Origin of the sequence: Microbacterium sp. NPDC091662, from assembly GCF_044756705.1 — a bacterium.
Lineage (GTDB): Bacteria > Actinomycetota > Actinomycetes > Actinomycetales > Microbacteriaceae > Microbacterium.
Genome location: NZ_JBIVTM010000001.1, coordinates 2,555,736 through 2,611,469, shown reverse-complemented (window position 1 = coordinate 2,611,469; position 55,734 = coordinate 2,555,736). Strand labels below are relative to the sequence as shown.

The 55,734-nt window shown below is 68.5% G+C and carries 53 protein-coding genes and 1 pseudogene (2 of these 54 running past the window's edge); 25 read left to right on the top strand and 29 right to left on the bottom strand.

The genetic code is table 11. The annotated features are described in order from the left end of the window. Both ACIQLD_RS12765 and ACIQLD_RS12760 read left to right on the top strand, forming a co-directional pair. Window positions 1-924, top strand: the 3' portion of a protein-coding gene (locus tag ACIQLD_RS12765) for a S8 family peptidase (protein ID WP_402608351.1). 648 nt of this gene lie to the left of the window's left edge; 924 of the gene's 1,572 nt are visible here — the last part of the coding sequence; its start codon lies beyond the left edge, outside the window; its stop codon occupies window positions 922-924. Window positions 925-1,050: 126 nt separating this feature from the next. Next, window positions 1,051-3,501, top strand: coding sequence for a CHAT domain-containing protein (locus tag ACIQLD_RS12760; RefSeq protein ID WP_402608350.1), 2,451 nt, complete (start codon window positions 1,051-1,053; stop codon window positions 3,499-3,501). A 254-nt stretch (window positions 3,502-3,755) separates the two neighbouring features. Here the strand turns inward: ACIQLD_RS12760 and ACIQLD_RS12755 are convergent, their stop codons facing one another. From ACIQLD_RS12755 to ACIQLD_RS12730, 6 genes are all read right to left on the bottom strand, one after another. Next, window positions 3,756-4,541, bottom strand: coding sequence for a DNA polymerase beta superfamily protein (locus tag ACIQLD_RS12755; protein ID WP_402608349.1), 786 nt, complete (start codon window positions 4,539-4,541; stop codon window positions 3,756-3,758). 66 nt (window positions 4,542-4,607) lie between these two features. Further along, window positions 4,608-5,384 (bottom strand): DeoR/GlpR family DNA-binding transcription regulator, encoded by a 777-nt coding sequence (locus tag ACIQLD_RS12750; protein WP_402608348.1) that lies wholly within the window; start codon window positions 5,382-5,384, stop codon window positions 4,608-4,610. Beyond that, a complete protein-coding gene (locus tag ACIQLD_RS12745; RefSeq protein ID WP_402608347.1) occupies window positions 5,384-6,238 on the bottom strand; it encodes a ketose-bisphosphate aldolase in 855 nt (284 codons plus the stop codon). The genes ACIQLD_RS12750 and ACIQLD_RS12745 overlap by 1 nt, the downstream gene beginning before the upstream one ends. Continuing rightward, window positions 6,235-7,179, bottom strand: coding sequence for a 1-phosphofructokinase family hexose kinase (locus tag ACIQLD_RS12740; RefSeq protein WP_402608346.1), 945 nt, complete (start codon window positions 7,177-7,179; stop codon window positions 6,235-6,237). Before ACIQLD_RS12740 ends, ACIQLD_RS12745 begins: the two co-directional genes overlap by 4 nt. Next, window positions 7,176-8,168: an ROK family protein gene (locus ACIQLD_RS12735; RefSeq protein ID WP_402608345.1), complete on the bottom strand. Its 993-nt coding sequence runs from the start codon at window positions 8,166-8,168 to the stop codon at window positions 7,176-7,178. The genes ACIQLD_RS12740 and ACIQLD_RS12735 overlap by 4 nt, the downstream gene beginning before the upstream one ends. Window positions 8,169-8,192: 24 nt before the next feature. Continuing rightward, window positions 8,193-9,089: an SIS domain-containing protein gene (locus ACIQLD_RS12730; protein ID WP_402608344.1), complete on the bottom strand. Its 897-nt coding sequence runs from the start codon at window positions 9,087-9,089 to the stop codon at window positions 8,193-8,195. Between the two features lie 326 nt (window positions 9,090-9,415). Between ACIQLD_RS12730 and ACIQLD_RS12725 the strand changes: the two genes are divergently transcribed. Genes ACIQLD_RS12725 through ACIQLD_RS12715 form a run of 3 tightly spaced genes read left to right on the top strand, consistent with a single transcriptional unit; the run spans window position 9,416 to window position 12,591 of the window. Next, window positions 9,416-10,660: an extracellular solute-binding protein gene (locus tag ACIQLD_RS12725; RefSeq protein WP_402608343.1), complete on the top strand. Its 1,245-nt coding sequence runs from the start codon at window positions 9,416-9,418 to the stop codon at window positions 10,658-10,660. A 30-nt stretch (window positions 10,661-10,690) separates the two neighbouring features. Further along, window positions 10,691-11,662, top strand: coding sequence for a carbohydrate ABC transporter permease (locus ACIQLD_RS12720; protein WP_402608342.1), 972 nt, complete (start codon window positions 10,691-10,693; stop codon window positions 11,660-11,662). 2 nt (window positions 11,663-11,664) lie between these two features. Further along, window positions 11,665-12,591 carry a carbohydrate ABC transporter permease gene (locus ACIQLD_RS12715; protein WP_205810450.1) on the top strand — a complete coding sequence of 309 codons (927 nt, stop codon included), beginning with the start codon at window positions 11,665-11,667 and terminating at the stop codon, window positions 12,589-12,591. A gap of 67 nt (window positions 12,592-12,658) precedes the next feature. On the opposite strand, the gene ACIQLD_RS12710 is transcribed toward ACIQLD_RS12715, so the two are convergent. Further along, complete coding sequence (locus tag ACIQLD_RS12710) at window positions 12,659-13,825, bottom strand: ROK family protein (protein ID WP_402608341.1); 1,167 nt, start codon at window positions 13,823-13,825, stop codon at window positions 12,659-12,661. Window positions 13,826-13,987: 162 nt separating this feature from the next. Then, window positions 13,988-14,287, bottom strand: a complete 300-nt coding sequence (locus tag ACIQLD_RS12705) for a chorismate mutase (RefSeq protein WP_021200128.1) — start codon at window positions 14,285-14,287, stop codon at window positions 13,988-13,990. Window positions 14,288-14,349: 62 nt separating this feature from the next. Between ACIQLD_RS12705 and ACIQLD_RS12700 the strand changes: the two genes are divergently transcribed. Further along, window positions 14,350-15,567 carry an AI-2E family transporter gene (locus tag ACIQLD_RS12700; protein ID WP_402608340.1) on the top strand — a complete coding sequence of 406 codons (1,218 nt, stop codon included), beginning with the start codon at window positions 14,350-14,352 and terminating at the stop codon, window positions 15,565-15,567. Between the two features lie 62 nt (window positions 15,568-15,629). Here ACIQLD_RS12700 and ACIQLD_RS12695 read toward each other — a convergent pair whose 3' ends face one another. The 7 genes and pseudogenes from ACIQLD_RS12695 to ACIQLD_RS12665 form a co-directional block, all read right to left on the bottom strand. Then, on the bottom strand, window positions 15,630-16,544 hold the full coding sequence (locus tag ACIQLD_RS12695) for an ABC transporter substrate-binding protein (RefSeq protein ID WP_402608339.1): 915 nt from the start codon (window positions 16,542-16,544) through the stop codon (window positions 15,630-15,632). An 82-nt stretch (window positions 16,545-16,626) separates the two neighbouring features. Then, window positions 16,627-17,352: an ABC transporter permease gene (locus tag ACIQLD_RS12690; protein WP_402608338.1), complete on the bottom strand. Its 726-nt coding sequence runs from the start codon at window positions 17,350-17,352 to the stop codon at window positions 16,627-16,629. Beyond that, entirely contained in the window at window positions 17,349-18,035 is a 687-nt protein-coding gene (locus ACIQLD_RS12685; RefSeq protein ID WP_402608337.1) for an ABC transporter permease, read from the bottom strand. Before ACIQLD_RS12685 ends, ACIQLD_RS12690 begins: the two co-directional genes overlap by 4 nt. Further along, window positions 18,032-18,904, bottom strand: coding sequence for an ABC transporter ATP-binding protein (locus ACIQLD_RS12680; RefSeq protein WP_402608336.1), 873 nt, complete (start codon window positions 18,902-18,904; stop codon window positions 18,032-18,034). Before ACIQLD_RS12680 ends, ACIQLD_RS12685 begins: the two co-directional genes overlap by 4 nt. A gap of 109 nt (window positions 18,905-19,013) precedes the next feature. Continuing rightward, window positions 19,014-19,316, bottom strand: coding sequence for a DUF427 domain-containing protein (locus tag ACIQLD_RS12675; protein ID WP_402608335.1), 303 nt, complete (start codon window positions 19,314-19,316; stop codon window positions 19,014-19,016). Window positions 19,317-19,477: 161 nt separating this feature from the next. Beyond that, window positions 19,478-20,831: pseudogene (locus ACIQLD_RS12670) on the bottom strand (dihydrolipoyl dehydrogenase family protein). 103 nt (window positions 20,832-20,934) lie between these two features. After that, a complete protein-coding gene (locus ACIQLD_RS12665; RefSeq protein WP_402608334.1) occupies window positions 20,935-21,534 on the bottom strand; it encodes a biotin transporter BioY in 600 nt (199 codons plus the stop codon). Window positions 21,535-21,638: 104 nt separating this feature from the next. On the opposite strand from ACIQLD_RS12665, the gene ACIQLD_RS12660 reads away from it, so the two are divergent. Continuing rightward, window positions 21,639-23,135: a class I adenylate-forming enzyme family protein gene (locus ACIQLD_RS12660; protein ID WP_402608551.1), complete on the top strand. Its 1,497-nt coding sequence runs from the start codon at window positions 21,639-21,641 to the stop codon at window positions 23,133-23,135. Next, window positions 23,132-24,376 (top strand): beta-ketoacyl-[acyl-carrier-protein] synthase family protein, encoded by a 1,245-nt coding sequence (locus ACIQLD_RS12655; RefSeq protein ID WP_402608333.1) that lies wholly within the window; start codon window positions 23,132-23,134, stop codon window positions 24,374-24,376. Before ACIQLD_RS12660 ends, ACIQLD_RS12655 begins: the two co-directional genes overlap by 4 nt. Window positions 24,377-24,388: 12 nt before the next feature. Here ACIQLD_RS12655 and ACIQLD_RS12650 read toward each other — a convergent pair whose 3' ends face one another. The 7 genes from ACIQLD_RS12650 to ACIQLD_RS12620 form a co-directional block, all read right to left on the bottom strand. After that, window positions 24,389-25,495 carry a lactonase family protein gene (locus ACIQLD_RS12650; protein WP_402608332.1) on the bottom strand — a complete coding sequence of 369 codons (1,107 nt, stop codon included), beginning with the start codon at window positions 25,493-25,495 and terminating at the stop codon, window positions 24,389-24,391. Between the two features lie 9 nt (window positions 25,496-25,504). Next, window positions 25,505-26,791 carry an adenylosuccinate synthase gene (locus ACIQLD_RS12645; protein WP_402608331.1) on the bottom strand — a complete coding sequence of 429 codons (1,287 nt, stop codon included), beginning with the start codon at window positions 26,789-26,791 and terminating at the stop codon, window positions 25,505-25,507. A gap of 114 nt (window positions 26,792-26,905) precedes the next feature. Then, window positions 26,906-27,283 (bottom strand): hypothetical protein, encoded by a 378-nt coding sequence (locus ACIQLD_RS12640; protein ID WP_402608330.1) that lies wholly within the window; start codon window positions 27,281-27,283, stop codon window positions 26,906-26,908. A 382-nt stretch (window positions 27,284-27,665) separates the two neighbouring features. Further along, on the bottom strand, window positions 27,666-28,784 hold the full coding sequence (locus ACIQLD_RS12635) for a hypothetical protein (RefSeq protein ID WP_402608329.1): 1,119 nt from the start codon (window positions 28,782-28,784) through the stop codon (window positions 27,666-27,668). Continuing rightward, a complete protein-coding gene (locus ACIQLD_RS12630) occupies window positions 28,774-29,364 on the bottom strand; it encodes a barstar family protein (protein WP_402608328.1) in 591 nt (196 codons plus the stop codon). Before ACIQLD_RS12630 ends, ACIQLD_RS12635 begins: the two co-directional genes overlap by 11 nt. After that, the gene (locus ACIQLD_RS12625; protein WP_402608327.1) at window positions 29,361-30,632 is read right to left on the bottom strand and encodes a hypothetical protein; all 1,272 of its coding nucleotides are present in this window, start codon (window positions 30,630-30,632) and stop codon (window positions 29,361-29,363) included. The genes ACIQLD_RS12630 and ACIQLD_RS12625 overlap by 4 nt, the downstream gene beginning before the upstream one ends. 98 nt (window positions 30,633-30,730) lie before the next feature. After that, complete coding sequence (locus ACIQLD_RS12620; RefSeq protein ID WP_402608326.1) at window positions 30,731-31,864, bottom strand: hypothetical protein; 1,134 nt, start codon at window positions 31,862-31,864, stop codon at window positions 30,731-30,733. Between the two features lie 145 nt (window positions 31,865-32,009). Here ACIQLD_RS12620 and ACIQLD_RS12615 point away from each other — a divergent pair, with 145 nt between their 5' ends. Then, the gene (locus tag ACIQLD_RS12615) at window positions 32,010-32,972 is read left to right on the top strand and encodes a DMT family transporter (protein WP_402608325.1); all 963 of its coding nucleotides are present in this window, start codon (window positions 32,010-32,012) and stop codon (window positions 32,970-32,972) included. Between the two features lie 6 nt (window positions 32,973-32,978). Here the strand turns inward: ACIQLD_RS12615 and ACIQLD_RS12610 are convergent, their stop codons facing one another. Both ACIQLD_RS12610 and ACIQLD_RS12605 read right to left on the bottom strand, forming a co-directional pair. Continuing rightward, window positions 32,979-34,403: a mechanosensitive ion channel domain-containing protein gene (locus ACIQLD_RS12610; RefSeq protein WP_402608324.1), complete on the bottom strand. Its 1,425-nt coding sequence runs from the start codon at window positions 34,401-34,403 to the stop codon at window positions 32,979-32,981. 2 nt (window positions 34,404-34,405) lie between these two features. Further along, on the bottom strand, window positions 34,406-36,565 hold the full coding sequence (locus ACIQLD_RS12605) for an adenylate/guanylate cyclase domain-containing protein (protein WP_402608323.1): 2,160 nt from the start codon (window positions 36,563-36,565) through the stop codon (window positions 34,406-34,408). A gap of 104 nt (window positions 36,566-36,669) precedes the next feature. Here ACIQLD_RS12605 and ACIQLD_RS12600 point away from each other — a divergent pair, with 104 nt between their 5' ends. Beyond that, window positions 36,670-37,389 carry a Pr6Pr family membrane protein gene (locus tag ACIQLD_RS12600; RefSeq protein WP_402608322.1) on the top strand — a complete coding sequence of 240 codons (720 nt, stop codon included), beginning with the start codon at window positions 36,670-36,672 and terminating at the stop codon, window positions 37,387-37,389. A gap of 187 nt (window positions 37,390-37,576) precedes the next feature. On the opposite strand, the gene ACIQLD_RS12595 is transcribed toward ACIQLD_RS12600, so the two are convergent. Then, a complete protein-coding gene (locus tag ACIQLD_RS12595) occupies window positions 37,577-37,939 on the bottom strand; it encodes a winged helix-turn-helix transcriptional regulator (protein WP_402608321.1) in 363 nt (120 codons plus the stop codon). A 116-nt stretch (window positions 37,940-38,055) separates the two neighbouring features. On the opposite strand from ACIQLD_RS12595, the gene ACIQLD_RS12590 reads away from it, so the two are divergent. The 11 genes from ACIQLD_RS12590 to ACIQLD_RS12540 all read left to right on the top strand — a co-directional run bounded on the left by ACIQLD_RS12590 (window position 38,056) and on the right by ACIQLD_RS12540 (window position 49,664). Continuing rightward, window positions 38,056-38,367, top strand: a complete 312-nt coding sequence (locus tag ACIQLD_RS12590) for a putative quinol monooxygenase (protein ID WP_402608320.1) — start codon at window positions 38,056-38,058, stop codon at window positions 38,365-38,367. 126 nt (window positions 38,368-38,493) lie between these two features. Next, entirely contained in the window at window positions 38,494-38,796 is a 303-nt protein-coding gene (locus ACIQLD_RS12585) for a hypothetical protein (RefSeq protein ID WP_402608319.1), read from the top strand. Window positions 38,797-39,116: 320 nt separating this feature from the next. Beyond that, window positions 39,117-39,374 carry a hypothetical protein gene (locus tag ACIQLD_RS12580; RefSeq protein ID WP_402608318.1) on the top strand — a complete coding sequence of 86 codons (258 nt, stop codon included), beginning with the start codon at window positions 39,117-39,119 and terminating at the stop codon, window positions 39,372-39,374. Window positions 39,375-39,484: 110 nt separating this feature from the next. Next, the gene (locus tag ACIQLD_RS12575) at window positions 39,485-40,450 is read left to right on the top strand and encodes an AAA family ATPase (protein ID WP_402608549.1); all 966 of its coding nucleotides are present in this window, start codon (window positions 39,485-39,487) and stop codon (window positions 40,448-40,450) included. A 7-nt stretch (window positions 40,451-40,457) separates the two neighbouring features. Beyond that, a complete protein-coding gene (locus ACIQLD_RS12570) occupies window positions 40,458-41,345 on the top strand; it encodes a DUF58 domain-containing protein (protein ID WP_402608317.1) in 888 nt (295 codons plus the stop codon). After that, entirely contained in the window at window positions 41,332-41,823 is a 492-nt protein-coding gene (locus ACIQLD_RS12565; protein ID WP_402608316.1) for a hypothetical protein, read from the top strand. Before ACIQLD_RS12570 ends, ACIQLD_RS12565 begins: the two co-directional genes overlap by 14 nt. After that, the gene (locus tag ACIQLD_RS12560; RefSeq protein ID WP_402608315.1) at window positions 41,814-42,800 is read left to right on the top strand and encodes a VWA domain-containing protein; all 987 of its coding nucleotides are present in this window, start codon (window positions 41,814-41,816) and stop codon (window positions 42,798-42,800) included. The genes ACIQLD_RS12565 and ACIQLD_RS12560 overlap by 10 nt, the downstream gene beginning before the upstream one ends. After that, entirely contained in the window at window positions 42,797-43,864 is a 1,068-nt protein-coding gene (locus tag ACIQLD_RS12555; protein WP_402608314.1) for a VWA domain-containing protein, read from the top strand. Before ACIQLD_RS12560 ends, ACIQLD_RS12555 begins: the two co-directional genes overlap by 4 nt. 205 nt (window positions 43,865-44,069) lie before the next feature. Further along, on the top strand, window positions 44,070-47,612 hold the full coding sequence (locus ACIQLD_RS12550; RefSeq protein ID WP_402608313.1) for a PKD domain-containing protein: 3,543 nt from the start codon (window positions 44,070-44,072) through the stop codon (window positions 47,610-47,612). Window positions 47,613-47,784: 172 nt separating this feature from the next. Continuing rightward, window positions 47,785-48,564: a hypothetical protein gene (locus ACIQLD_RS12545; RefSeq protein ID WP_402608312.1), complete on the top strand. Its 780-nt coding sequence runs from the start codon at window positions 47,785-47,787 to the stop codon at window positions 48,562-48,564. Then, the gene (locus tag ACIQLD_RS12540; protein ID WP_402608311.1) at window positions 48,561-49,664 is read left to right on the top strand and encodes a DUF4064 domain-containing protein; all 1,104 of its coding nucleotides are present in this window, start codon (window positions 48,561-48,563) and stop codon (window positions 49,662-49,664) included. Before ACIQLD_RS12545 ends, ACIQLD_RS12540 begins: the two co-directional genes overlap by 4 nt. Window positions 49,665-49,702: 38 nt before the next feature. On the opposite strand, the gene ACIQLD_RS12535 is transcribed toward ACIQLD_RS12540, so the two are convergent. Then, window positions 49,703-50,287, bottom strand: a complete 585-nt coding sequence (locus tag ACIQLD_RS12535; protein WP_402608310.1) for a hypothetical protein — start codon at window positions 50,285-50,287, stop codon at window positions 49,703-49,705. A gap of 14 nt (window positions 50,288-50,301) precedes the next feature. Between ACIQLD_RS12535 and ACIQLD_RS12530 the strand changes: the two genes are divergently transcribed. Further along, window positions 50,302-50,622, top strand: coding sequence for a hypothetical protein (locus ACIQLD_RS12530; protein ID WP_402608309.1), 321 nt, complete (start codon window positions 50,302-50,304; stop codon window positions 50,620-50,622). Between the two features lie 200 nt (window positions 50,623-50,822). On the opposite strand, the gene ACIQLD_RS12525 is transcribed toward ACIQLD_RS12530, so the two are convergent. Beyond that, window positions 50,823-51,794: an alpha/beta hydrolase fold domain-containing protein gene (locus tag ACIQLD_RS12525; RefSeq protein ID WP_402608308.1), complete on the bottom strand. Its 972-nt coding sequence runs from the start codon at window positions 51,792-51,794 to the stop codon at window positions 50,823-50,825. Window positions 51,795-52,004: 210 nt separating this feature from the next. On the opposite strand from ACIQLD_RS12525, the gene ACIQLD_RS12520 reads away from it, so the two are divergent. Then, window positions 52,005-52,412 carry a pyridoxamine 5'-phosphate oxidase family protein gene (locus ACIQLD_RS12520; protein WP_402608307.1) on the top strand — a complete coding sequence of 136 codons (408 nt, stop codon included), beginning with the start codon at window positions 52,005-52,007 and terminating at the stop codon, window positions 52,410-52,412. Window positions 52,413-52,440: 28 nt separating this feature from the next. On the opposite strand, the gene ACIQLD_RS12515 is transcribed toward ACIQLD_RS12520, so the two are convergent. Further along, a complete protein-coding gene (locus ACIQLD_RS12515) occupies window positions 52,441-53,148 on the bottom strand; it encodes a ZIP family metal transporter (RefSeq protein ID WP_402608306.1) in 708 nt (235 codons plus the stop codon). Between the two features lie 184 nt (window positions 53,149-53,332). Here ACIQLD_RS12515 and ACIQLD_RS12510 point away from each other — a divergent pair, with 184 nt between their 5' ends. Together ACIQLD_RS12510 and argG are read left to right on the top strand one after the other, a co-directional pair. Continuing rightward, a complete protein-coding gene (locus tag ACIQLD_RS12510; RefSeq protein ID WP_402608305.1) occupies window positions 53,333-53,857 on the top strand; it encodes a PIN domain-containing protein in 525 nt (174 codons plus the stop codon). 10 nt (window positions 53,858-53,867) lie between these two features. After that, window positions 53,868-55,313, top strand: coding sequence for an argininosuccinate synthase (argG, locus tag ACIQLD_RS12505; RefSeq protein WP_402608304.1), 1,446 nt, complete (start codon window positions 53,868-53,870; stop codon window positions 55,311-55,313). Between the two features lie 87 nt (window positions 55,314-55,400). Here the strand turns inward: argG and ACIQLD_RS12500 are convergent, their stop codons facing one another. Beyond that, window positions 55,401-55,734 carry the 3' portion of a GntR family transcriptional regulator gene (locus tag ACIQLD_RS12500; protein WP_402608303.1) on the bottom strand. It continues 299 nt past the right edge of the window, so 334 of the gene's 633 nt are visible here — the last part of the coding sequence; its start codon lies beyond the right edge, outside the window — the gene reads right to left on this strand; its stop codon occupies window positions 55,401-55,403.

Genomic DNA, 55,734 nt, shown 5'->3' with positions numbered 1-55,734 from the left:
GTGCTCGACACCGGTTGCGGCGAGCACGCCTGGCTGCCCGCCGACATCGTCACCCGCACGATCGACCTCGACGGCGTGCCGGTGGGGCTGACCGACGACGCCGATCCGGAACGCTACCCCGACCTCTACGGGCAGCTCGACGGCGAGATCGACGCGGTCGCCGGGCACGGCACCTTCATCGCCGGGCTCGTCCGACAGGCGGCTCCGGATGCCGACATCCTCTCGATCCGGGTGGCCGGAGCCCTCGGAGTGGTCGACGAGAGCACGCTGCTCGAGACCGTCGCCCAGGTCGTGACGCTGCTCGCCCGCCACCGGGAAGACCCGACGACGGGCTTCCCGATCGATGTGCTGAACCTGTCGCTCAGCTATTACCACGAGACACCCACCGACGGCCTGTTCAGCCTCACGCTGTACCAGCTGCTCGCGAAGGCGCGCGAGCTCGGCTGCGTGGTCGTGTGCTCGGCTGGCAACGATGCGATCGACCGCCCTTCGTTCCCCGCGTCGCTCTGGCCCTGGCCCGGTGCCGACAACGGCATCCGCCCCGATAAGGACGCACCGCTCGTGTCGGTCGGAGCGCTCAACCCCTCGGCGCAGTCGGTCGCCCTCTTCTCGAACATCGGCCCGTGGGTCCGGGCCTATGCGCCGGGCGCAGCCGTGGTGAGCACGTCGCCCGCGTTCGTGGGCGGCACCCAGGCGGTGACGAGAGCCGACGTCGACGGGCTCCGCCGCGAGACGATCGACCCCGACGACTATCGCGGCGGCTTCGCGGTGTGGAGCGGCACCTCGTTCTCCGCCCCGTACGTGGCCGCGCGCGTCGCCGCGCAACTCGGTACCGTGCCGGTCGGCGGCGTCAGCCCCGCAGCTGCGGCGAAAGCCGTCGCCGCGGTCCTGAAGTCGCTTCCGGATCCCGTCGACCTCACCTGACCCCCGCTCGACGCACCCCCGGGACGAGCCGTCCGTACCGATGCGGGCGGCCCGTCCTGGTGCGCGGGGTGTCCCGCGGAATCCGCGCTCTTCCCCTGCAGGCCCGACGCACGGCATCCTGGAGGGATGCCCCTGTCCGCGATCGAGCTGCACCGGCGCGGCGTCGAAGCGGCGAACGCCCGACGGTTCACGCAGGCGCGCCGTGCCCTCGACGCGGCATCCACCCGCACCGACGACCCCGACCTCCGCGCGCGCATCGACGGCACGGTCGCCTACGTGCTCGCGCAGACCGGAGAGCCCGCCGCCGCCGAGCAGCTCTGCCGCGAGGCCCTCGGTCGCTCAGACCTTCACGCAGAGACGATCACCCTGCTCAGCGGCCAGCTGGGCACTCTCCTGATGCACGGCGGACGACTGGCCGAGGCGGAAGTCGAACTGACCCGCGCGATCGACACGCTCACGGCGATCGGAGACGAGACCACCGAGCTCGCGAACTGCCTGATGAACCGTTCGGTGGTGCGGATGCAGCAGCGCGAACTCGAGACCTGCGTCGAGGATCTGCGGCGCGCGGTGGCCGTGTACGAGGCGAACGACGATGACGAGCCCCTGGCCGAGGCGCGGCACAATCTCGGCTACGCGGCATTGCTCGGGGGCGATCTCGTCACGGCCCTCACCCTGATGACCCGTTCCCGTCCGAAGCTCGCCGCGATCAGCGACCTCGCCGCGGCGATCAGTGACCTCGACCGGGCGGAGGTGCTGCGCGACGCGGGCCTCACGACCGAGGCCGAGGCGCTGCTCGAACAGGTCGCCGCCCAGTTCGGCGCGCAGCGGATGCGGCAGGCCAGAGGTGAGGCGGAATTCCACCTCGCCCGCTCACTGCTGCGACACGATCCCGCCGCCGCCGAGCGCGCAGCCCGCACCGCCGCCCGACGCTTCAACGCACTCGCGAACCACGGGTGGGCCGCTCGCGCCGAAGCCGTACGACTCGAGGCGCAGCAGCGGGCGAAGCCGCACCGCCCCATCGACGGCGCCGAATTCGCCCGCACAGCGAAGGCCCTCGACCAGGGCGGCTTCCGCACCGAGGCGACAGGACTTCGACTGAGTGCCCGGCGTGACGGTTCCGGCCGGCTGCCGCGACTGGACGACGCTGCACCGACTCCCCTGCGCTTGCGTGCGCACGAGGTGCGCGCCGCTCGCGCCGCAGCTGCCGGCCGTGACCGCGATGCCCTGCGGGCGGCCGCAGACGGCCTCGATCTGCTCACCGCCTGGCAGCAGTCGTTCGGCGCGCTCGACCTGCAGGCGTCGGTCGCGATGCACGGCAGCGACCTGATGTTCGCCGGACTCTCCGCGGCCGCGCGACTACGCGACCCCGCCGTGCTGTTCGAGTGGTCGGAGCGTGCGCGCCACCTCAGCCAGCAGGTCGCACCCGTCCGCCCTCCGCACGACGAATCCCTCGCGGTCGATCTGGCGGCGCTGCGGATGCTCCGTGCCGAGCTGGCCGGTGCCGACTGGACGACGGATGCGCGGGTACGGGCCCTTCGTGACCGTGTGCGCGAACGGCAGTGGGCGGCGACCGGCTCGGTCGGCACGCGTGAGCGACTCGGACTCGTGGAAGCGTCGGCGCTGCTCGATCCCGACCTGGCCGTCCTGTCCTACGTGTTCACCGGCACCGACCTGCATGCGGTCGTGGCGACCGCCGCCGGTGCCACCATCGTCGATCTCTCCTGGCCACGGGTGCAGTCGGCGCTCGACGGCCTCCGCGCCGACCTCGACATGACCGCCCTGACCCGTGGCGGGCTGATGGGCGATGTCACCGAGCGGGCGCTCACCTCGCGCCTCGCGATCCTCGACGCCGAGCTCCTCGCTCCGGCGCTCCGGGCTGCGCCCTCCTCGGCACGACGGGCGATCACGGTGCCCGGAGCGCTCGGCGGGATTCCGTGGGCGATGCTCCCCGGCATGTGGGGTGTTCCGTTCACCCTGGCGACTTCCGTGTCGCGTCTCCTGGGCGGATCCGCCCGCCCGGCCGGCCAACCCGCCACGATCGGTTTCGCTGCCGGCCCGCGCGTGGCCCGCGCCGACGACGAGGTCGAACGTGCGGCGGCGGCCTGGCGACGTGCCGGCGTGGCGCCGCAGACCCTGACCTCGGTGGATGCGACGGTCGGGGCGGTCACCGAACTCGCCGCAGCCGCCGATGTGCTGCACATCGCCGCGCACGGCAGGCACGCAGTGGACAACCCGCTGTTCTCCGGCTTCGAGCTCGCCGACGGCATCCTCTTCGGCTATGACGTCGATCTCATTCCGCGGGTCCCGGCGACGGTGATCCTCTCGGCCTGCGAGCTCGGACGCTCGTCGGTGCGCTGGGGAGAAGAGGCATTGGGCATGACGCGGGTGTGGCTGCACGCCGGTGCCGACTGCGTCATCGCCGCTCCCGTCGCCGTTCCCGACGACGTGGCCGGCGAACTGCTCAGCGCTGTGCACACGGGGCTCTCCGCCGGTGCACCACCGGCCGTCGCGCTTGCTCGGGCCGCGGTCGACACCGGCTTGAGCGCGCCGTTCCAATGCCACGGCGGCGGATTCTGAACTTTTCCTCCATTCGGTGTATCAGAACGGACGCGGCGCGCTCCTGTTCTTCGGAAGGTGCCATGCGAAGGGCCTCGAAGGGTGAGGCGCGAGGGAGGCGCAGTCGGATCTGGGGATCATGCGCACTGGGGAGCGCGAACACGACACGGACACCATCTGCTCGGGGGCGTTGCGGCATGCAGCCGCGCCACCCTCAGAGGGCCTCGACGATCTGGGGACGTCGGGGCCCTCGGGGTGTTCGGGGTTCGAGAGACTCAGCCGAGCTGAGAGCGGAAGTAGTGATCCGCGATGTCGCGGACCGCACCGGGATCCCGCTCGGGCGCCATGGTCTCGAAGTGCTCAGCGCGCTCCAGTTCGTCCGCCACGAACCGCCTGAGGATGGCGGGTGGCGTGCCGGTGCCGAGTTCCCGGGTCACCGCCTTCGCCGCGATGAGTTCCGCGGCCGCGTCCGTCACCGGCTGCGGAACCGAACTCTCCACCAGCAGCGTGGGAAGGTCCATGGGTGGAACGGATTCCTGCGGGTGATCCGCGAGCCACCGGAGCGCCGCAGCCGGTCGCAACGTGTAGAAGAACCGTTTGAGGGTGGTCTCCCCGATCTGCTGCTGACGCCCGACGTGCAGGTAGTGACGTGCGATCGAACCGCGTTCGACGATGTCTGCCGCCAGCGTCAGCAGGCCCTCTCGAAAGGCGGCGTCACCCGTGTAGACGATGGGCGAGCGGAGCCATTCGATCGCGGTCGCGTTGCCCCTGGCCAGGAGCTTCACGGTCTTCGCCAGGTCCCAGCCGTTCACGTCGAACGTCTTGTCGAGCGGGGTCTCGATCACATCGCGTGCGGGCCACAGCGAGAGGTAGTCCCCGCGCGCCCGCACGAAGATGAATCGGCAGTCGTAGTCGCTGTCCGGAGAGGGAAAACCCCAGGCACGGCTGCCGCTCTCGATCGCCCACGGGATGCGCACGCCGTGCTCCGCGGACACTCCGGAGAGCCGCCGGTCGATCTCGGAGACCACCAGCGGATCGAGGGATGACGGAATCGCGCGCATTGCTCGAAGATAGCCGGAGCGTGGCTTCTTCGCGTCGGATGAGGGTGGACGCGACAGCGTCCGGGCTCAGGCGACCAGCACCGCGTAGCCGGCCGCGCGGAGGGCGGCGAGCACCACGGAGTCCGCGCCGGAGTCCGTGATCACGGTCGGGAAGAGCTCGACGCCGCCGACCGCCGAGAACGCCTCGACGCCGAGCTTGCTGCCGTCGGTCACCACGACCGCACGCCGGGCCCGCTCGGCCATCATCCGGTTCACCGCGGCCTCGCGCTCGTCCTGCGTGGTCGCACCGGCGAGGGCATCCATCCCGTTCACCCCGATGAAGGCGATGTCGAGCCGCACTCCGCGCAGCAGCTGTTCGACGAACGGACCGACGAGTTCGTAGCTGCGCGAGTGGATGACGCCGCCGGTGACGACGACCTTGATGTCGGGGCGCGTGGCGAGCTGGGCGGCGATGTTCACGGCGTTGGTGACGACCGTGATACCGCCATTGCCCGAGAGGTCGTCACGTGCGGCGAGCGCTGCGGCGATGGCGGTCGTGGTGGTTCCGCCCGAGAGCCCGACCACCATGCCGGGGGCGACCAGGCCGGCCGCGGTCTGCGCGATGTTCGCCTTCTCATGCGTGCGCAGATGGCTCTTGTAGCGGATCGGCAGCTCGTAGGCGACGGTCTGGGCCACGGCCCCACCGTGCGTTCGGGTGAGCAGGCGCTGCTCGGCGAGGGTGTCGAGGTCGCGGCGCGTGGTCGCCGACGACGCCCCGAACTGCTCGACGAGGTCTTCGACGGTGACCTCGCCGTTGGCGGCGAGGAGGTCGAGGATCGCATTCAGCCGGGCGGCCCGCTTCATCAGGCGACCGATTCCGCGGGCTGCAGCGCGAACAGCCGCAGCATCCGCGCCGCTTCATCCGCGAGCGCTTCGCGGGCGGGAGCAAGGTATTTGCGGGAGTCCACCAGACCTTCGTCGGCGTCGAGCTTCTCGCGCACCGCCCGCGTGAAGAACCCGTTCAGGTGCGTGGAGACGTTGATCTTCGTCATCCCCGCGCGCACGGCATCGGCGATCACGGCATCCGCGACGCCGGAGGACCCGTGCAGCACCAGCGGAACCGCAAGGGCCTCGTGCAGTCGCGCGATCAGGTCGAGGTCGAGGGACGCCGTGCGGTCGGTCATCGCGTGCGAGGAACCCACCGCGACCGCGAGGGCGTCGACGCCGGTGGCCGCGACGAACGCACGCGCCTCGTCGGGGTCGGTGCGCACTCCCGGAGCGTGCGCCCCGTCCTTGCCACCCACCTCTCCGAGCTCGCCCTCGACGTAGACACCGGCCTCGTGCGCACGGGCGGCGACCGCCGCCGTGAGAGCCACGTTGTCGTCGTACGGCAGGGCGCCGCCGTCGAACATCACCGAACCGAAGCCCAGCGCGATGGCCTCGTCGACCAGCTCGGGCCGTTCGGCGTGATCGAGGTGCACCGCCACGGGTGTCTGCGCGCGCCGCGCCACGGCGAGCGTGGCGAGCGCGATCGGCTCGAGCCCGCCATGGTAGTCGGCGCAGTTCTGCGAGATCTGCAGGATGACGGGCAGCTGGGCGAGCGCGGCGGCCCGCACCAGCCCCTCGGCGGTCTCGAGGTGGATCACGTTGAAGGCGCCGATGCCGGTGCCTTCTGCGGCAGCGGCGGAGACGAGGTCGCGAGCGGAGACGAGGGTCACGAAGGGTCCTTCCGGAACGATTCAAGGTGGGGATGCGAGATGCGGAGCTGTTGTTCGAGTTCCGTCCAGCGCGACGAGATGTCTCCGGCCAGCGGGGTGAGCACGGCGGCGGCGGACCAGGCGGTGGCCCGGCGGAGGATCTGCTCGGGATCTCGCACCCCCTCGGCGTACAGCACGGCGCAGGCGGCGACACCGGCATCACCGGCACCCGTCGGGTTGCCCGCGAGCGGTTCAGCCAGGCGTGCGTGCACGAGTTCGGTCGCGGTGACCGCGAGCATGCCCTCGGCCCCGAGAGAGAGCAGCACGAGCTCGGTGCCACGCGCGATCAGCGATCGGGCGCCTTCGACCGGGCCGGCGATGCCGGTGGCCTCCACCAGCTCGGCGGCATTCGGCTTCAGCACGGTGGCTCCGGCCTCGGCCGCACACAGCAGGGCGGGCCCGGAGGTGTCGACGATCACCGGCACTCCGGCGTCCTTCCCCACCGCGATGAGCATGGGGAGCAACGACTCCGGCGCACCGGGCGGCACGCTGCCGGACACGACCAGCACGCGCGCACTCGGCAGGCGTTCGACGACCTCGGCGAGCAGTGCGGCCCACTCGGCGTCGGTCGGATTCAGGCCGCGTTCGTTGATGATCGTGGTGTCGCCGAGCGCCTCGTCGACCACCGCGATGCTGCGGCGGGTCTCCGCAGCGACCGCCACCAGGGCGTGCGGCACCCCGCTCGTGCGCAGCTCGGCGGCGAACTCCTCCCCGACCCGACCGCCCACAGTGGTGACCGCGAGCACCTCCGTGCCCTCCGCGTACGCGACCCGCGCGACGTTGACCCCTTTGCCGCCGGCACGCGCCGCGCCGGCATCCGCCCGGTGCGTTCCGCCCTCGACGAGCCGGTCGACGCGCCAGGTGAGATCGAGTGCGGGGTTGGGGGTGACGGTGAGGATCATGTGAGCTCCCGTGCGCGGAGGGCGGCGCCCAGCAGTCCCGCATTGCCGGAGAGCTCGGCAGGGACCAGCGCCGGGATGCGGTGGAAGCTGAGTCGCGCGGCCAGGCGCGTGCGCAGCTCGTCGAACAGGGCGCCACCGGCGCGTGACAGTCCGCCGCCGATGACCACGGCCTCCGGCGCCACGACGGCGGTGAGCTGAGCCAGAGACATCGTGAGCGCATCGAGCGCCGAGTTCCAGATCTCCGCGGCGATCTCGTCACCGGCCGCCGCGCGGGCGATCACGTCCTTCGCCCCGTCCGGAGCGATCCCGGTCGCCTCGCGGTAGCGTCGCGCGATGGCCCCGGCCGAGGCGACAGCCTCCAGGCAGCCTCGTGCGCCGCACGCGCAGATCGGGCCATCCGCGATCGGGGAGTGCCCGATCTCGCCCGCGTACCCTCCGGCGGTGTACGGGACGCCCCCGACCAGCAGCGCGCCGGCGATCCCCGTGCCGATCACGAGCACCACCGAATCGGCATAGTCGCGCGCGCCACCGAGTCGGCGTTCCGCCCAGCTCGCGGCGCGGACATCGTGGTCGAACGCCACGGGCAGCCCGAGCCGCGCAGCGGCGAGGTCGCGCAGCGGCGAGTCGTGCCAGCCGAGGTTGCTCGCGAAGACACCCAGTCCGGCATCCGCGTCGACGATTCCGGGCACGACGAGCCCCACCGCCTGCGGCACGACATCGGGATAGGCGGCACGGAGTTCCCGGGCCAGCACCTCGAGACGCTCGAGCAGCACCTGCGTGCGATCGCCTTCGGCGATCGGCGTGGGCGTGCGGCGCAGCCCGAGGGCGGTGCCGTCGGCGTCGAACAGCGCCGACTTGATGTCGGTGCCGCCGACGTCGAACGCCAGCACGGGTGCACCGACGCCGAGCGTGCGCACCGCAGCGAGCTTCTCACCGGTCGCGTCGCGCTCGACGTCGGGAACGGCGTCCGTCCCGTCAGCTCGGGTCATGGTCAGCTCCGGCGGCGGGTTGCGTCATGCATCCAGGATGACGGATCGCGTGAGGTTGCGGGGCTGGTCGGGGTCGAGGCCGCGAGAGACGGCGCGGTCGAGCGCGGTGCGGTGCAGGCGCACGAGATCGGCGAGCGGGTCGATCGCCCGCTGCTCGAACCGGGCACCGGTGGCCTCGACCTGCGCCGCGAGGCCTTCAGGAGCCTCGCCGAACTGCCAGGTGACGCGGCCGGGGGCTGCGATCGCGATCGGACCGTGACGGTAATCCATCGAAGGGTAGGCCTCGGTCCACGACTGCGACGACTCGCGCAGCTTCAACGCGGCCTCGTGGGCGAGACCGATCGTCCATCCGCGACCGAGGAACGTGTACTGCTCCGCATCGCGCAGCTCGTCGTCGCCGTCCTCGGCGAGCACGGCCTCGGCATCGGCGATGGAACCGGAGAGGTCTTCACCGAGCGACGCGCGGAAGAGTGCCAGTGCGGTGGTCGCGAATCGTGTCTGCACGACCGACTTCTCATCGGCGAACGGCAGCAGCACGGCCTCGTCGACGAGCGAGACGAGCGGCGAATCCGGGTCGCCGATCACGCCGATGGTCGGGATGCGGCCCTTGATGCGGTCGACGAGCTCGAGTACCTCGCTGGTGGTCCCGGAGCGGGTGAGGGCGACCACGGCGTCGTATCCACGGTCGAGAAAGGCCTCGGATGCCGCGTACGCGTCGGTCTCACCGTGACCGGCAGACTCACGCAGGGCCGCGTACGACTGCGCCATGAACCACGACGTGCCGCAGCCGACGACCGCGATCCGGGCGCCCGAGGGCGGAAGCAGCGCCTGCTCGGCCGTCAGATCTGCGGCCGTGGCCCACATCCGGGGCTGGGAGTTGAGCTCTTCGCGCATGTGTGCGCCGGGCAGCGATTCGGTCATCGAGATGCCTTTCTGGCGATAAGTTGCAGACTTGTGATTGTTTGAAGCTTAATTCGATCATAGTATGGCGTCGAATCACAACACCAGCAGCTTTACCTTGATTTGTTTGTTCTCCTGACAAATAATCAGACGAGTTCCACCCCTCGACGTCGACCCCGGCCGATGCCGAGAGCCCCGAGCCCCGGCTTGAACGATCGCGGCTGCTTCACGGCGAAGCGATCACCCACGCACTGTCGCGTGATGTGCTTGCGACTGTGCACCACACCCCCTCCCGAAGCGGCCCTGCCGCCGAGGGTTCGGACATCACAGTGAGGAATGCAATACACATGAAGAAGTCACTGCGGTTCGGCGCCGCCGCCATTGCGGCCGTCGCCACGCTCTCGCTCGCTTCGTGCGGGTTCGGCGGTTCGTCCGGCGACAGCGGCGATGAGGGAGGAGCGACCACCCTCGACCTCCTCGTCCCCAGCTACTCCGACGGCACCAAGGCCAACTGGGAGACGGTGATCGACGGGTTCGAGAAGGCCAACCCCGACATCAAGGTCAAGCTCGAGGTGCAGTCGTGGGACAACCTCGAGAAGGTCGTCTCCACCAAGATCCAGGCCGGCGAGGCACCCGACATCTACAACGGCGGCCCCTTCGCGGGCTTCGTCGGCGATGAGCTGCTCTACCCGACGAAGGACGTCGTATCCGACGACACCTACTCGGACTTCCAGGAGTCGTTCCTCAAGAACGCCGAGGTCGACGGCACGGCCTACGCCCTGCCGCTCATCGCGTCGGCTCGTGCGCTGTTCGTCAACAACGCACTGCTCGACCAGGCCGGCGTCGAGGCGCCGACCAATTGGGATGAGCTGCTGGATGCCGCCACCAAGGTGTCCGCACTCGGCGGCGGCGTCGCCGGCTACGGCATGCCGCTCGGCTCCGAAGAGGCGCAGGCCGAGGCGGCCGTATGGCTGTGGGGCGGCGGCGGATCGTTCGGCGACGCGTCGGAGATCACGATCGACACCCCGGAGAACCTGGTCGGGGCCGAGCAGATCAAGAAGATGATCGACGCCGGTGCGACGCAGGCCGACCCGGGCTCCACTCAGCGCTCCCCCCTGATGGACATCTTCATCCAGGGCAAGATCGGCATGCAGGTCGGCCTCCCGCCGACGGTCGGCCAGATCAAGGAGAACAACCCTGACCTGGACTACTCCATCGTCCCGATCCCGACCAAGGACGGCTCGCCCTTCACGCTCGGCGTCATGGACCAGCTGATGGCGTTCCAGAACGACGGCGACAAGCAGGAGGCGATCACCAAGTTCTTCGACTACTACTACTCCGCCGACGTCTACGTGCCGTGGGTGCAGGCCGAGGGCTTCCTGCCTGTCACCAAGTCCGGTGCCGAGCAGCTCTCCGGCGAGGAGGCTCTCAAGCCGTTCCTCGACGTGCTGCCCGACGCGCAGTTCTACCCGTCGACGAACCCGAAGTGGTCCGCCGCCGACGGTGCGTTCAAGTCGTTGTTCGGCCAGATCCAGTCGAAGCCGGCGCAGGACGTGCTGACCGAGATCCAGGCACAGGTCGACGCGGGCTGAGCCCGCTGACGGAGAGGTTCGGGTATCCGAATGAGCCAGAAGACAGAGTCCTCGAACCTCGCGGGGGCGGCGAAGAGCCGCCCCCGCACTCCGAAGACCCCGGATGCCACGCGTGGCAGGCCGGGCGGAAAGGATCTCCTCCAGGCGTTGCCCTGGATCGCGCCGGCGCTGCTGCTCATCTTCGGCGTCGTGCTGTTCCCCGCCGGGGTGATGTTCTTCAATTCGACGCGTGACATCTCCCTGTCGGGCCTCGACAAGGGCTCGGTCGGTTTCGACAACTTCGTCACGGTCTTCACGTTCACCGAGTTCTGGCCGATCTTCTTCCGCACGATCGTGTGGGTGGTCGCGGTCGTGACGCTCACGGTCGTGATCTCGCTCGGACTCGCACAGATCCTGAACAAGGCCTTCCCCGGGCGCCAGCTCGTGCGCATGGCCGTGATCGTGCCGTGGGCCGCATCCGTCGTGATGACGACCATGGTGTTCTACTACAGCCTCGAGCCGTACTTCGGCATCTTCAACAAGTTCCTGTACGACATCGGGCTCTCCGATGACGCGGTGGGCTACGGCTGGACGAAGAACCCGGCGACCGCCTTCACCTGGTCGATCGTGATCGCGATCTTCGTGTCGCTCCCCTTCACGACCTACACGATCCTCGCCGGCTTGCAGTCGGTCCCGGCCGACGCGATCGAGGCGGCGAAGATGGACGGCGCCGGCCCCGCCCGCACCTACTGGTCGATCGTGCTGCCGCAGCTGCGCAGCGCTCTGGCCGTTGCGATCCTCATCAACATCATCAACGTCTTCAACTCGCTGCCGATCCTGAAGGTGATGACCGGGTCGATACCCGGCTACGGCGCCGACACGATCATGACCCTGATCTTCAAGTACATCGAGCTGCAGAAGAAGGTCGATGTCGCGAGCGCCCTCTCGGTGGTCGCGTTCCTCATCGTCATCGCGATCGTCGCGGCGTACGTGAAGATCGTCAAGCCCATGAAGGAGGTCTGATCATGACCATGACCGAGACCGAGCTCGTGACCACCGCCGGAGGCCGTGGTCGTCGCACCCCGCCGACTCCCGGCCGCAAGCGCCGCTACACCGAAGACCAGGTCACACTGCCCCGCGTGATCCTGCGCACCGTCGCCGGTTTCCTGGTGCTCGCCATCTTCGTGCTGCCGTACCTGATCATGTTCTTCGGCTCGGTGAAGACCAAGTCGCAGATCCGGTCGGTCGATCCGACCTACCTCCCGATCGAGTGGCACTGGGAGAACTACATCTCGATGTGGTCCACCCCCGAGACGCCCCTGCCGTACAACCTGATCTCGACCATCGTCATCGCCGTGTTCGCCACCCTGCTCGTGCTGCTGGTGTCGCTGCCGGCGGCGTACTACACGGCACGGTTCAAGTTCCCCGGCCGCATGGTGTTCCTGTTCCTCGTGATCGTCACGCAGATGTTGCAGCCGGCGGTGCTCACCTCGGGTCTGTTCCGCCAGTTCACCGTTCTCGGCCTGGGCGACACCTGGATCGCGATGATCTTCATCAACGCGGCCTTCAACCTGTCGTTCGCGGTGTGGATCATGCACTCGTTCTTCGCCGGCATCCCCAAGGAGGTCGACGAAGCCGCACAGATCGACGGCGCCGGACGCTTCACCGTGCTGTTCAAGATCAACCTGCCGCTCGTGTGGCCGGGCATCGTCACCGCGATCGTGTTCACCTTCGTGGCCTGCTGGAACGAGTTCGCGGCGTCGCTCGTGATCCTGTCGACCGACAAGAACCAGCCGCTGTCGGTCGCGCTGACCAAGTTCGTCGGTCAGTACGAGACCAGCTGGCAGTACGTGTTCGGCGTCTCGATCGTCGCGATCCTGCCGGTGGTCATCCTGTTCATGCTCATCGAGAAGCGCCTCGTCGGCGGCCTGACCGCGGGCAGCGTCAAGTAACCCGACGACATCCGCGTTTCGACATCCGCCCGACGGGACCCCCGTCGGGCGGATGTGCGTCAGGAGGTCAGGGACGAGACGTGGAGGCCGCGCGCAATTGCTCGGGATTCCAGCGCACGCCGAGCGCCGACGTCAGGGCGGCCTGTGCAGCTCCAGCCGCGAGCGACACACGAGGATCGGCGTATCGGACCGGAACCTGCGCCGTGCCGCGAGCGGGGTACTCGGTCTCGTGGCGCACGCGGCCGAGAAAACGCGGCCCGAGCTCCGTCGCCGGCCCACCGATGACGACCTCGATCGGGTCGAGCAGCGCGCTGATGAGCTTCACGGCTCTGGCCAGCGCGCGAGCGCCCTCATCGAGATGATCCTCGTCGGCTTTGGCGGCGAGCGCGCGGATCTCCGGCGCATCCATGGCATCGGAGAACTCGGCGCCGAGCATCGCCCCGAGAGCTGCGGCCGATTCCAGGCATCCGCGCTGCCCACATCGACAGGCGCGTGCGGCTTCCCCGAACACGACCTGCACGTGTCCGATCTCGCCCGCGCGGTCTCGGGGGCCGGGGGCCAGTTCGCCGTCGAGCGTGACCGCCGCACCGACACCCCCGCCGAGATGGATGAAGAGGCGGTAACCGGACGGCGACTCCTCCATCCCCGCCTCGGCGATGGCTTCCGCGTCGACGTCGTTGATCAGCAGCACGGGAGCTCCGAGCACACGCTCGAACCGCTCGGCGAGGGGCACGTTCTGCCACTTGAGCTGCACGCTCTCGAGTACCGACCGCCCATCCGTCGTGCCCGGCAGCTGCACGCCGGCGGCGAGGAGCCGTCCGCCGAACTCCGCCGCCACGGCTGCCACCGCCTCGTCGAGGGTGCGGTCGCGGTTCTCGACGGTGTAGCTCACACGGCGACTGTCGACCTCGGTGCCGTCGAGGGCCACGAGAGCGATGTCGGCGTGAAGGGGCTGGATCACGAGCACCAGGATCAGGTGATGGCCCGCGTCGACGCTCAGGGTGGTCGCCCGCTTACCGCCGGTGCTCGCCGCCTGCTCCCCTTCGACGATCAGCCGGTTCTCGATGAGCTCGGCGACCAGCGACGACGCGGTGGCGGCCGTCAGCCCGGTCGACCTGGCGATGCCCGCACGGGTCTGGGTGCCCGGATTGCGGAAGACCAGCTGCAGAGCCCTGCGCAGGTTCGCACGCCGAACCGATGCCTGGGTGTCGAGGCCGTCATCCGTGCTGAGCATGTGTTCCCGTTCCGACGCTCGTCCGTCGCGAGCTGTTGACAGATCGTGGTGCGATCCGTAGTCTCTCCCTAAGTTTATTCATTGAACTTAGTTGGTCAATGAACCTCGCAAAAGCTCCGGACGGGCGAGTGCTGCACACACCGTCGCCCGTCCGGCACCTCCTCAGCGGCTCTCAGCTGCTTCGGTGTGGTGACGGATGACCTCTGCCACCACGAAGTTGAACCACTTCTCCGCGAACTCCGGGTCGAGGTGCGCCTCTTCGGCGAGAGCGCGCAGCCGTGCGACCTGCTGCTCCTCCCGATTCGGGTCGGACGCCGGCATCTCATGCTCTGCTTTCAGATGCCCGACCTGCTGTGTGGCGCGGAAGCGCTCGGCCAGCATGAAGATCAGTGCGGCGTCGATGTTGTCGATGGTGGCGCGAAGCCGGAGCAGTTCGGCCTTCGGGTCCTCGGCGGCGGTCATGCCCCTACTCTAGAGCCGCGTGACATCCTGGTTTCGATCCACGGCACCGCTATCGTGAGCACATGAGCAACGAAGAGTCGCCGGAATCCGCGCCCCACGACGACGCCGCATCCGCCGCGACTCCCGCCGCGCCGGTGACCGGCCGGCGCAAGGCCGCCCCGGCATCCGTCCCCGCCGTCGCAGACGCCCCGGTTCCGGTCGTGATCGAGCCGACGACACCCAGCCGCTCGTTCTGGACGCGCATCGACCGTCCGTTCGTGTTCGGCTTCCTGGTGACACTGGGCGGACTCGGGGCGATCGTGATCGGCCTCGCGCTGTCGAACCTGTCGACCGTGCTCATCTACATCGCCCTCGCCCTGTTCGGCGCACTCGGACTCGACCCCGCCGTACGGTTCCTGGAACGCCGGGGCCTCTCGCGCGTCATCTCGGTGGTCATCACGATCCTCGCGCTCATCGTCGTGTTCGCCCTCGTGCTGTGGATGATCGTCCCGGTGGTGATCGATCAGATCGTGAGCTTCGTGCAGTCGGTCCCCGGCATGATCAAGGACTTCACGCACAGCGACATCTACGCAACCCTCGAGGCCCAGTTCGGCGACCAGTTCCAAGACCTCGTCGCCCAGGTGCAGTCCTTCCTGACCGACTTCGGCAACCTCGCGACGATCGGCGGCGGCGCCCTGGCCGTCGGAGCCTCGATCGCCACCAGCATCTCGGGCGCCATCGTCGTGCTCGTGCTGACGCTGTACTTCCTCGCCTCGCTCCCCTCGATGAAGCAGGGTCTGCTGCGTCTCGCCCCGGCCCGCGACCGCGCCCGCGCCGGCGACATCGCCGACCAGATCACCGATTCCGTCGGCGGCTACGTGATGGGGATGGTGATTCTCGCGTTCTGCAACGCGACGCTCGCGTTCCTGCTCTACCTCTTCCTCGGACTCCCCTTCCCTCCACTGATGGCGGCCATCGCCTTCTGCATCACGCTGATCCCGCTGGTCGGCTCGGTGCTGTTCTGGATCCTCGGCACGTGCCTCGCGCTGTTCACCAACCCGATCGCCGCTCTGATCTTCGCGGCCATCTACCTCGTCTACATGCAGATCGAGGCCTACGTGATCACCCCGCGCGTCATGAACCGCGCGGTCTCGGTGCCGGGTTCGCTCGTCGTGATCGGCGCCCTCGCCGGCGGCACACTGCTCGGCCTGCTCGGGGCGCTGGTGGCCGTCCCCGTCACCGCGTCGATCCTCATCATCATCAAGCAGGTCCTCGTCCCGAAGCAGGACGCCCGGATCTGACCCACCCGCAACGCAGAAGCGCCCGGACCCTCAGGGCCCGGGCGCTTCTGTGTGATGACGACTCAGCTGAGCTTGTTGTCTGCCAGCCACTTCTTGGCGATGTCCTCCGCCGACTTCTGGTCGACCGTGCTCTGCACGTTCAGACCGACGAGCTCCTCGGCGGTGAGCTTCTTGCTGACCGCGTTGATCACGTCGGCGATCTCGTCAGCGACGTCGCTCGAGGCGATCGGCACGACGTTCGAGGCCAGGATGATGTTCTCCGGGTCTTCGAGCGCCACGATGTCTTCGGTCTGGAACGCCGGGTCGGCCGAGTAGATGTCGGCGACCTGGATCTCGCCGGCGAGCAGCGATTCGAGCGTGGTCGGGCCGGTGGCCGAGAAGCCGAGATCGACGCCGTAGACCTCCTTGGCCGCAGCCGGACCGTACGGACGCTGCTCGAACTCCGGCGCGGCACCGATCGTCACCGGGGTCGTGACCTTCGAGAGATCGCCGATCGTGGTGAGGCCGTTCTCCTCGGCGAAGCTCTTCAGCACCGTGTAGGTGTCCTGGTCAGACGCCTCGGCGTAGTCCAGAGCGGTCAGACCCTTGGGCAGTGCTTCCTTCAGAGCGGCGTAGACGTCTTCCGGGCTGGTAGCGGTCGCGTCCTTGTCGAGGTACTCGAGCAGGTTGCCGGTGTACTCCGGGAACAGGTCGATCGCGCCGGACTCGACATCGGGCATGTAGGCGTCGCGCTGTCCGATGTTGAACTGGCGGTCGACCTTGATGTCGGCGCCCTCGAGAGCCTGGGCGTAGATCTCGGCGATGATCTCGTTCGAGTAATACGCCTGCGAGCCGATGACGATCGTGTCGTCGCCGGAGCCTGAGCCTTCGCTCGGGGCGTCGAGCGGGTTGCTGTTCGCGCAGCCGCCGAGGACGAGCACCGCGGCGAGCGCGGCACCACCGGCAAGGGCGAGTCGTGACTTACGTGCTGTGAACATGAGGAGTTCCTCTTCTCTGGGACAACGGGGATGGTGCTGTGGGACGGTGTCAGGCTGTGGGTTGTGTCGGACGATGGGCGTGTCAGGCGGTTGCCGGTGCCGGCGAGGCAGCGGCCGCGCGCGAGCGACGAGTCGTGGTCGGTGCGCGCACCCCCGCGGGAACGGCGGCGTGCTGGAGCAAGGCGAAGATCAGGTCGACGACCAGCGCGAGCACCGCGACGAGGATCGCCCCTCCGAGCACCTGGTCGAACTTGCGCAACGGAATGCCCTGGATGATCGGCCAGCCGAGACCGCCGAGGTTCACGTAGGCGGCGATCGTGACCGTGGCGATCACCTGCAGGAGAGCCGCGCGGATGCCGCCGACCAGCAGCGGGAGACCGAGCGGGACCTCGACCTTCCAGAACACCTGCCACTCGGTCATGCCCATCGAACGCGCGGAGTCGAGCACACGACGGTCGATGGCTTCGAGGCCGGTATACGCACCGGCGAGGAGCGAGGGGATCGCGAGGAGCACGAACGTGATGATCGCGGCCTCGGGAACGCGGAGCACCCCCAGGATCAGCACGAGCAGCACCATGAGGCCGAACGACGGGATGGCACGTGCCGCGCCGGAGACCGCGACCGCGATCTCACGGCCCTTGCCGGTGTGACCGATGAGCCACCCCAGGGGAATCGCGATGATGCCGGCGATGAGCACCGAGATCAGCGTGTAGTACATGTGCTGGCCGAACAGGATGGGCAGCGAGTAGGGCCCCTCCCAGCGGTCAGGGGAGAAGAGCCAGGCGAGGGCCTCGGTGAACACGTTCATGCGGCGGTCCTCAGGGCGGCGGTCTGGCGCGCGGCGGTCGACGGGGTCTTCGCCGCGCGCGTCCACGGCATCAACGCCCGGCCGAGGAGCAGGAGCAAGAGGTCGATCACGAGCGCGATCACGACCACCGCGATGACGCCGGCGAACACCTCGGCGAGGATGCGGCGCTGCAGGCCGTTGGTGAACAGGTAACCGAGGTTGTTCACACCGACCAGGATGCCGACGGTGGCGAGGGAGATCGTGCTGACCGCGGCCACCCGGAGTCCGGCGAGCACGACGGGCCCGGCGAGCGGGAAGTCGACGGTCCAGAACCGTCGGAACCCGCCGTAGCCCATCGCGGTCGCGGATTGTCGGATCGCGGGATCGACCGAGTCGAGGCCATCGGATACGGCGCGCACCAGGATCGCGACCGCATAGATCGTGAGGCCGATGATGAGGTTCACCGGGCTGCGCGCGGGGTACCCGGCGACGGACGGAAGCAGGATCAGCAGGGCGAGCGAGGGGATCGTGTAGAGCAGTCCGGTGAGGACGATGACCGGCCCCTTCACGAGCTGATAGCGCCAGGCGACCCAGCCCAGCGGCAGCGACAGCACGAAGCCGAGCACGATGGCGATCGCACTCTGCTGCAGGTGGATACCGGTCAGCTCGAGGATGAGGCCGAGATTGTCGCCGATCCAGTTCACGGAGCGCCCTTCGTCGCGCTCTCCTCGCTCAGAAGCGCGTCGGTAACAGCATCAGGAACATCGATGATCGCCCCCTGGGTGCGACCCTCACCGTCGACCACCACGGTGCCGTGGGGCGTCTGCTTGAGGTGCAGAGCACGGCGTCCGCGTTCGGCGCCGATGAACGCCGAGACGAAGTCGTCTGCCGGGTTCTCGATGATCTCGCTGGGGCTGCCCACCTGCACGATGCGCGCGCCCTTGTCGAGGATGACCACCTGGTCGCCGAGGAGGAACGCCTCGTCGATGTCGTGCGTGACGAACACGACCGTCTTGTCGAGCTCGCGCTGCAGCCGCAGGGTCTCCTGCTGCAGGTCGGCCCGCACGATGGGGTCGACCGCGCCGAAGGGCTCGTCCATGAGCAGGATGTTCGGGTCGGCGGCGAGGCCGCGGGCGACGCCGACGCGCTGCTGCTGGCCGCCGGAGAGCTGGCTCGGGTACCGCTCGGCGAGTGCCTGGTCGAGACCGACCGTGTCGAGCAGCTCCCGTGCGCGCTTGTGGGCGGCAGCCTTCTTCACGCCGGTCAGGCGCAGCACCGTGGCGACGTTGTCGATGACCGTGAAGTGCGGCATGAGGCCGGAGTTCTGCATCACGTAGCCGATGCGTCGACGCAGGGCCACCGGGTCACCCTGGAGCACGCTCTCACCGTCGATCTCGACCTCGCCGGAAGTCGGCTCGACCATGCGGTTGATCATGCGGAGCAGGGTGGTCTTGCCACAGCCGGACGAGCCGACGAACACGGTGGTCTTGCGCGAGGGCAGCACGAGGCTGAAGTTGTCGACGGCGAGGGCGCCGCCGGGGAACCGCTTCGTGACGTTGCGGAACTCGATCATGGGCTGGTCTCCAGTCGGTCGATCGATGTGCGAGCGGACGAGTCGTTGCTCTTCAGATGGCTACGGGTGCTACGGGGCTCTTCAGATGGCTACGGGGCTCTTCAGATGGCTACGGGCCGACCTCGACGCGCGGATCGAAGGCCACGAACCCGGAGAAGTCCTTGCCCACGCGATCGAAGGCGGAGGGGTAAGGGTTCGGATACGACCAGGCGTAGTCGGTGTGGAGCTCGCCCGCGGTCTGCACCGAGTAGTACTGAGCGGCGCCCTTCCACGGACAGGTGTAGGGCGTGGGGCTCTCGACGAGCACTCCTGGCGTGATGGACGCGGGCGGGAAGTACCAGTTCCCCTCGATGCGGGCGAGATCGCTCTCGTCGGCTTCGGCGATGACGGTTCCTGCGAGTACAGCCTTCATGGTCCTGCCTCCTCGGATGTGGGTACGAGCGTATAAGACGGTGCGGACATCGGGGGTGAGGGTTGCGCCGCGGCCGTCAATATGAGAAACAATCCGGCTCCTGTTCGGCACGATCGCGCGAACGGATTGCCCCCGATGTCGGGATCAGACCCCGATGCGGGTCACGCGGAGTCGCGGCCGTAGCCCTCCAGCAGTCGTAGCCAGATCTCGCTGATCGTGGGGTACGACGGCACCGCGTGCCAGAGGCGGGCGATCGGGACTTCGCCGACGATCGCCACGGTCGCCGCGTGCACCAGCTCCGCCACCTCGGGACCGACGAACGTCGCACCGATCACGACGTCGCGGTCGGTGTCGACCACGAGCCGCGCCTGGCCCTCGAAGCCGTCTTCGTAGAGGCTCGCCCCGGCGACCCAGCCCAGGTCGTAGTCGACGGCCTTCACCGCGATACCGGCCTTGACCGCCTGGGCCTCGGTGAGGCCCGTCGTCCACGTCTTCACCCTGGGCGCGGGCGACGATCACATCGCCGGCGGCGCGCGCCTGGTACTTGCCCTGGTGGGTGAGGAGCACGCGACCGTTGACGTCGCCGACCGCGTACAGCCAGTCGGATCCGGGGACGCGGAGCGTGTCATCCGTCTCGATCCAGTGGCCGGGCTCCAGTCCCACGACGTCGAGGCCGATGTCACCGCTGCGCGGCGAGCGGCCGGTCGCGGCGAGCACCTCGGTGGCGGTGATCTCCTCACCGCCGTCGAGGGTGATGGTCACGCCGTTCGCGCCGCGATGCACGGATGTCGTTCCCGTGCCGGTGCGCACGTCGACGCCGAGTTCCTTCAGGCCTGCGGCGACGCGCTCACCCGCGAAGGGCTCCATCCCGCCGAGCAGGCCGCTGCGGGCGATCACGGTGACCTTCGAGCCGAGTGCGGCGTAGGCGGTCGCCATCTCGACGGCGACGACCCCTCCGCCGATGACGGCCAGGCTCTCGGGCAGCTCCTCGGCGCTCGTGGCCTCGCGGCTGGTCCACGGGGTGGCCTCGCGGAGGCCGTCGATGGGCGGGATGACGGCATCCGATCCGGTGCTGATAGCGACCGCATGCCGAGCTTTGAGCACGCGCTCAGCGCCGTCGGCATCCGTCACCGTCACCTCGCGCTCGCCCGTGATGCGGCCGTGGCCGCGGGCCAGGTCGATGCCGGCCGAGTCGAGCCACTTCACCTGACCGTCGTCCGACCAGTTGCTGGTGAACGAGTCGCGACGGTCGAACACGGCGCGCACATCGAGCTTTCCGGTGACTGCCTGGGAGGAACCACCCACGTGCTGCGCGGCACGGAGCGCCTGCGCCGAACGCAGCAGCGCCTTCGACGGCATGCACGCCCAGTAGGAGCACTCGCCTCCGACGAGCTCGCTCTCCACGATGATCGCGGTGAGTCCGCCCTGCACGGCTCGGTCGGCGACGTTCTCGCCCACCGGACCACCGCCCAACACGATCAGGTCGTACTCGTCGGTCTTCTCCGCAGCATTCATGCGTCGCACCTCTCCGTGAGCCGGTTACGTGGCCCAGTCTCGCTCATGAGCAACGCCGAGTCACGGGTGAGTTGTTCCCTGCGGCGTGGCGGAACCGGGACGGCTAGGGAGCGGGTGCGACGACGGTGGCGTGCGCACTCGCCCGCCGATCGTCGGCGAACGCACGCGGGTAGGCCCGCCGGAGAGCGACCACGACCAGCGTCGCCGCAACCACCTTGATCAGGTCTCCGGGCAGGAAGGCGAGGCTCGACAACGCCGTGGGCCCGAGCGGCACTGCCGTCACGAACGACTGCACCGGGATGCCGAACGCGTAGACCACGAACACTCCGCCGACGAGTGCGGCGATCGCGGACCGCCACCAGGTGAAGCGACCCGTGCGCATGAGGAGGCCGATCACGACGACCCCGGCGATCCAGCCGACGAGGTACCCGGCACTCGGCCCGACGAACACGCCGAGGCCTCCGCGACCACCCGCGAGAACCGGAAGTCCGACCGCGGCGAGCGCGAGCACGAGGACCACGGCGAGTGGCGCGAGACGCGGCCCCAGCACGAGTCCGGCGAGCATGACCCCCAGAGTCTGCGCCGTGATCGGCACGCCGCTCGGCAGAGGCACGATCACGGTGCCGAGCACGACGATCAGTGCGGCGAAGACCGCGATGCGGCCGAGCGAGGCGCTCGTGTCGGTGGCGCGGGACGTGGTCATGAATCCTCCTGAACGCCGTTCACCTGAACGGTGTTCATTAGAATAGGGACGCCACCCTTTCCGCGCAAACCCGCCCAGGAGTCCTCACGTCTCTCACCCCGACGCTGCGCCGCATCGCCGCCGACGACCCCGGCCGCCCGGCGATCGTCGGCCGCGATGCCCGCCTGACGTACGGCGAGCTCCACGCCGAGTCACGCCGGATATCCGCGGCCATCGGGCGTCTGCTCGTAACGGACACCGCTGCGGTTCATCCGAGCAGCCTCGCTGACCTGCCCCCGGTCGTCGCCCTCTGCCTGTCGTCCGCATTCGACACCGCGCGCGCCGTCGTCGCGGTGGAGGCGGGCGACCGCATCCTCACCGTCGTCGACGCGCAGTGGCCCGTCGCTCTGCAGATGCAGTCGATCGTCACATCCGGGACGCCTGCCGTCATCACGGATGTTCCTGACCTCCGGCACGCTCTGCGCGCGAGGGGGTGGCCCGGTCTGATCTTCGACCTCGCCGACCTGCTCGACGACGGATCATCCGTGCCCGAGGCGCCGACCGACGAGGCGCCGACCGACGACCCTCGGATCGATGCTCCGTTCCTGCTGCTGACCTCATCCGGTACGACGGGCGCGCCGAAGGCGTTTCTCAAGACGCGGGCGCAGTACGCGGCGAACATCGAGGTGTCCCGCGAGCACCTCGGCGCGCACGACCGCGTCGCGACTTTCGCGCCGGGCCCGATGTCGTACAGCCTGACCTTGTACACGCTGTTCGAGGTACTCGCCACGGGTGGTCAGCTGCACGTCGCCGACAGCCTGGACGCACTGTGGCTCACCCCTCGCGTGCACGACGAGCGCATCACGCGCCTCGTCACGATCCCCGCAGCGGTGACGACCCTCGTCGACGCAGCCCTCCGCCATCCAGGGCGGTACGACGGCATCGAGCTCATCGTCACGGGAGGGGCGGCACTCTCCGCATCGACACGAGCCGGCGTCGCCGACGCCCTCCCCCGCGTCCGGACAATCGGCTACTTCGGCACCGGCGAACTCGGCTTCATCGGCGACGATCGCGCCGGCGACGGGGCCATCCGGCTCTACCCGCACGTCGACGCGCGCGTCCGTGACGACGCCGGTACCGACCTTCCGGCCGGCGAGCTGGGCAGCCTCTGGGTGCGCTCGCCCTCCTGCTCGGCCGGCTACCTGCCGAAGACGAGCACGACATCGTTGGCGGACGCCGACGGCTGGGCGAGCGTGCACGATCAGGGACGCCTGCACGGGCGGGACTTCACCTTCGTCGGCAGAAGGGGCGACGTCGTCACGACGGGCGGGCACACCGTCGCGCTCGACGAGGTGGAGCGCGCCTTCGACGGGATGCCGGGCCTCAGCGCCTGTTGCGCGATCGCCGAGAGCGACGAGCGTCTCGGCACACGGATCGCGCTGGTCGTCGAAGGCGTCACCCCACCCGCCGCGGAGCTGCGCAGGTGGGCGAAACAGCATCTCGCCCCGGCATCCGTTCCGCGCCGCTGGTACGCACTGCCGGAGTTTCCGCGGACCGCCGGCGGGAAGATCCGTCGCGCCGCCGTCGCGGATCTGGTGGCGCTCGGGAAGGGACGAGCATGAACGGCAGGCGATCCGTGGTCATCACCGGTGTCGGCGCGGTCACGCCGAGCGGACTGTCGGTATCGGAGTCGTGGGCGTCTGTGCGCGCGGGACGAAGCGGCATCACCCGCCTGCCGCCGGAGCTCTCCGGCTCGGGCCCTGTGCAGGTGGGCGGGGTGGTGCACGGCTTCACCACCCCGGTCGATCTGGCAGCATCGCTCGCCCGGCGCCTCACACCGATGCAGCAGTGGGCGATCACCGCCGCCGATGAAGCACTCGTCGACGCGGCTGTCCCCGGGCAGCCGTGGCAGGCGGATGCCGCGCAGGTGATCGTCGCCACCGGTTCCGGGCCGGTAGATGCGACCGTGCAAGCCGCAGGAACGCTGCGGGACCACGGGGCGCGTCGGGTGCCGCCCGGCCTCACGGTCTACGGAACGGCGGATGCGATCGCCGGCGTGCTCAGCAGACGATACGGATTCCTCGGCCAGACCCACGCGGTCGCCGCGGCCTGCGCGAGCGGAGCGGTCGCGATCGGGGAAGGTCTACGCCGAATCCGCCACGGGTATGCCGACACCGTGCTGGTCGTCGGGATGGAGGATTGCCTCGGCCCGCTGCACCTCGCCGCCCACGCGAACCTCCGCTCGATCGCCACCGGATTCGGGGACGACCCGTCGGTGGCCTCACGCCCCTTCGACCGCGCCCGCACGGGCTTCGTCATGGCACAGGGCGCGGCCGCCGTGCTGCTGGAATCCGCTGATGCCGCACGCGAACGCGGCATTCGGCCCCTTGCGACGATCGCCGGATTCGGCGCGACGGGCGACGCACATCACGCCACCGCGCCCGACCCTGCCGCCGCGGGGGCGACGAGAGCGATCGCCGCCTGCCTCACCGACGCCGACACGGACGCCGCAGACATCGACCACGTGAACACGCACGGCACGGGCACGGTCCTGGGCGATGAGGCCGAGCTGGTCGCGCTCACGCAGGCGCTCGGCCGGAGAGCACCGTCCATCCCGCTCACCGCGACCAAGTCGACGACCGGGCACCTGCTCGGCGCTGCCGGTGTCGTCGAAGCCGTCATCGTCGCGATGACCCTGCGCGATCAGGTGCTGCCCCCGACGATGAACCTGTCGCATCCGTGTGCCGACGGCTGGGATTTCGTGCGCGAGCGGGAGCGACCACATCCGGTACGCACCGTGCTGTCGACCTCGTTCGGGTTCGGCGGCCACAACGCGGCACTGCTGCTCACCACGCCCGAGTGAAGCGGGCCGAGGTCAGCGGACCGGCAGGAAGTGCGTCGGCGTCGGAACCTGCGCCTCGTGACGGATGCCGAGGGGCGCGCCCGTGCGCTCGTCGAGGTCGATCAGCGTGATCGTGTCGGAGCGCTGACCGGCGACGAGCATCTTGCCCTCGTGCACGAGGTGGTGCCGCGGCCAGTCGACACCGGAATCGGCGAGCGCCACGGATTCCAGAGACTCGCCGCCACCGCGCACCCGCAGCGCGGCGATCGTGTTGCTGCCGCGCAGGGCCGTGTAGAGGAACTGTCCGTCGCGAGTACGGGCGAGCTCGGCCGGGAAGTCTGTGCCCACCTCGGCGATCGGGCTCGTCAAGGTCACCGACACGACGCTCCAGGTGCCGTCCGCCGCGCGAGCGAGGGTGAACACCTCGCAGGAGTACTCGGTGACCACGTGCAGGTGTCCGCTGGGGTGCAGGACCATGTGCCGCGGTCCGGTGCCGAGCGGGAGCACGACCTCGTGGTCGAGCACGAGTCCGCTGCCACTCTGCCGCCAGAAGCGCACGAGGTCGAAGCCGAGGTCGGTCGTCGCGACGCGGCCATCGGGCAGGAACACCGCGGCGTGCGCGTGGGAGACGCGGTCGCCGCCCACCCCGTACGGGTCGACCGCCGCGATGCCGTCGCCGGGCGGAGTGGCCACGGGAGCATCCGGGTCGGGCTCACCGAACAGTGCCGCGCGGAGTGCCGCGGCGGCATCCGGTTTCGGAGGCACGATGCGTCCTTCCGCATCCAGGTCGAACCGCACCACGCGTCCGTCGCCGTAGCAACTGGCGATCAGGGCCGAGCCGTCGGGTGCGACCGCGACGTGGCAGACGTACTGGCCGACCGGCGCGGGCGCACCCAGCGGGGCGAGGGCGGCTTCTCCCGCACGGGAGAACGCCTGCACCGCGGCGTCGCCCTCGAGTGCCGCGTAGACGACATCGAGGGTCGGATGCTGAGCCAGCCACGACGGCGACGGAGTCTCGACCACGGCACCGCGGTAGGCGAGCGTCGAGGCCTCACGACCCTCGTCTCCCGCGAGCAGGCCGATGCCGTCGGCAGAGCCGTCCATCGCGGCACCGTAGCCGCCGAGCCAGAAGCGCGTCACGGGCGCAGGTCAGTCGAGCAGACCGTGGCGGACGATGACCTGGTCGCGCTCCGGGCCGACGCCGATCACCGAGATGCGCGTGTTGCTCATCTTCTCGAGCGCCAGCACGTAGTCCTGCGCGTTCTGCGGAAGGTCTTCGAAGGTGCGCGCGACCGAGATGTCCTCGTTCCAGCCCGGGAAGTACTCCAGGATCGGCTTCGCGTGGTGGAAGTCGGTCTGGTTGACCGGCACCTCGTCGAACCTCTCGCCATCGACGTCGTAGGCCACGCACACCGGGATCTGCTCGAGGCCGGTGAGGATGTCGAGCTTGGTGAGCACCAGGTCGGTGATGCCGTTGATGCGCGTCGCGTAACGCGTGATGGGGGCGTCGTACCAGCCCACCCGGCGCGGACGGCCGGTGGTGGTGCCGAACTCGAAGCCCTGCTTGCGCAGCCACTCGCCCTGCTCGTCGAAGAGCTCGGTCGGGAACGGACCCGAGCCGACGCGGGTCGTGTAGGCCTTGACGATGCCGACGATGCGGTCGAGCGCACCGGGACCGACGCCCGCGCCCGTCGCAGCTCCTCCGGCAGTCGCCGAAGACGAGGTCACGAACGGGTAGGTGCCGTGGTCGATGTCGAGCATCGTCGCCTGGCCGCCCTCGAACACGACGACCTCGCCGCGTTCCAGAGCCTGGGCGATGAGGTAGCCGGTGTCGGCGACCATGGGCCGCAGCCGCTCGGCGTACGACAGCAGGTCTTCGACGACCTCGTCGGCGGTGATCGCGCGGCGGTTGAAGATCTTCACCAGCAGGTGGTTCTTCTGGTCGAGGGCGCCCTCGACCTTCTGGCGCAGGATGTTCTCGTCGAACAGGTCCTGCACACGGATGCCCACACGGTTGATCTTGTCGGCGTATGCCGGGCCGATGCCGCGACCGGTCGTGCCGATCATGCGCTTGCCGAGGAAGCGCTCGGTGACCTTGTCGAGCGTGCGGTGGTACTGCGTGATGATGTGCGCGTTGGCGCTGACCTTGAGGCGCGAGACATCGATGCCGCGAGCGGCGAGCGCCTCGAGCTCGAAGAACAGCACCTCGAGGTCGACCACGACGCCGTTGCCGATCACGGGGGTCACGCCCGGAGACAGGATGCCGGAGGGCAGCAGGTGCAGCGCGTACTTCTCATCACCGACCACGACGGTGTGCCCGGCGTTGTTGCCGCCGTTGAACTTCACCACCCAGTCGGTGCGCTCACCGAGAAGATCGGTGGCCTTGCCCTTTCCTTCGTCGCCCCACTGCACGCCGACGATAACGATTCCTGGCATGGGTAACCCCCTGGCTTTCGCCGGGTTTGCACCGGCCGATGAGCTGGCCCTCTTCGGGCGGTCCCATCCTATCGGGAGGGCTTCGGTGCCCCTTTCGGGGACGGTCCGAACCGATCAGAACACGTACAGCTGACCGAGGATCAGGATGACGACGAAGAAGGCCACCGCGATCGCCCCGATGATCGTGAGCGTCCGGGCCGAGAGCTTCGCGACGCCCCACCCCACGAGGAAGGGGAGCGCGAGGAGCATGATCGCGACGATCCACCAGAACGCCGTGTACCCGCCGACAGTGGCCTCCGACAGCCGACCACCGAACAGCTGTTGGGACATGGGATGGGTCGCGAAGCGCACCGCCGCACTGATCGGGACGCCGACGAAGACGAAGACGATGAGTCCGATCAGCGCGCCCCACAGGGTCGGGCTGCCACCGCCACTCAACACCCCTCCGTGAAGTTCGGGCTGCTGCTGCCGCTGGTTCTTGTGCGCCGTCATGGCACAGGAGCCTATCTCCCGGGTGGGCACGGGTGCCCCGATTGCGCTCGCGTCGCGGCCGTGCTGACGGAAGTCACCAGGGTGACCTGTAGCGACGGCCCACTCCACACGAGCGCTCAGCAGCCGGAGGGCGTTCCGCCCGCTGTCGAGGCTGGTCGCTATGTTTGTGGCGGCTCGTGTGTGCGCAACACATGAACGAGAGCCTGTCGCATCTGGTCAGCCTCGCTCGGCTTCATTCCGACCAGCGATGAGAACTCCCAATCGTCGATGGCCAGGCGCGATTGCGCGATGGCGTTCGCGAGGACAGCAATCTCATTTGAGGTAACGACGAATGCCCCAACGGCATCCGGGGAAACTTCGTCGATTCGAAGTTCGGGAAGTGTCACTCACCGCGGAGGGACTCGGGCATCTCGTCGGCCACGCGGAGCAGCCTCCGCCGGGAAATGGGGGAGCGCAGCGGCAGAAGCTCGTCGGGAACCCACGGAGCCCTGGTGAGCAGCGGCCGGATCTGCCCCGCGGTCATCGGAGCCTCGGACCATTGGTGGAGGAGCCCCTCCGGGAAGGAGCGGGACACACCACCTGTCAGATAGGGGTGCACCAGAGCGGCATACTCCTGGGAGTACCACGTCAGCCACTGCGGCTCGTCGGGGAGTCCGGCCCACGCGCCGAGGGATCGCAGGGGCGCGGCCGTCGCATACGCCGCATCGTTCAGCTCCACGTAGGCGGAGAAGCTTCCGATGCGGCGTGCGACCTCGACGAAGAAGTCGGTGATCTCGCTCACGGCGCCCGCCCTCTCGAGCCCGCTGAAGTCGAAGGTGACCATCAGGTCGACGGGCCACTTCGGGTTCGGCGCACCCCAACTGTCGATGTATCCCCCCAGCGAGGGCGCCGTGCCGACGAAATACATGCTGTCGACCGCGCAGGCCGTCCGGTACATGCGATCGAAAGCGGCATCGTCGTCACGAGGCAACTTCCCCTGGAAGGGCTCATGCGGACCGAATCGCGCGGGGACGGCGAGCGGCATCAGTTCCCGTGCGACCTCCAGATACAAGGCGGCGACATCCTCGCCGATGCCGCCCGGGCGGAACCAGTGAAGGTGCAGGAACTGCCCGTACGCCGACTCTGCCGTCGGGGCGGACCGAGGTCCCGGCGCTTCATCGTTCTGCGGGTCGAGCACCCGCCCGGCGACTCGTGAAGCCAGCATCCTCGAGAACGCGAGTGCGCACCGCACGTCATCTTCTTCGACGTCCGCATGGATCTGATAGAGCACGGTCGCCCCGGAGAGGGCAGTTTGCCAACGCTCCGGAATGTCTCCATCGTCGATGCCAAACGGGCCGTCGAGTGTGAGGCAGTGGCGCTCCGAGTCGGCGTGGCGGACGGCCGTGATGCTCGCCCCTGCTGCGTCCTGCTCAGCGACGAGGCCCCCCACCGACAAGACGACCTCCGCGATCTGATCCGATGAGAGCGAGTGCTCGCCATACACCTCGAGGTCAAAAGACACGATGATCTCCATTCATCGAGGAGCCACGCAAGGCGATATCGGTTCGCGCCTCGGCGGCAGTGCGGACGAATCGATCGATGCCCTCCGGGTGCGCATCGCTGACGTTCAGCAACACGTGGAAGGGGATGGGCGGGCGCGCATAGATCTCGGGGCTGTACACCACTTCAGACCAGGATTCTCCGGCGGAATGGAGTGTGCGCAAGAACGCTTCGAGATCGAGGGGATCGTCGACGAGCACCTCTTCGGCGCGCTCGACGACGAGCACATAAGCCTTCGCCGGCAACCACTCATCCAGAGAACGTAGGCAGTCGTTCAGCGCCGACCAGTTCTCCCCGAACCCGTCGAAGAACTGGAGAGCGGCGCCGAACTCGTTCATGAGCCCCTCATGGGACCGCATCTTCCATCCGCGCAGAGTGCGCACGCACACGTCATCCAGCTCCGGAGTCGTGTAGAAGGAAGATGGAATCCACTTCTCGCGTCCCTGCTCGCCGTACCCGACGTACACCCACGGACCTTCCGTCGCCCAGAGGAAGGCCCTCGCGGTCGCCGTCAGGCCTGCCTCTCCCCCTTCGAGCGTCATCGACGCCCCTCGGTGGCTCGGTTTCGCGCGTTGGCCTCGATCTCCCGCACCCGCGCGTAGTGCGCCTCGATACGGAGAGCTTGAGCCGAACCGGGGACGGGATAGCGCAGGGACGCCGGCATGACTGCAGCCGCCTTGTTGCACCGACCGTCGCCGGCAGGGTCAAGCACTCCTCGGAAGCCATCGGGGATCCAGGGATCGCCGCTCAGCTCACGAAGTTCATCCGCCTCAGCCGGATGCTCCGTCCAGCGGTGCAGGGTCCCCTGCGAGTTGGCCGTCATGCGCGGGGGATCGAGATGCGGGGCGACGAGATCGGCGTACTCCGGCCCGAACCAAGTCAGCCATTGCGGCTCCGTCGGCAGACCGCTCCACGGGTCGTCAAGCTTGACACCCATGGGAGGCAGCGCGGTTCGGTACCGGCTCGTGTTGACCTCGGCGAAAGCGAAGAAGGAGCCGGTCCGCTCGGCGAGCGCCACCAGGAACGGCTCGACGGCATCGAGGGCCTTGAGTTTCAAGAGCCGATCGAGCTCGAACATCAGCCCGACCGACTGTTTCCGCTGGCTCAGGTCGTTCGTCCAGCCGTCGATGGTCCCGTGCTCGATCGGCTTGCCCGCGAGGATGAGATCGCCGATGTAGCAGTCCTCGCGGTACATCTCGTCGAACCGCGAGTCCTCGTCACGGGGAAACCGCCCCTGGAAGGGTTCGTACGTGCCGAACCGCGAGGGCACGCCGGGTGTGAAGAACTCGCGAGCGGTGCGGAGATAGATCTCGGCGAGGTCCTTGTCGTTCGCGTCGTCGAGCAGGCGGTACCAGCGCAGATGCAGGAAACGCGGTCGCGGGGGTTCCGGATCAGGTGCGGGCTCGGGTTCCGGCTCACGCTCCGGCGGCTCGTATGTCTGCGGGTCTATCACCGTGCCGTCGACACGCTCCGCCAACCGTGCGGCGAACGCCGTCGCCACAGCCAGCTTCGTCTCGTCGACGCTGAACGAGAACCCTGCGCCCGCCTGCACGTCGTACGACACGTGGATGCTGTACAGCACCGTCGCCCCCGCGACCTCGGTCCAGTCCTCCGGAATGTCCTCCGGCTCCAATTCATCGGGGCCGTCGAGCTCGAACGCCATCTCGCGGGTGCGCCTGTTCACGATCGACGAGACCGTCTGCGATCTGCGATCGACCGTGGCCTTCAGCCCCCGCACCGACGAGACCACCTTCGCCAGCTCCCTCGCCGTCAGCGAGACCTTTCCATACACCGCGAGGTCATACGACATCGACCACTCCCCTCCGAATCGTCTGCCCCCATCCTGCCGGACGCGCCCGACACGAGAAGAACACGGTCACGTCGCGCGCAGCACCGGGGATGCGGCCGTCAGCGACTGCGCGTCAGACCTCTCGTCGACCGGAGGCGCTCAGGCATGATCCTCGCGGTGGCCGTCGCCACTCGGCGATCATCGGCGTCACCCTGGAGGGGAAGGAAGTCCTCGGGGACCCACGGTTCGCGTTCGATCGATGCTGAGGCGGGAATCGCGGGCGAAGGGCGGCTGACGTGGAGAAGCCCCCGGTCGGATTCCCGAAGCTCCCCCGTCGTCAGGTGCGGCTGCACGAGGGCGGCGTAGTCGGGGGCGAACCAGCTCAACCACGGCGCCTGCCGGGGCAGGCCCGTCCATTCTCCCCATCGCGCCATTGCGACGGGAGGGTTGTACCTCGATCGCCGGACGTCCGCGCAGGCGAAGAAGCTGTCCGTGCGCCGAGCAAGGTCGACGAAGAACGCCTCGACCGCACCGGCGAGACGGGGCTTGAGCAAAGTGGAGGCGTCGAACACGAGACCCAGGCGTTGACGCTCGCCGATCTGATCTCGAGACCACTCATCGAGAAATCCGTAGATCAGCGGCTTACGTCCGCTGATCTGCATCCGCTGGGAGGCGCATTCCTCTCGATACAACCTGTCGACTCCCGCTGCGCCTTCCTTCGCGAACTTCGCGAAAGGGGACCAGCACCCGAAGGTTCTCGGCAGAGCACGGGGGAAGAACTCCTCCGCCGATGCGACGTAGTGGGCAGCGAAGGCATCGCCGTCGTCGTCCAGGCCCCGGAACCATTCCAGATGCAGGAAGTACTCGGGTTCCGGCGGGAGTGCAGGCGCAGCCGGTTCCGGTTCGGTCTGCCAGTCGACCACCGTCCCCTTGACCCGCTGGGCGAGCCGATCGGCGAAGGCGAGCGCGAGCGCCGTATTGGTCTCCCCCTGCCCGTCGTAGGTCACGGAGATGCTGTACTGCACTCGCAGCCGGGTGAGATCCGGTCTCCCCTCGGGAAGATCCTCACGCTCCAGCCGAGTCGGACCGTCGAGGATGAAGCAGTGCTCTCCCGAGTCCGCCTGCACGACGGCCGAGATCCCTCCGGATCCCGGGTCGACCTGCGCATGCAGAGCCCGATCCTCCACGAGTACGTCGACCAGCTGACGCGCACTGAGCGACAGCGTGCCGAAGACATCAAGGTCGTACGACACCGGACATCACCTCTCCTTCAGGCAGAGCTTGCTCTTCCAACCGTAGAGCTCGAGCGGCCACCGACCGGCACGGTGGCCGAAAACGCGCGGACCATGTCGCTTCCCCGGCTCGCCCGATGTCGGAAGCCCCTGCCAGGATCAAAGGATGGCAGAAGCCGCATCCGGCGATCCCGGGATCCGCACGAGCACCAGCGCAACCAACAGCGCAACCAACAGCACCGCCGCGCCGAAGAAGCAGGGTGCACTCGTGCTCGTCGCCGCGTTGGTCACCGTGGTGCTGTGGGCGTCCGCCTTCATCGGCATCCGCGGCGCAGGCCCGCACTATGACCCGGGTGCACTGGCACTGCTGCGGATGGCTGTCGGCACCGTCGTCCTCACGGTCATCGCGGTGCGCCACGGCATCCGCATGCCGGAGCGTCGGCACTGGCTGCTGATCGCGGTGTGGGGCATCGGCTGGTTCTGCGTCTACAACCTCGCCCTCAACAGCGCAGAGCTCACGCTCGACGCCGGCACCGCGGCGATGGTGGTCAACCTCGCGCCCCTCATGGTCGTCGTGTTCAGCGGACTCTTCCTGCGCGAGGGATTCCCGAAGCCGCTCGTGATCGGTGCACCCATCGCGTTCCTCGGCGTCGTCCTCATCGGCATGAACTCGTCCACCAGCGCGGGCCCCGACATCACCGGCCTACTGCTCGCCCTCCTCGCCGCGGTCATGTACGCCGGGTGCACGCTCGTGCAGAAGCGGCTGCTCACGTCGGGCGTCGACCCGACCACCCTGACCTGGCTCGGGGCGGGAGTCGGCACCATCGCGCTGCTGCCGTGGATCGGCAGCCTCATCGGCTCGCTCCAGACGGCGCCGCTGGATGCGACGCTGTGGGTCGTCTATCTCGGCGTCTTCCCCACCGCGATCGCCTTCACGACCTGGGCCTACGTGCTGCAGCGCAGCACCGCGGGGCAGACCTCGGCGACCACCTACGTCGTGCCGGCGATCGCGATCCTGATGTCGTGGGCGATCCTCGGCGAGGTGCCGACGCCGCTGATGTTCCTCGGCGGGGCGCTGTGCCTGCTCGGCGTGCTCATCACGCGCCTGCGGTGGCGTCGACGCGCCTGACGCCCTTCAGCGCCCGGTGATCACCCCGCGCGCGATCCCCAGCTCCGCGAGCCGGGAGGCGGCGAGCGTGCGCTTGAGTTCGAGCGACTCCCCGATCTCGGCGGCCAGTCGGGGTCGTGTGCGGATCAGGGCGTCGATCGTGTCGAGCGGCAGCACCACCACGGTGAGGATCTCGCCCGCGACGGTCACGGCCTGCGTGCGCTCGCGGGTGAGAGCGGTCTGCCCGATGAGGTCGCCCTTCTCGGCGGCGGCGAACTCGACGCGTCCGCCTTCCACCTCGAGAGCGAGCGCCGCCCGGCCCGACAGCACCACACGCACCTCGTCGGGGACGACGCCGCTGGGCATCACGATCTCGCCGACGCCGTAGCGCTCCAGCCGGGCCTCGGTGAGCACGGCCTCGATGTCGTCGTCACGCAGATGCAGGGTCGGCGCGATCTGGTGCATCGCCTCGACCAGACGCTGCGGTTCGGCGAGCGGATCGGTGGAGTCGCCGTCGAGCGCGAAGCCGCGACGCCGTGCCGCATACCAGAGCCAGGAGAGGTACATCGAGAGGGCCCGAGACGCATCGGCCGGACCCGCCACCGGGATCGACACGGAGTACGCCCCGGCCCCCGAGTAGTCGACGGTCGCCCGCTCGCGCTGCAGTCGCATCGGAAGCGAGTCGGCCACCTCGACGAGGAGCGCGATCACCTCGTGCGGAGGATCGTCGGTCGAGAACTTCACGTCCGTCTCGGCGTAGTACGGCCCCTCGGGCTCGCTCATGTTGGTGAACGAGGCGCCGGAGAGCGACGAGTTCGGCACGATCTGGATGCCGGAGCCGGTGTCGATGTGCACCGCGCGCCAGTTCACCTCGACGACCCGGCCCTTCACCCCTGCGGCATCGAGCCAGTCGCCGATCTTGAACGGCTGCTCGAACAGCAGCAGCAGACCCGAGATCACCCCGCCCACCGCGTTCTGCAGGGCGAGGCCGATCACGATCGATCCGACACCGAGCGCTGTGAAGAGCCCGCCGACGTCGGCATCCCACACCCACGAGAACAGCAGCGCGAGCCCGACACCCACCAGCACCAGCCGCCCGATCTCCACGAAGATCGACGGGATGCGCTCCCGCCACGACCCGGGCTTCGCGTTGGCGAACAGCGCGACGTTGAACGCCGACAGCACGAGCAGGATGATGAGGAACCCGAACACGGTCGCCACGACGCGGGTCCACACCTGGTCGGCGGGGGACTGGATCGCGAACACCAGCAGCGCGAAAAGCGCTCCGACCGGGATGACCCAGTTGCGCAGCATGCGCAATGGCTTCGCAACGGGGTTGCCGCGTCGGGTCAGCGTGCCGATGAGCTCGGTGAGCACGACCAGCAGCACGGGCACACCGACCGCGAGGCCGATGATCCACCAGCCCCAGCCGCCCGTGAACACGTCGCCCATGATCAGGCCACCTTCCACACGGTCTCGGTCCTGCCCTGGGTCTCCACCGTCCCCGCCTCGACGTAGTTCACGATCTCCTGTGTGCGATCGCGCACGGTCTGGCTCACGTAGATGCCGGGCTCACCCGTGACGGAGCGCACTCGGTAGGCGAGACTCACCGCATCACCCCAGAGGTCGTAGGCAAGGCTGGTGCGCGCCACGAGACCGCTCGTGACCGTGCCCGTGTCCACGCCTGCGCGCAGCGAGATCTGGGTGCCGTTCTGCGCGTTGAATCGCTCCAGCACCCCGAGCAGGCTCCGCGCGAACTCGACTGTGCGGCGGATGTTGTCGACCCGCGGCACGATGAGTCCCGACGAGGCCAGGTAGCCGCCGCGCAGGGTGCGGACCTTCTCGACGCCCGCCTTCTCGGCTGCCTCGTCGAACCCGCGCATCAGGGTGTTCAGCAGTCCGATCTCCTCCTCCGCACTCATTCCACGGGCGAGGTCATCGAATCCGACGAGTTCGGCAAACACGACCGAGACGTTCTCGTGAGCCTCGGTGATCGCCTCCTCGCCCTGCTTGTACTTCGTCGCGACGCTCTCGGGCATGAGGGTGTGCAGCAGCTTCTCGTTCTCCTTCTGCTGCTCCTCGATCAGGTCCTGCTTGATCCGCAGACTCGAGGCCATGTCGTTGAAAGCGCTGCCCAGGTCGCCGAACTCGTCGCGAGAGCCCTGCGGCACCTGCACGTCGAGGTCGCCCTCCGCCACTCGATGCACGGCGCCGACAAGACGGTGGATCGGACGCGTGAACACCTGCGCGAGAAGCAGCGAGAGCAACGAGACGCCGAGGAGGATGCCGAGCAGCGACAGCAGCACGTTGCGAGTGAAGACGTTGACCGGCTCGAACGCCTCCGCCGTGTCGATGCGCGCGATCACGACCCAGTCGAGACCTTCGATGTCGAGCGGGGCGTACGTCGTGACACTCTCCCCGCCGATGAAGTCTCGGCCGACGACCGTACCGCTGCGCCCGGCCTGTGCCTCCTGCACGGCCTTCGTATCGACCGGTTGCAGGAGCACGCTCCCCTTCACCGCCTTGATCCTCTCGACGATGGTCGGAGCCATGCCTCCGCTGATGAGGCGCTTCACGTAGTCGTCGGGGTCTTCCACGAGCCGGCGTGCCGTGCTGCGCATGAGGTCGTCACGTCCGACGAGGTAGACCTCGCCGGTGTCGCCGAGCCCCTGTTCCTTCCACTGCTCGTGCCCCGTCATCACGTCGTTGATCGTGTCGATCGAGATCTGGAACGCCATCGCCCCGGTGATGCCGCTGTCGTTGCCGACCGGGGAGATGACCCACATGGCCGGCACGTTCAGCGAAGGGATCCAGCGGTCGAAGTCGGTGAGCACGACCGTGTTGACGGAGTTCGTGGCGATCGCCTCCGCGTACGCCTTCGACAGTGCCGAGTCACGATAGGGCCCGGTGAGGAGGTTCGTGCCGAGCTCCACTCCTTTGTACGCGGAGTAGGTGACATCGCCGTCGAGGTTGAGCAGGAGCGCGTCCTCGTACCCGGCTTCGCGAACCAGTCGGCCGAAGTAGTCGCCGTAGCGCTCGGTCGCGGCCGAATAGCTGGTGCCGTCGCCGCTGTCGTTCAGGTCCAGCTGCAGGTCGTAGTCGGCGTCGAAGTCCTTGTTGCCGAGGGCGTACTGCAACTGCACGTACTGCCCAGCCGCAGACTCGGGGATGAACGCGGTGTCTCCGTACTCCTCACCCGAGCGCGCCTCGAGCTCGGGGATGAAGACATCCGTGTAATAGGCCTTCACCTCGTCTCGCTGGCTCTCGTCGAGCTCCACATCGGCGAGGTCGGCGAATCCGGCGTTCACCGCCGTCGACATCGACTGCGCACTGAGGTTGCGGCTGTTGAGCGAGGCGTCGCGCCGCACGCTCTCCATGAACGTCGTGATCTCCGCCGCGCGCATCGAGCGGATGGTGATCAACTGATCGACAGCCGAGTCGTGCAGGGACTGCCGCCCGTTCACGAATCCGATCGCGCCGACGATCACCGAAGAGACCAGGCTCACCCCGAGCAGCATGATGAGGAGTTTCGACTGGATGCTGAGACCGGCGCGCGAGAACCGCCGCTTCCTCACACCGCTCACTTCCGTCGTGCCGCTTCCGCTGTCGCTCATCTGCCCCTCCGCCATGCGCGTGCTGCGTGAACGGTCCGACGATATCGATATATCGGTGCCGCGGTCTATGGAAAGCTGCCGCTACAGTTGCGACCGGAGGCGAAATGACGACCTGGTGGCCCTACCTGCGCATCGGCGCAGCCGTACTCGCTACGGCAGCGATCATCGCGCAGCTCATCCGCACCCTCGAGATCGCCACGGCGGCGACGACCGAGTGGGGCGCGCATCTCCCGACAGTCATCTCGAACTTCTTCAGCTTCTTCACGATCGAGTCGAACGTCCTCGCCGTGGTCGCGCTGGCGTGCGGCGGCTTCTGGGCGCTCGCCCACCGCGGCCTGACGGCCGAACCCCGCTGGCTTGCGATCCTGTTGATGTGCGCCAGCACGTACATGATCGTCACCGGCGTGGTCTACAACCTGCTGCTGCGCGGCATCGAACTGCCCCAGGGCTCGACGGTCGGCTGGTCGAACGAGGTGCTCCACGTGGTGGTGCCGATCATCATGCTGGCCGATGTGCTGTTCGCCCCGAGGCGGCGGGCTCTCGGCTGGAGCGCGGTGGGGATCGCCGCGATCTTCCCGATCGTCTGGGTGATCTACACCCTCATCCGAGCGAACCTCGTGATCGCCCCCGCATCCGGGAAGCCCTGGTGGTACCCGTACCCGTTCCTCGACCCTCACCAGGAGGGCGGCTACGTGGCCGTCGGTCTCTACGTGCTGCTGATCGCCGCGATCATCATCGGTGCCGCCGCCCTCGTCGTCTGGGTGGGCCGTCGCCGGGCGGTCGTCTCCGATTCGACGGCCGACGCCGCCATCGCCGAGGCCTGACCCCTCGCACGCTTGCTCTCGACCCGCGGTGGGAAGCGCGCGTAGGGCGGAGATCTCCCTGTCGGGCGGAGATCGTGTGACGAAAGCTCCGCCCGACAGGGAGAATCCCGCCCCACGGTGCGGTGCAGTTGGTTTCCCGCAGGGGGTTCGAGTCACCTCCGGGTAACCACCCCGTCGTCATAAGAGGTCAGAGATCGGGGAAGCGCTGGATGTTCGACTCGACCCAGTCACGAAGGCTCTGCAGGGGCTTCGCCGCGTCGGCGCCGAGGCCGGTGAGCGAGTACTCGACGCGAGCCGGCACCTCGGCGAAGATCTCGCGGGAGACGAGGTCGCGGTCTTCGAGCCGTCGAAGGCACGACGTGAGCACTTTCGGACTGATGCCCTCGAGCTTGCGCTTCAACTCCCCGAACCTCATCGGCCCGCCCTCGAGCGCGCCGAGGATGAGGGCGCTCCATTTGTCGGCGAGCAGGTCGAGGATGCCGCGGCACGGGCACTGCGCATCGTAGACATCGTGGGGCCTGCCGGCGGCGCAGGTACTGAGGGAAGTCATCCGCTCATGCTATCCGAAAGTTACCAGCACTCCTTGCGGGTAACTGCTCCCTTTCGAGTAGTAATGAGTTCGCGGCAGCCCTGCCGCGTTCGATCTCACGAGAGAAGGACCAGATCATGTCTTCGCACCAGTCCGATCCGCTGTACAGCCTCGTCATTCTGCGCGCGCTCCCCGATCACCGAGACGCACTGCTCGCCGCCCTGCAGCGACTGATCGAGCCGACCCGAGCGGAGCCCGGCAACCAGGACTATGTGCTGTTCGAGTCGCGCAGCGAATCAGGAACGTTCTACATGCGCGAGGCGTTCGACGACCAGGCCGCGCTCGACACCCACTTCGCCACACCGCACTTCCAGGCATTCGCGCAGGGAGTGGATGCGCTCCTGGCAACACCGCTCGAACTGCTGTTCCTCGACCGGAGGTCGGAGTAGCCGCACACGCTGCAGGAAAGCGCTGGGAGGCCGGCACCTGAGAACCGACGCAATCATCCGCTGGACGTACGACGTGGGTACTCCAGTCCGATGCCCGCCGACAGGCCCCGTCCTAGCGTGGATGTCATGTCAACAACTGCTTCTGCCCCCGCAACCACCACGCCGTCCGTCCCTGCGACGTCGACCGCGAAAGGCACCGCCAGCCTCGTTCTCGGGATCTGCTCCGTGTTCGCAGGCTGGACCTTCTTCGCGCCCGTCATCGGGCTCATCCTCGGGATCGTGTCGCTACGAGGCGAGCCGCGTGCGCGCACGCAGGCGGCATGGGGGATCGCGCTCAACGCGATCGCCATGAGCATCTGGATCATCGTGACGATCCTCGCCCTGACGTTCGGATGGATCGCGGCGACCTCGTCGATGTTCGGCCAGTGATGACGCTCAGCCGTCGCAGTCTCCTCTTTCGGGGGCGAGTGTTCAGCTCGTGAGCGACCATCTCGAGGATTTCGGCCGAGTACTCGACGAAACCGGGGTCTACCGCGACGGTGGGGGAAGCCGCAGATCGCGACTATCGTCCTAGGGTGGTCAGACGTTGCAGTCACCGGACGACGAAGAGCGGCCGCAAAGCGCTGCTGCCTGGCGGTGGGTGCCGCTGTGGGTTCGTTCATCGCGCGCCCTGCCGGCGCGATCGGTGAAGGGATCCGCGATCGGTGAAGGGATCGGAGACACGTGGAACACGATCTTCGGATGACACGATGAGGGCTCCGCGCCCGATGCCGACCACGCGCCTGGAGGTGCTCCTCGGCAGGCGAGGTGCCGTCGTGGCCCTGTGGCTGAGTGCTGCTCTCACCGTGGCGGTCTCCGCGTTGCTGTGGGGCGCTGCTCTCGAACGCCCCCTTGCGACCAGCCTGGCGCCGATGGTGCCGATCCTCGTCTCCCCGATGCGGCGACTACCCTGGCTGGGGGGGAGAAGCGCCGTGCTCCCCGAGGAGGAGAGAGCATGCACGATCTGAACGCCGCATCCCCGCAGCCGGTGGCGCCACCGCCTCCGCCCGCTCCCGCGCAGGCCCCTGCCCCCGCAGCCTCACCCTCCACGACGAACGGCGCACCCACCGACGCCGAGATGGCCAGGGCGTCCGAGGTGCTGCGGGTCATCTCCGCCTCGTACTCGGCGAAGATGGTCGGCCAGGACCGGCTGCGCACGAGCCTGCTCATCTCGCTCATCGCGGGCGGGCACATCCTGCTCGAGAGCGTGCCGGGACTGGCGAAGACCACCGCAGCCAGCACCCTCGCCGACACCGTGAAGGCGCAGTTCAAGCGCATCCAGTGCACGCCCGACCTGCTGCCGAGCGACATCACCGGCAACCAGATCTACGACGCGGCAACCGGCACGTTCCGCACGGTCCTCGGCCCCGTGCACGCGAACTTCGTGCTGCTCGACGAGATCAACCGCTCCAGCGCCAAGACGCAGAGCGCCATGCTCGAGGCGATGCAGGAGCACCAGACCACGATCGGCGGGGAGATCCACCACCTGCCGAAGCCGTTCCTCGTGATCGCGACGCAGAACCCCATCGAGCAGGAGGGCACCTACGAGTTGCCCGAAGCGCAGATGGACCGCTTCCTGCTGAAGGAGATCGTCGAGTACCCGAGCCCCGCAGAGGAGCTCGAAGTGCTCAGCCGCATCGACTCCGGCGTGCTCGACCCCGACCGGCACGTCGCCAGCGCCGTCAGCCTCGACGACGTGCATCTGCTGCAGGACGTCGCGAGCCGCATCTACGTCGACCCCGCGATCCGCAACTACATCGTGTCGATCGCCTACGTCACCCGCAACCCAGCGCCGTACATCGGCGAGGAGCGGGCCCGCTTCATCAAGTACGGGGCGAGCCCGCGTGCGAGCATCGCGTTCCTGCAGGCCTCGCGCGCGCTGGCCCTGCTCAAGGGGCGCTCGCATGTGCTGCCCGAAGACATCCGCGAGCTGCGGCACCTCGTGCTGCGCCACCGCGTGCTCCTGACCTTCGAGGCCGACGCCGAGGGCATCCGCAGCGAGGAGATCATCGATCAGATCTTCGCGTCGGTACCCACACCCTGACACCTCCATGGCCAGCCTGATCACGCAGGTGAAGAGCAAGCTCTTCATCCATTCGACGCGCAAGTCGCTGCACGCGCTCGACGGCGCCTACGCGTCGCTGCTGCGCGGGCGGAGCCTCGACTTCGAAGACCTGCGCAAGTACGAGTACGGCGATCAGGTGCGCGACATCGACTGGCGGGCGACCGCCCGACTGGGAACGCCCCTGGTGAAACGCTCGCGCGCGACGCGCATGCACACCGTGCTGTTCGTGGTCGACACCGGGCGCTCCATGTCGGCCCTCGCCGCCGACGAGCAGTCGAAGAAGCAGTTGGCGATCCTGGCGACCGGAGTGCTCGGCGTGCTGACCCTGCGCCACGGCGACGACTTCACCACGGTGTACGGCGACGCCGCGAAGGTGCGCCGCCTCGCACCGGGCCGCAGCGAGGGCGCGCTCGAACACGCGCTGCGCACGATCGACCGCGCCATCGACGAGAGCAGCGTTCCGAGCGACCGTGACGCCCTCCTGTCGTTCGTCACTCGCACGATCGCCCGTCGCATGATCGTGGTGGTCATCACCGACGAGGCCCCCGTCACCGGCGAGACCGAGCGGATGCTGCGCCGACTGCGCGTGCAGCACGATGTGCTGTGGCTCACGCTGCGCGACGCCGACCCCGTGCTGGACCACGCGACCGGACGCATCCGCCGTGACGTCGACAGCCGCTGGCAAGTGCCGGGATTCGTGCAGGGCGACCGCGAGATCGTGCAGGAGCTGACCGCGCAGCGCGAGACCGATGCCGCACACCTCGCCGAACTCCTCACCCGCATGGAGATCAGCCACTCCACGCTGGACGGGCAGGACGATGCCGTCGCTCAGCTGCTGACGCTGCTGAATCGGAGGTCGAATGCCCGGCTCTGACGACCTCTATCCGCCGGCGCAGTACGGCTGGGGATGGATGCTGCTCGCGATCGGCATCCTGGCTCTGCTGGTGCTGGGGGCGTGGTTGCTGATCGTCCTCACCCGACCGCGGCGCACCCTGGCGGTCGCCGACCCGAACGCCGGACAGGCACCACTGGTGATCGACGTCCTCTCGCAGCTGCGCACCGAGTACCTGACGCGCATCGAGCAGATCGAGACCGAGTACCTCGAACGCCGCCTCTCCGCCCGGCAGGCGAATCTCGAGCTGAGTCGCACCGTGCGCACCTTCGTGAACGAATACAGCGGCCTGGAGGCTCCCGTTCTCGCACTCGACGATCTCGTGGCCCGTGGTGTGCATCCCGCCCTCATCGATGCGCTCGGCAGGCATTACTACCCGAGCATCTTCCGTCAGGGACCGGTGATCGATCCTGTGGCCGGCGCCGAGGCCGCCAGGACGGTGGTGCGGACGTGGCACTAGCGAATGTCTGGATGCTCGCCGTCGCCGGTGCCGTCGTGCTGGTGGCGCTCACGGCCGGCCTCGTCCTCGGACTCCGCCGGGGCGGTACGGCCCGTGGTGGCGACGCCGCACGGGTCGCCCGTGCCGAGCGCCTACGCGCACTGCCCTCCTTCCGCCGCGCGCTGGCGCGGAGAGCCCTCGCGCTGTCCGGCATCCTCGCCCTCGGCGCGACTGCCGCGATCGTCGCGGGCGTGGTGGCTGCCCGGCCGATGTCGGTGCAGACCGTCCAGCCCGTGAACACCAGCCGTGACATCATGCTGTGCCTCGACGTCTCCGGTTCCATGACCGAAGTCGACGTCGAGGTGCTGACCGTGTTCGAGGAGTTGCTGGACGACTTCGCGGGAGAGCGGATCGGGCTGACGATCTTCAACAGCTCGCCCGTGCAGATCTTCCCTCTGACCGACGACTACGACTTCGTCCGCGAGCACGTCGAGAGCATGATCCAGAGCTTCGAACGCGGAAGCGGGGTCCCTGAGCACTGGATCGGCACCCTCAACGGCGACGGCGCCTCCCTGATCGGCGACGGCCTCGCCGCCTGCACGATGGGTTTCGACAATCCGGACGTCGACCGCTCGCGCTCGGTGATCTTCGCCACCGACAACGAGGTCAACGGCGCCTCGATCGTGACGCTCGAAGAGGCGGCCGCCTACGCCGCCTCGAAGGACGTGCGGGTCTTCGCGCTGAACCCGGTCCAGGGCAAGGACGCCGACGTCAGCGCCGAGCTGAGCGCTGCGGCCGAGGCGACGGGCGGCGCCGCGTACGGCCTGCGCGACACGACGACCGTCTCCGACATCGTCACCCAGGTGCAGGAGCAGGAGGCGACCGAACTGCGGGGGAAGGCGCAGGTGCTCTGGACCGACGCCCCGAACCTGTGGATCGTGCTGCTCTCGATCTGCCTGCTCGGCTTCGTCGTGGTCCTGTGGAGGGTGCGACTGTGATCTTCCAACCCGTGCTCAACCCGCTGCTGATCGCCCTGCTGTGCGCCCCCGTCGCCGTCGTCGCCATCTGGGTCCTGGTGCGTCCGCGGAAGTCCGCCGGCGTACCGACCACCGATCGTCGGGCTCTGGCCGGTCACCGCGCGCTCTGGGCCCTGCGCCTGCTGCTGGTGCTCGCCTGCTTCGCGATGCTGATGCGGCCAGGCATCCCGGGCGGAGCCACTCAGACTCTCGCGAACGACACCGACATCGTGCTGGTGGTCGACACCACGGCGAGCATCGTGGCCGAGGACTGGGGCGACGACGAACCCCGACTCGACGGCATCCGCGAAGATGTCCGCGCGCTCGTCGACGAGTATCCGGGTGCGCGCTTCGCGCTCATCACCTCGGATGCGGCGGCCGAGCTGCGGATGCCGCTGACCACCGACACCACCGCGCTCATGGGTTCGCTCGAGGTGCTGCGCCCCGAGGTCACCAGCCAGTCACGGGGAAGCTCGATCGGCATCGCCGCCCCGCTGCTGTCGGAGACCCTCGCCTCGGCGGCCGAGTCGTCTCCCGACCGCTCCCGCATGGTCTTCTACTTCGGTGACGGAGAGCAGACCGCCGACACCCCACCGGAATCGTTCGCCTCCAGCGCGAAGTACACCGATTCGGGGGCGGTGTTCGGGTACGGCACCGCCGGGGGCGGCCCGATGCGCATCACCACGGGCGGCATCTCGGAGCAGGACGGCGGGTACATCCAGTACCAGGGTGCCGACGCGCTCTCGGTGATCGACGAGTCGAACCTCGAAGCCATCGCCGATCAGCTCGGGGTCGAGTACGCGCATCGGACGGCGGATGCCGCACCCGTGCTCCCCGAGGCGCCGTCGATGACCACCGACTACGCCGATTCGGGCGAGGTCGGCAACGTCATCGAGTTGTACTGGGTCGCGGCCCTCGCCGCCCTCGCCATCCTCGGCGTGGAACTCGCGCGTGCCGCCCTGCTGATCGCGCGGCTTCGCCGGCTGCGCGCCCCGCGACGACGCGTCGGTTCTCGCAACAGGGAAGACAGCAGACCACGCCACTGAGCCCCCGCACCCTCATCTGACACTCAGGTTCCGTAGACATGAGCGGCTAATGTTTTACCGGTCGCGGACCGTCTTGGTCCCGGCAGGGGTTCGCAGCTGCGTGACGACCGCGGAACACATGGGCTTGGGGAAGCCTCCGCTCGCACGAGACTGCGATGTCGTGTCGACGCACACGTCGACATCAGATCACTGGGGAAGCAAAAACATGGGGAACACACACGTTCTTGAGCGCGCCCGCACCGCGGCCGCTGGCGTCGTCGTCGGGATCTTGGTCGTGGCGGGGCTGGTGTCGTTCGGAGGTGGAGCAGCCGTCGCGGCCGACACCGCGCCGGCGTTGCCGCCGTTGCTGCAGCGCGACGGCGACGTCGTCACATCCGACCCGATTCCGACTGTGCAGATCGACAACGGCTATGTCTGGGCGCAGACGACCATCGGCTCGACCGTGTACGCCGTCGGAAAGTTCGACAACGCCCGCGAACCGAAGGCGAAGCCCGGCACGGCGCTCACCGCGCGGTCGAACGTGCTCGCGTACGACATCAACACCGGGGCGCTCCTGCCGTTCGCGCCGCAGGTGAACGGCGTGATCAAGGCCGTCGCCGCCTCCCCCGACGGCAGCCGCATCTACATCGGCGGCTCCTTCAACAAGGTCAATGGCAAGGACCGCTGGAACATCGCCGCGATCGACGCGAAGACAGGGGCGCTCGTCCCCGGATTCGTCCCGTCCATCGGCGGATCAGGCGTCTACGCGCTCACGACCTCGGGCACGAGTGTCTACGCCGGTGGCCTGTTCTCGCAGGCCAACGGCACTGCGAGGAAGAACCTCACCGCCTTCAACTCCGCGAACGGTGCCCTCCTGCCCTGGGCGCCTCGGACCGACCTGCAGGTCGACGCCATGGTCATGGACCCTGCGGGGAAAGACACCATCATCGGCGGACGCTTCTCTCAGATCAACGGCAACACCGAGATGCGTGGCAACGGGGCGGTCGACAAGACCACCGGCGAACTGAACACCGCGTGGGAGCTGGCCAAGACGGTCAAGAACGGCGCCGGCAGCGGCGACTTCGCCGGCAAGGCCGGAACCTTCAGCCTCACGACCGATGCCACCGGTGTGTACGGCACCGGATGGGGGTTCGCGAACGCCGAGACGGGGAACCTCGAAGGCACCTTCGCGGCCGAGGCAGGCACCGGCAAGGTGCGCTGGATCGCGGATTGCCTCGGCGACCACTACGGTGTCTACTCCACCGGCAAGGTCGTCTACACGACCAGCCACACGCATTCCTGCGAAACCATGGGACTCCACCCGGAGCAGGCTCCTCGCGTGCACCGCTACTCCGAGGCATACACCGCGGATGCTCGGGGTGAATTGGCACCGCAGCCGAACGCGCCGGGCCGCAAGGACTGGGGCGGGAGCCCCGCACCCTCGCCGTACGCGTGGTCGCCCGACTGGGCAGTGGGGACCACCACCGGACTCGGCCAGGCCGGGTTGTCGATCACCGGCACCGGCACCATGATCTCCATCGGCGGCGAATTCCGCTCCGTCAACAACGGACAGTTCGAAGGACTCGTCCGCTTCTCGACCACCCCTCCCGAGGGCCCGAAGGACGGCCCCCGCCTCTCCGGCGAGAAGTGGGTACCGACCGCGACTTCGCTCGTCCCCGGCCGCGTGAAGGTCACGATTCCCGCCAACTGGGACCGTGACGACCTCACACTCACGTACGAGCTGCGCCGCGCCGGCTCGACCGCTCCTCTGCTCACCACCAAGATGGACTCCACCTGGTGGAACCTGCCAGCTGTGACCTTCGAAGACACGACAGCGCCGGTCGGTTCGCAACAGCAGTACACCTTCACGGCGACGGACAGCAACGGCCACACGGTTTCGAGCAAGACGACGACCGCCACGGTGGCCGATTCCGCCCCTGCGTACTCCAACGCCGTGCTCGCTGACGGCCCCCAGCTGTACTACCCGTTGGGAACCGTCGCGCAGGATGTGGCGGGGGCGAACAGTCCGCTCATCCGTTCGGGAGCGACGCCTCAATCGTCAGGCATGCCGAAGGGCGTGGCCGGCGCGACCGCCCTCGACGGCACGGAGACGGGACGAGTCGACACGACCACGAAAGCCGAGGCACCTTCGTCGTTCTCCGCAGAGATGTGGTTCCAGACCTCGACGACCGCTGGCGGCGTGTTGTTCGACTTCGAGAGTTCGGCCGCTGGCTTCTACTCGAAGAACTACGACCGAACCGTCTACATGTCGGACGACGGCCGCCTGAACTTCGGGGTCTACAACGACGGCACGAAAGTTCTCACGACCGCAACGGCATACAACGACAACCGCTGGCATCATGTCGTTGCGTCGGTGAGCCCCGATGGAATGAAACTCTTCATCGACGGAAGACTCGACGGTCAGCTCCCCAACGTCACCAAAGCACAGGACTACCGCGGTTTCTGGAAGATCGGCGGCGGCAGGCTGAAGAGTTGGGCAAATGAGCCGACCAAGACCGTTCCCGCCCCTGCCAACCTTGCCGGCAATGCCCACCTCGTCGGAAATGTCGATGAGTTCGCGGTCTACCCGTATGCACTGACCGCGGGACAGATCAAGACCCACTACAGCGTCGGAAATGGCGCCGCAGCCCCCGTCGCCGCCTTCACGACGACGACTACCGGGCTCGACGCGACCTTCGATGCGAGCGCCTCGGTGCCGCCTGGCTCGACGACGATCGTGGAGTACCGATGGGACCTCGGTGACGGTTCGACCGCGGTCGGCAAGACTCCGGCGCACACCTACTCGGCGCCGGGGACGTATGAGGTCAAGCTGACGATCACCGACGGTCAGGGGCTTGTGGGATCCATCAAGAAGCCGGTTGTCATCCAAGGGGCCAACGTGGCGCCCGCCGCATCGTTCACACTCTCGGCGTCGGCGTTGAGTGTCGCGACTGACGCCTCGGCGTCGGCAGACGCCGATGGCACCATCAAGACCTACAGCTGGAACTGGGGCGACGGCACGACCGGCGAGGGCGCGACGGCGAACCACACCTACGCGACGGCCGGCACGCGCACCGTCACCCTCACCGTGACGGACAACCTGGGCGGCGTGGGAACCACCACCCGGGAGGCCGTGGTGACCGCACCCGCGCCGCTCGCGAGCGATGAGTTCGATCGGGTCTCCGGCCCTGGCTGGGGCACCGCAGCCGTAGGCGGAGCCTGGAAGATCGCGGGAGGTTCGTCGGCAACGGCCACCGTCGCCGACGGAACCGGGAAGATGAATCTGGCCGCGGGCGATACTCGGCACGCGACCCTGAACACGCCGTCGATTCCGAGTCCGGCCCTCGAGACGACATTCCAGGTCGATCAGCCTCCCGCGACGGGTGGTACCTACATCGGCGTCATCGCACGGGACTCGACCGCCGGTCGATACCTCGTTCGCGCCTGGCTCCGGTCGGACGGGAGCATCTGGCTCGTCGCACACCGCGACGGCACCGTCCTGCAGACCCAGGCCGTGTCCGGTCTCGCCGTCACGGCGAACACCTCATACACGCTCAAAGTCACGGTGACGGGAACCGCGCAGGCGTCGATCAAGGCGAAGATCTGGGCGACCGGAGCGACGGAGCCGACCGACTGGCAGCTCAAGGCGACGGACAACGCCCCTCTGCAGCCGGCAGGCGGGGTCGGCCTGAGCGGCAACCGCTCGGGCACCTCTCCTGCTGCCGCAAGCGTGTCCTTCGACTCCTTCCGCGTCACCGCGGCCGAGTAGCCCGCCCATCGACCGCTCGTGGGAACGAGCGCACTCAGCCGACCTCGGGCACCCCGAGGTCGGCTGAGTCGTACCGAGAGGTTGCGCGGATAGGATGTTCAGCGCTTCGTCGTGCCGCTTCGAGGACCACTCGTCTCCAGCCGCGCGGTCGACGACTGTGAGGGGGTGAGGCATGACCGGCCCTTCGACGCGCGACGATACGGTCGCCGGCGGATCCTCACAGGCCGAACGCGCTGCCGCGCTTCTGCGGTCCAACCGTCGGCGCCGCAGCGTCCGAAGATGGGTCGCGATCGGGACGATCCCGCTCACGCTCGCAGCGCTCTTCTTCGTGGGCAAGCTGCTGAGCATGTATGCCTTCGCACATCAGGCCATCACCGCCTACGTGGTGGACGACTTCGCCGGATCGGAGGCCTCCGCGCGCGGACAGGACTTCCTGAACTGGTTCGAGCCGTACAAGGCGCCGTTCAACATCGGCACCGCACTCGGTGGGGCGGAGCAGCTGCCGGACGCACGGGCCCAACTCGAAGAAGCCCTCGACCTCGCGACCGGACTGGAGGTGTGCGCGGTGCGGATCAACCTCGCGCTGGTCGTGGAGCGCATGGGCGATGCCGCCCGCGCGGACGGTGACGGCGCGGGCGCCGCCGCACTCTACGGCGAGGCGCTCACGATCACGGTCGAGACCCCCGAGGAATGCCGCAGTGACGAGGCCCAGCAGCAGTCGCCCGACCCTCAGCGCGACATGGCGGACTCTCTCGACGGCACGGCCGACCGGTTGAAGCAGAAGCAGCAGAAGGAACAGGAGCAGCAGCCCCAACCGCAACCCGGCGAGAAGGAGCAGCCCTCCGAAGACAAGCTGAAGGGCCTTCAGGACAAGCTCGAGCAGGGCACTCAGGAACGCGATCAGCAACAGGGCGACGACCCCGGCGGTTCGGGAACGGAGAAGCCGTGGTGAGCGATCACGAGAGGCAGCGTGCGCGCTACGTCACGGGCACCGAGGGCGCTCCCCCCGTTCCCCCACCCGGCGGCTATCGCGGGGCGCGGCGTGAGGCATTCGGATCGCCACCGAGTCCGACCGCCACGACGGCAGTGCCGACGGTCGAACCGAAGAAGCCGGCGAACGCCCTCGGCTGGATCGCCCTCACCGCATCCATCCTCTTCGCCCTGATCCTGCTCGGCACCCTGATCGCGGGCGGTACCGACCTGCTCTACGGCGTCACGATGCTCGCGCTGCAGCTCGTCGTGGTCGCCGTCATCGCCGCCGCCCTGTTCTCGGCACGCGGGCGGATGCTCGGGGCGATCGCGCTCGTCGTGACCCTTCTGTTCAACGTCGCCACCGTGGGCGGCATGAGTGCGCTGCAGACCTCGGCCTCCGGCAACTACGAGGGCACGAAGACGGCCGCGCAGAAGCATGCGGAGGCGTATCCCGCGATCAAGGGCACCGATCCGCAGCAGACGCTCTCGCAGCAGTCGTTGGAAGAGGTGCGGGAACAGGCCGAGGCGCTGTTCGCCGACGTCCGCGCGCGCTTGACAGAAGAGTTCGGGTACTCGTGGATGCCGGTGGGCGACGAGGATCTGCGCCCCGAGCGCAACGGGTACGGCGGCGAGTCGATGCTGGTCGAGTTCAGCACGACCGCCTGGGCGACCAACGAACCCATCCAGGACTACGACCGCAAGCTCGAGGTGATGGCGGTGATCAGCGAGGTCGTCATCGAACACGGGCTGTGGGACCTCTACTCGTTCAACGATCCGTCCGTGTCGGGGATCGATCCCGCGATGATCGCGAAGCTCTACGGGAGCGACGACCCGCGCACCCAGACCACCTGGGAGTACTACACCGAGAACTACCCGGACCCGTTGCGCTTCTATGCCACCATCAACGACCTCTCGAACGACGACGACGGCGGTTTCCTCGCGGCCCGCGAGGCCCAGAACGCTCTCACCGGAGAGCCGCTCGAGGGCCTGCAGCTGGCGGTGATCGCGAGCGGTGTGCTCAGCGAGGCCGATCGCGCGGAGTTCCAGGAGAAGCTGCAGGAGTATCCGGGGTTCGAGTGAGACGGCCGATCCTGGTCGGCGCCGTGGTCGGCGTCGTATCAGGATCCGAGCGTCAGCAGCATTCGAGCCAGCGCGTACCGGGCGTGACCTCGGGAGGTACGCGGGTCGTATCCCAGCGTCTCGACGAGGGCTGTCATGCGCTCCTGCACACTGGAGTGGTGTCTGCCCAGACGCGCCGCGGCAGCACGCATGCTCTGCTCTTCGGCGACGGCGTCGAGGAGTTCGCGGCTGCGTTCATCGAGTGCCGCGAGCGCGGCGGCATCCGGGTGCAGCGGGCTCGATTCCGCGGTGTCGGCGACGAGAAGCAGCGCTCCGAGATCGGCCGCATCGACCACCGGCTCGTCCGCGCTCGTGAGGCGCACGGCCACGAGTGCCGAAGACCACGACGCGGGAAGTCGTTCCCCGGGCCCGGCCAGACCGATGCCCAGCCGCAGGACGCCCGACTCGGGCCAGGCCTCGCGCACATCCGTCTGCGCGTCGAGGATCGTCGCACGCGTGAGGCCGTGCCGAGTGGCGACCACGGCCGAGGGGTGCGTCGGCAACGGTGCGGGGTCGGGAGGCGAGGCGACCAGCCGCAACGTGCTCGCTGTGAGCCGGAGCCGCGGCTGCTCTCTCCTCGGCACCGGCGTAGGAGCTGATGGCGAGTTCGACCGCGCTCTCCGGTCCCACCGAGCGGCGTGCGCGGATGATGCCGAGGGCGAGAGCGAGCCGCTCCAGGATCATCGCGTCGTTGGTGTGCGCATCGCCCTCCCGCTCGATCCAGGCGACGGCATCCGGTCCGCTCTCGCGCACCGGCCAGGTGTGCGACGGCTCGACGGGATCGATGCGCACCCCATCGGCCCGCACGCGCACGATCTGTCGACCGTCGCGCTGCCCGACGGTCGCACCGCTCAGCACCGCCGCGCCCCGCAGCATGCTCTCCACGCCGACGGAGCGGGCGACGAGGGCGTCGAAGTAGCTGACGACTTTGAGCGTCTCGCTGGCATCCGGGTCGAGGGCGGTGAGACGCCCCAGCAGATCTTGCATGTCGGGCTCCATCGCGCGGGGATTCCACCCTACGGGGTCGGTGTGTCCCTCTCCGGTCGCACGTGCTGCCGTCCGGCGACGCTGGAGCCGGCATCAGGTGCGACCGGAGAGAACCGGGCACGGAATCCGGACTCAGGAGATCAGGCGGTTCACCCAGTTGTCGCGTGCGGCGAGCATGGCCTGCGCGACGGCGGCGTGCGGGGCGAACATGTCGAAGCCGTGGAAGCCGCCGGCCCACACGTGCAGCTCGGCCTGCACCCCGGCTTCCCAGAGCTTCGTGGCATAGGCGACGTCCTCGTCGCGGAACACCTCGGCGCTGCCGCAGTCGATGAACGCGGGCGGGAGCCCTGACAGGTCGGTCGCCCGGGCGGGGGCGGCGTAGATCGACACGTCGTCGGTTCCCACGCGATCGCCCAGGAGCGCCGTCCACCCGGTCACGTTCGAACCGCGGTCCCAGACACCGATGCCGTCGATCTGCCGTGTCGACACCGACTCGTCCCGGTCGTCGAGCATCGGGTAGATGAGCAGCTGGCCGATCAGCTCGGGGCCCTTCCGATCACGGGCGAGCAGGGCCGTGCCCGCGGCCAGTCCTCCGCCGGCGCTGCCCCCGCCGATCAAAAGGCGCGACAGGTCGATGCCGAGCTCCTCGGCGTGCTCTGCGGTCCACAGCAGACCCGCGTAGCAGTCCTCCACCGGATACGGGTCGGGGAACTCGGGGGCGAGCCGGTACTCGACCGTGACGATCACACCGTTGAAGCGCTCCGCCCAATCGAGGAAGCCGACAACACCGAGCCAACGGTTTCCGATGATCATGCCGCCGCCGTGGGTGTGGAAGAAGCCGGGACCGGTGCCGGTCCGGCCGTCCTTCTCGATCACGGAGACGACGATCTCGTCTCCGTCGTGCCCGGCGATCGCGACGTCGCGGCGTGTGAAGCCGCGGTCGGCGAGCGCGGAGAAGATCTCCTCGTCGCCGCTCACCGGCGACTGGCGCAGCAGCGGGATCATCTCGGGCGTCAGGGTCGACGGCAACTGGTCGCCGACGAGGGCAAGCGCAGCCTCGAGCTCGGGATCGAACGGCGGTCGCGCCAGGGTCGTGTCAGTCATCAGAACTCCTTCGTCCTCTGTCCTCGGCCGCCATCACGGCGGCGTTCCGCCAGCATTCCGCACGCCGCACACGAGGGTAACCCGCCAGCCGGGGCCGATCGGGCGCCTCGGATCCGCCGGATGGCGGGGCGTGCTGCCCGGGCATCCGGCGACGCCTTGAAGGCGCGTGCCGCTCTGGATAGCCTGGCGACTGAGGGAAGGAATGCGCGCATGATCCAGGTTCTCGACGAGCAGCAGTCCTATGAGCTGTTGACCACCACCACGATCGGCCGCGTCGGCGTCGTCCACGAGGGCCGGGTGCAGATCCTTCCGGTGAACTTCGCGGTCTCCGGGCACGATCTCCTTCTCCGCACCGCGCCCGATGGGGTGCTGGCCGCGCTGACCCGCGAACCGCTCGAGGTCGCGTTCGAGGTGGACTATCACGATCCCCTCGGCAACACGGCGTGGAGCGTTCTGATGCATGGCCCCCTCTCCCGGGTCCCCGATGACGAGGCGACGGGCGACGCCGCTCGCGTGCACCCCTGGGCGGGAGAGGATCGAAGGCTTCCCCTGTCGTTCCACATCGAGGGCATCACGGGCCGCAGCGTCCGACGGGATCAGTTCCGCGGCAAGGACTGAAGCACGCGACGTACCCGGGGATCCACACTCAGGAGGCGAGGGCGAGCCCGGCGGCGAGCGCGAAGCCCAGCACGGTCGCGAGGCCCGTCGACTCCTTCGCCTTGGACTGCGCCTCGGGGATCATCGAGTCGACCAGCATCACGAGCAGTGCTCCCGCAGCGAAGCCGCTCGCCGCTGAGCGGAAATCGTCACCGGTGATGCTCGCCAGACCGAAGCCCGCGATGGTCGCGACGGCGCAGATCACGGTCACGCCGGCCCAGAGCAGCAGCACCCGCGACTTCGCCATGCCGCCTTCGAGCAGGTCGGCGGCCGAGCCGATCGACTCGGGCAGGTTCGAGACCAGGATGGCGACCACGAGCGCGATGCTGACCGGCTCCCCGGACGCGAGTCCGATACCGAGCACCAGCTGCTCCGGGATGCCGTCGAGCAGAGCACCCACGGCGAGTTGGCCCCCGCCCGCCTGCTCCTTGGCCTTCGCGGCCCTGGCGTCGAGAATGCGGTCCGCGATGTAGTAGCTGATCGCTCCCGCCGCGACACCGACCACGAGGGGGACGGGGCCGGCGAGGTCGAGCCCCTCCTCCCAGAGCTCGAAAGCGATCGACGCCATGAGCGCGCCGGCGCCGAAACCGAGCACGATGCCGAGCCAGCGCGGCGGCCACGTGCGCAGCAGCGCGAGCACCGCACCGATGAACAGCGGCGCCGCCGCGACCAGACCCCACAGGACCGCTTCGCCCATGTCTACCTCCGTGGGGCCACTCTCCCACCTTGGTGAGCACCCGCCGCCTCCGCCTGGGCGAAAACGGAGACGTGTCGCGCATCCGTCGGCGCGTCGGGAGTCGACTCGCCGTGTGGCACGCTCTGCGTCTGCGCTTTCGCACCGCCACGAGGATGTCCCTCAGCCGGAGTAGTCGGCGTTCGGAGTGACGAACGTCGCTGTGTACTCGTCGGGTCTTCCGGCACCACGCTCACACCCGACGACGTTCGCGAGCTCCGCCTTGACGGCCAGCGCTGACCTCGTCCTCGACACGAGCGCCGCAGTGGCTCTTCTCGTCGAAGACAACACGGCCCATGATGCAGTGCAGAGTGCGTGCGCCGGTGCCACCCTCGGCCTCGCCGGGCACGCTTCCGCGGAGACATACTCTGTGCTGACCCGGCTGCCGGGCCCCAACCGACTGTCGCCGTCGGCAGCCGCGGACGCCATCCGTGCCGCCTTCCCGCAGTCGATCTCGCTCTCCGCACAGTCAGCGCTCACCGCCGTGGATGCTCTCGCGGATGCGGAGATCTCCGGAGGAGCGGTCTACGACGGCTTGGTCGCGTTGTGCGCCCGTGACGCGGGCGCGACGCTCGTCACATGCGATCGTCGTGCGATGGGCACGTACGCGGCCCTCGGCGTCACCGTGCGCCTCGTCTCATGCGACACGGGGCGACACGCCGCCCGCCGATAGACTGGGAAGCATGTCCAAGGTCCTCCAGTCCCTGCCCGTCGGCGAGCGCGTCGGCATCGCCTTCTCCGGAGGACTCGACACCTCCGTCGCCGTCGCGTGGATGCGCGAGAAGGGCGCGGTTCCCTTCACGTACACCGGCGACCTCGGCCAGTACGACGAAGACGACATCGCCTCGATCCCCGGCCGCGCGCTCGAGTACGGCGCAGAAGCCTCGCGCCTGATCGACTGCAAGACCGCCCTGGTCGAAGAGGGCTTCGTCGCCCTCTCCTGCGGCGCCTTCCACATCCGCTCCGGCGGCAAGACCTACTTCAACACGACGCCCCTCGGTCGCGCGGTCACCGGCACCATGCTGGTGCGCGCCATGAAGGAGGACGGCGTCGACATCTGGGGTGACGGCTCCACCTACAAGGGCAACGACATCGAGCGGTTCTACCGCTATGGGCTGCTCGCGAACCCGCGCCTGCGCATCTACAAGCCGTGGCTCGACGCCGACTTCGTCACCGAGCTCGGTGGCCGCAAGGAGATGAGCGACTGGCTCGTCGCCCGCGACTTCCCCTACCGCGACTCCGCCGAGAAGGCCTACTCGACCGACGCCAACATCTGGGGCGCGACGCACGAGGCCAAGACACTCGAACACCTCGACGTGTCGCTCGAGACCGTCGACCCGATCATGGGCGTGAAGTTCTGGGACCCGTCCGTCGCGATCGAGACCGAAGACGTCACCGTCACCTTCGAGGCCGGCCGCCCGGTCGCCATCAACGGTGTCGAGTACTCCGACCCGGTGGCCCTGGTGATGGAGGCGAACACGATCGGCGGTCGCCACGGCCTCGGCATGAGCGACCAGATCGAGAACCGCATCATCGAGGCGAAGTCGCGTGGCATCTATGAGGCTCCGGCCATGTCGCTGCTGTTCATCGCGTACGAGCGGCTGGTCAACGGCATCCTGAACGAAGACACCCTCGCGACCTACCACGAGCAGGGTCGCCGCCTGGGCCGCCTCATGTACGAGGGCCGCTGGCTCGAGCCGCAGTCGCTCATGCTGCGCGAATCGATCCAGCGCTGGGTCGGCCTCACGATCTCGGGCACCGTCACGATCCGTCTGCGCCGCGGCGACGACTGGACCATTCTCGACACCGTCTCACCGAACCTCTCGTACGGCCCCGAGAAGCTGTCGATGGAGCGTGTCGGCGACGCCGCCTTCGGCCCGGTCGACCGCATCGGCCAGCTCACCATGCGCAACCTCGATATCGCGGATTCCCGTGCGCGCCTCGAGCAGTACGCGGGCCTCGGCCTCGTGGGCGGCGCGACCGGCGAGCTCGTCGGCCGCGTCACCGCCGGCGAGTCGGCGGAGATCACCGAGTCTGTCCACGGGTCGATCTCCGAAGCCGACGAGACGCTGGCCGACGCCGTCGACTCGGCCTCCGAAGGCGCGGCCTTCGACTCCGGCACCGACTGATCCTCGAACGACACGATGCGCCGGCACCCTCGGGTGTCGGCGCATCGGTGCGTTCAGGCACCCGCCCGGCCTCAGCGGCGTTCCGCCTCAGACGTCTCGGGCCTCGGTGCGATCGATGATGCCGGGAAGCACCTCGTCGAACAGGGTCACGAGAGCCGCGCGCACCTGCGTCGCATCTCGACCCACGATGGCGTCTCTGATCTCGAGGGTGGACCGCTCGCTCGCCACCCAATCGAACCAACCGGCGGCGTGCTGCGTGAAGCGTCGGATCTGCGGCCCGAGCAGCTCGATCACGGATGCCCGCAGGGCGTTGCCCTCGAGACGCGCGAAGCCGATCGCGATGGCACGCAGGGCGACCCCGTAGGCCACGACGTCGCGCTCACCCGCGGCGACCGACATGTCCTCCGTCAGGTCGACGAGG

Excerpts from the sequence above, each read along its gene's own strand:
- ACIQLD_RS12530 (WP_402608309.1), top strand. The coding sequence starts at position 50,302 with ATGGCGAGTTCGACCGCGCTCTCCGGTCCCACCGAGCGGCGTGCGCGG.
- ACIQLD_RS12690 (WP_402608338.1), bottom strand. The coding sequence starts at position 17,352 with ATGAACGTGTTCACCGAGGCCCTCGCCTGGCTCTTCTCCCCTGACCGC.
- ACIQLD_RS12595 (WP_402608321.1), bottom strand. The coding sequence starts at position 37,939 with ATGACTTCCCTCAGTACCTGCGCCGCCGGCAGGCCCCACGATGTCTAC.
- ACIQLD_RS12545 (WP_402608312.1), top strand. The coding sequence starts at position 47,785 with ATGACCGGCCCTTCGACGCGCGACGATACGGTCGCCGGCGGATCCTCA.
- ACIQLD_RS12630 (WP_402608328.1), bottom strand. The coding sequence starts at position 29,364 with ATGACGCTCGAAGGGGGAGAGGCAGGCCTGACGGCGACCGCGAGGGCC.
- ACIQLD_RS12695 (WP_402608339.1), bottom strand. The coding sequence starts at position 16,544 with ATGTTCACAGCACGTAAGTCACGACTCGCCCTTGCCGGTGGTGCCGCG.
- ACIQLD_RS12755 (WP_402608349.1), bottom strand. The coding sequence starts at position 4,541 with ATGCGCGCGATTCCGTCATCCCTCGATCCGCTGGTGGTCTCCGAGATC.
- ACIQLD_RS12675 (WP_402608335.1), bottom strand. The coding sequence starts at position 19,316 with ATGAAGGCTGTACTCGCAGGAACCGTCATCGCCGAAGCCGACGAGAGC.
- ACIQLD_RS12740 (WP_402608346.1), bottom strand. The coding sequence starts at position 7,179 with ATGATCCTCACCGTCACCCCCAACCCCGCACTCGATCTCACCTGGCGC.
- ACIQLD_RS12720 (WP_402608342.1), top strand. The coding sequence starts at position 10,691 with ATGAGCCAGAAGACAGAGTCCTCGAACCTCGCGGGGGCGGCGAAGAGC.
- ACIQLD_RS12575 (WP_402608549.1), top strand. The coding sequence starts at position 39,485 with ATGGCCAGGGCGTCCGAGGTGCTGCGGGTCATCTCCGCCTCGTACTCG.
- ACIQLD_RS12565 (WP_402608316.1), top strand. The coding sequence starts at position 41,332 with ATGCCCGGCTCTGACGACCTCTATCCGCCGGCGCAGTACGGCTGGGGA.
- ACIQLD_RS12700 (WP_402608340.1), top strand. The coding sequence starts at position 14,350 with ATGAGCAACGAAGAGTCGCCGGAATCCGCGCCCCACGACGACGCCGCA.
- ACIQLD_RS12580 (WP_402608318.1), top strand. The coding sequence starts at position 39,117 with ATGAGGGCTCCGCGCCCGATGCCGACCACGCGCCTGGAGGTGCTCCTC.
- ACIQLD_RS12515 (WP_402608306.1), bottom strand. The coding sequence starts at position 53,148 with ATGGGCGAAGCGGTCCTGTGGGGTCTGGTCGCGGCGGCGCCGCTGTTC.
- ACIQLD_RS12585 (WP_402608319.1), top strand. The coding sequence starts at position 38,494 with ATGTCAACAACTGCTTCTGCCCCCGCAACCACCACGCCGTCCGTCCCT.
- ACIQLD_RS12735 (WP_402608345.1), bottom strand. The coding sequence starts at position 8,168 with ATGACCCGAGCTGACGGGACGGACGCCGTTCCCGACGTCGAGCGCGAC.
- ACIQLD_RS12655 (WP_402608333.1), top strand. The coding sequence starts at position 23,132 with ATGAACGGCAGGCGATCCGTGGTCATCACCGGTGTCGGCGCGGTCACG.
- ACIQLD_RS12665 (WP_402608334.1), bottom strand. The coding sequence starts at position 21,534 with ATGACCACGTCCCGCGCCACCGACACGAGCGCCTCGCTCGGCCGCATC.
- ACIQLD_RS12525 (WP_402608308.1), bottom strand. The coding sequence starts at position 51,794 with ATGACTGACACGACCCTGGCGCGACCGCCGTTCGATCCCGAGCTCGAG.
- ACIQLD_RS12760 (WP_402608350.1), top strand. The coding sequence starts at position 1,051 with ATGCCCCTGTCCGCGATCGAGCTGCACCGGCGCGGCGTCGAAGCGGCG.
- ACIQLD_RS12615 (WP_402608325.1), top strand. The coding sequence starts at position 32,010 with ATGGCAGAAGCCGCATCCGGCGATCCCGGGATCCGCACGAGCACCAGC.
- ACIQLD_RS12605 (WP_402608323.1), bottom strand. The coding sequence starts at position 36,565 with ATGAGCGACAGCGGAAGCGGCACGACGGAAGTGAGCGGTGTGAGGAAG.
- ACIQLD_RS12730 (WP_402608344.1), bottom strand. The coding sequence starts at position 9,089 with ATGACCGAATCGCTGCCCGGCGCACACATGCGCGAAGAGCTCAACTCC.
- ACIQLD_RS12715 (WP_205810450.1), top strand. The coding sequence starts at position 11,665 with ATGACCATGACCGAGACCGAGCTCGTGACCACCGCCGGAGGCCGTGGT.
- ACIQLD_RS12590 (WP_402608320.1), top strand. The coding sequence starts at position 38,056 with ATGTCTTCGCACCAGTCCGATCCGCTGTACAGCCTCGTCATTCTGCGC.
- ACIQLD_RS12705 (WP_021200128.1), bottom strand. The coding sequence starts at position 14,287 with ATGACCGCCGCCGAGGACCCGAAGGCCGAACTGCTCCGGCTTCGCGCC.
- ACIQLD_RS12625 (WP_402608327.1), bottom strand. The coding sequence starts at position 30,632 with ATGTCGTATGACCTCGCGGTGTATGGAAAGGTCTCGCTGACGGCGAGG.
- ACIQLD_RS12725 (WP_402608343.1), top strand. The coding sequence starts at position 9,416 with ATGAAGAAGTCACTGCGGTTCGGCGCCGCCGCCATTGCGGCCGTCGCC.
- ACIQLD_RS12550 (WP_402608313.1), top strand. The coding sequence starts at position 44,070 with ATGGGGAACACACACGTTCTTGAGCGCGCCCGCACCGCGGCCGCTGGC.
- ACIQLD_RS12640 (WP_402608330.1), bottom strand. The coding sequence starts at position 27,283 with ATGACGGCGCACAAGAACCAGCGGCAGCAGCAGCCCGAACTTCACGGA.
- ACIQLD_RS12520 (WP_402608307.1), top strand. The coding sequence starts at position 52,005 with ATGATCCAGGTTCTCGACGAGCAGCAGTCCTATGAGCTGTTGACCACC.
- ACIQLD_RS12610 (WP_402608324.1), bottom strand. The coding sequence starts at position 34,403 with ATGGGCGACGTGTTCACGGGCGGCTGGGGCTGGTGGATCATCGGCCTC.
- ACIQLD_RS12750 (WP_402608348.1), bottom strand. The coding sequence starts at position 5,384 with ATGAAGCGGGCCGCCCGGCTGAATGCGATCCTCGACCTCCTCGCCGCC.
- argG (WP_402608304.1), top strand. The coding sequence starts at position 53,868 with ATGTCCAAGGTCCTCCAGTCCCTGCCCGTCGGCGAGCGCGTCGGCATC.
- ACIQLD_RS12570 (WP_402608317.1), top strand. The coding sequence starts at position 40,458 with ATGGCCAGCCTGATCACGCAGGTGAAGAGCAAGCTCTTCATCCATTCG.
- ACIQLD_RS12600 (WP_402608322.1), top strand. The coding sequence starts at position 36,670 with ATGACGACCTGGTGGCCCTACCTGCGCATCGGCGCAGCCGTACTCGCT.
- ACIQLD_RS12710 (WP_402608341.1), bottom strand. The coding sequence starts at position 13,825 with ATGCTCAGCACGGATGACGGCCTCGACACCCAGGCATCGGTTCGGCGT.
- ACIQLD_RS12645 (WP_402608331.1), bottom strand. The coding sequence starts at position 26,791 with ATGCCAGGAATCGTTATCGTCGGCGTGCAGTGGGGCGACGAAGGAAAG.
- ACIQLD_RS12680 (WP_402608336.1), bottom strand. The coding sequence starts at position 18,904 with ATGATCGAGTTCCGCAACGTCACGAAGCGGTTCCCCGGCGGCGCCCTC.